56 protein-coding genes and 2 pseudogenes (2 of these 58 cut by a window edge) are annotated in these 57671 nt (G+C 39.9%); 23 read left to right on the top strand and 35 right to left on the bottom strand.

The features are described 5' to 3' along the window. Nucleotides 1-1513: the 3' portion of a heavy metal translocating P-type ATPase gene (locus tag A3GS_RS0107185; RefSeq protein ID WP_169333420.1), read on the top strand. 284 nt of this gene lie to the left of the window's left edge; only the last 1513 of its 1797 coding nucleotides appear in the window; its start codon lies beyond the left edge, outside the window; its stop codon occupies nucleotides 1511-1513. Between the two features lie 37 nt (nucleotides 1514-1550). Here the strand turns inward: A3GS_RS0107185 and A3GS_RS0107180 are convergent, their stop codons facing one another. Continuing rightward, the gene (locus A3GS_RS0107180; RefSeq protein ID WP_018364747.1) at nucleotides 1551-2120 is read right to left on the bottom strand and encodes a CYTH domain-containing protein; all 570 of its coding nucleotides are present in this window, start codon (nucleotides 2118-2120) and stop codon (nucleotides 1551-1553) included. Between the two features lie 101 nt (nucleotides 2121-2221). Between A3GS_RS0107180 and yjbM the strand changes: the two genes are divergently transcribed. From yjbM to A3GS_RS0107155, 5 genes are read left to right on the top strand one after another with little or no spacing between them, the layout of a single operon-like run. Then, nucleotides 2222-2887 (top strand): GTP diphosphokinase, encoded by a 666-nt coding sequence (yjbM, locus tag A3GS_RS0107175; RefSeq protein ID WP_018364746.1) that lies wholly within the window; start codon nucleotides 2222-2224, stop codon nucleotides 2885-2887. Then, entirely contained in the window at nucleotides 2862-3698 is an 837-nt protein-coding gene (locus A3GS_RS0107170) for an NAD kinase (RefSeq protein ID WP_018364745.1), read from the top strand. The genes yjbM and A3GS_RS0107170 overlap by 26 nt, the downstream gene beginning before the upstream one ends. Beyond that, on the top strand, nucleotides 3695-4591 hold the full coding sequence (locus tag A3GS_RS0107165) for an RluA family pseudouridine synthase (protein WP_018364744.1): 897 nt from the start codon (nucleotides 3695-3697) through the stop codon (nucleotides 4589-4591). Before A3GS_RS0107170 ends, A3GS_RS0107165 begins: the two co-directional genes overlap by 4 nt. Nucleotides 4592-4600: 9 nt before the next feature. Continuing rightward, nucleotides 4601-5587, top strand: a complete 987-nt coding sequence (pta, locus tag A3GS_RS0107160; RefSeq protein ID WP_018364743.1) for a phosphate acetyltransferase — start codon at nucleotides 4601-4603, stop codon at nucleotides 5585-5587. Nucleotides 5588-5647: 60 nt separating this feature from the next. Beyond that, the gene (locus A3GS_RS0107155; RefSeq protein ID WP_018364742.1) at nucleotides 5648-6403 is read left to right on the top strand and encodes an SDR family oxidoreductase; all 756 of its coding nucleotides are present in this window, start codon (nucleotides 5648-5650) and stop codon (nucleotides 6401-6403) included. A gap of 21 nt (nucleotides 6404-6424) precedes the next feature. Here A3GS_RS0107155 and A3GS_RS0107150 read toward each other — a convergent pair whose 3' ends face one another. Then, entirely contained in the window at nucleotides 6425-6823 is a 399-nt protein-coding gene (locus A3GS_RS0107150) for a hypothetical protein (protein ID WP_018364741.1), read from the bottom strand. Nucleotides 6824-6898: 75 nt separating this feature from the next. Here A3GS_RS0107150 and A3GS_RS0107145 point away from each other — a divergent pair, with 75 nt between their 5' ends. After that, entirely contained in the window at nucleotides 6899-7516 is a 618-nt protein-coding gene (locus tag A3GS_RS0107145; RefSeq protein ID WP_018364740.1) for a DUF5052 family protein, read from the top strand. Between the two features lie 92 nt (nucleotides 7517-7608). Here A3GS_RS0107145 and A3GS_RS0107140 read toward each other — a convergent pair whose 3' ends face one another. From A3GS_RS0107140 to A3GS_RS0107130, 3 genes are all read right to left on the bottom strand, one after another. Further along, complete coding sequence (locus tag A3GS_RS0107140; RefSeq protein WP_018364739.1) at nucleotides 7609-8268, bottom strand: ABC transporter ATP-binding protein; 660 nt, start codon at nucleotides 8266-8268, stop codon at nucleotides 7609-7611. Nucleotides 8269-8278: 10 nt separating this feature from the next. After that, a complete protein-coding gene (locus A3GS_RS0107135) occupies nucleotides 8279-9814 on the bottom strand; it encodes an ABC transporter permease (protein ID WP_018364738.1) in 1536 nt (511 codons plus the stop codon). Nucleotides 9815-9981: 167 nt separating this feature from the next. Beyond that, a complete protein-coding gene (locus A3GS_RS0107130) occupies nucleotides 9982-10167 on the bottom strand; it encodes a 4-oxalocrotonate tautomerase (RefSeq protein ID WP_018364737.1) in 186 nt (61 codons plus the stop codon). Between the two features lie 134 nt (nucleotides 10168-10301). Between A3GS_RS0107130 and A3GS_RS0107125 the strand changes: the two genes are divergently transcribed. From A3GS_RS0107125 to A3GS_RS0107085, 9 genes are all read left to right on the top strand, one after another. Continuing rightward, nucleotides 10302-10871, top strand: coding sequence for a thymidine kinase (locus A3GS_RS0107125; RefSeq protein WP_018364736.1), 570 nt, complete (start codon nucleotides 10302-10304; stop codon nucleotides 10869-10871). A gap of 39 nt (nucleotides 10872-10910) precedes the next feature. Then, on the top strand, nucleotides 10911-11990 hold the full coding sequence (gene prfA / locus A3GS_RS0107120; protein WP_018364735.1) for a peptide chain release factor 1: 1080 nt from the start codon (nucleotides 10911-10913) through the stop codon (nucleotides 11988-11990). Continuing rightward, entirely contained in the window at nucleotides 11990-12820 is an 831-nt protein-coding gene (gene prmC, locus A3GS_RS0107115; RefSeq protein WP_018364734.1) for a peptide chain release factor N(5)-glutamine methyltransferase, read from the top strand. The genes prfA and prmC overlap by 1 nt, the downstream gene beginning before the upstream one ends. Beyond that, on the top strand, nucleotides 12813-13415 hold the full coding sequence (locus A3GS_RS0107110; RefSeq protein ID WP_018364733.1) for an L-threonylcarbamoyladenylate synthase: 603 nt from the start codon (nucleotides 12813-12815) through the stop codon (nucleotides 13413-13415). Before prmC ends, A3GS_RS0107110 begins: the two co-directional genes overlap by 8 nt. 123 nt (nucleotides 13416-13538) lie before the next feature. Further along, the gene (gene glyA, locus A3GS_RS0107105) at nucleotides 13539-14798 is read left to right on the top strand and encodes a serine hydroxymethyltransferase (RefSeq protein WP_018364732.1); all 1260 of its coding nucleotides are present in this window, start codon (nucleotides 13539-13541) and stop codon (nucleotides 14796-14798) included. 1 nt (nucleotide 14799) lies between these two features. Then, nucleotides 14800-15777 carry a nucleoid-associated protein gene (locus A3GS_RS0107100; protein ID WP_018364731.1) on the top strand — a complete coding sequence of 326 codons (978 nt, stop codon included), beginning with the start codon at nucleotides 14800-14802 and terminating at the stop codon, nucleotides 15775-15777. A 1-nt stretch (nucleotide 15778) separates the two neighbouring features. Then, nucleotides 15779-16381, top strand: coding sequence for a lysozyme family protein (locus A3GS_RS0107095; protein ID WP_018364730.1), 603 nt, complete (start codon nucleotides 15779-15781; stop codon nucleotides 16379-16381). Between the two features lie 11 nt (nucleotides 16382-16392). Next, nucleotides 16393-18129, top strand: a complete 1737-nt coding sequence (locus A3GS_RS0107090; protein WP_018364729.1) for an ABC transporter ATP-binding protein — start codon at nucleotides 16393-16395, stop codon at nucleotides 18127-18129. Then, nucleotides 18116-19861: an ABC transporter ATP-binding protein gene (locus A3GS_RS0107085; protein ID WP_018364728.1), complete on the top strand. Its 1746-nt coding sequence runs from the start codon at nucleotides 18116-18118 to the stop codon at nucleotides 19859-19861. Before A3GS_RS0107090 ends, A3GS_RS0107085 begins: the two co-directional genes overlap by 14 nt. Before the next feature lie 64 nt (nucleotides 19862-19925). Here A3GS_RS0107085 and guaA read toward each other — a convergent pair whose 3' ends face one another. Continuing rightward, complete coding sequence (guaA, locus tag A3GS_RS0107080) at nucleotides 19926-21488, bottom strand: glutamine-hydrolyzing GMP synthase (protein WP_018364727.1); 1563 nt, start codon at nucleotides 21486-21488, stop codon at nucleotides 19926-19928. Between the two features lie 194 nt (nucleotides 21489-21682). On the opposite strand from guaA, the gene A3GS_RS0107075 reads away from it, so the two are divergent. The 4 genes from A3GS_RS0107075 (at nucleotide 21683) to xerS (ending at nucleotide 26369) form a co-directional block, all read left to right on the top strand. Continuing rightward, complete coding sequence (locus A3GS_RS0107075) at nucleotides 21683-22381, top strand: GntR family transcriptional regulator (protein ID WP_018364726.1); 699 nt, start codon at nucleotides 21683-21685, stop codon at nucleotides 22379-22381. A gap of 432 nt (nucleotides 22382-22813) precedes the next feature. Further along, nucleotides 22814-23146 (top strand): putative DNA-binding protein, encoded by a 333-nt coding sequence (locus A3GS_RS0107070; protein ID WP_018364725.1) that lies wholly within the window; start codon nucleotides 22814-22816, stop codon nucleotides 23144-23146. A 326-nt stretch (nucleotides 23147-23472) separates the two neighbouring features. After that, entirely contained in the window at nucleotides 23473-25044 is a 1572-nt protein-coding gene (gene ffh, locus A3GS_RS0107065) for a signal recognition particle protein (RefSeq protein WP_018364724.1), read from the top strand. A gap of 254 nt (nucleotides 25045-25298) precedes the next feature. Further along, on the top strand, nucleotides 25299-26369 hold the full coding sequence (gene xerS, locus A3GS_RS0107060) for a tyrosine recombinase XerS (protein ID WP_018364723.1): 1071 nt from the start codon (nucleotides 25299-25301) through the stop codon (nucleotides 26367-26369). Between the two features lie 64 nt (nucleotides 26370-26433). Here the strand turns inward: xerS and lepB are convergent, their stop codons facing one another. The 6 genes from lepB to A3GS_RS0107030 form a co-directional block, all read right to left on the bottom strand. Beyond that, nucleotides 26434-26991, bottom strand: coding sequence for a signal peptidase I (lepB, locus tag A3GS_RS0107055; RefSeq protein WP_018364722.1), 558 nt, complete (start codon nucleotides 26989-26991; stop codon nucleotides 26434-26436). 65 nt (nucleotides 26992-27056) lie between these two features. Next, a complete protein-coding gene (locus A3GS_RS0107050; protein ID WP_026216318.1) occupies nucleotides 27057-27995 on the bottom strand; it encodes a sensor histidine kinase in 939 nt (312 codons plus the stop codon). Then, the gene (locus A3GS_RS0107045) at nucleotides 27995-28660 is read right to left on the bottom strand and encodes a DNA-binding response regulator (RefSeq protein WP_026216317.1); all 666 of its coding nucleotides are present in this window, start codon (nucleotides 28658-28660) and stop codon (nucleotides 27995-27997) included. The genes A3GS_RS0107050 and A3GS_RS0107045 overlap by 1 nt, the downstream gene beginning before the upstream one ends. Nucleotides 28661-28890: 230 nt before the next feature. Beyond that, on the bottom strand, nucleotides 28891-30909 hold the full coding sequence (locus A3GS_RS0107040) for an ABC transporter permease (protein ID WP_018364719.1): 2019 nt from the start codon (nucleotides 30907-30909) through the stop codon (nucleotides 28891-28893). A 1-nt stretch (nucleotide 30910) separates the two neighbouring features. After that, nucleotides 30911-31663 (bottom strand): ABC transporter ATP-binding protein, encoded by a 753-nt coding sequence (locus A3GS_RS0107035; RefSeq protein ID WP_018364718.1) that lies wholly within the window; start codon nucleotides 31661-31663, stop codon nucleotides 30911-30913. A gap of 25 nt (nucleotides 31664-31688) precedes the next feature. Further along, nucleotides 31689-32972 carry an erythromycin esterase family protein gene (locus A3GS_RS0107030; protein WP_018364717.1) on the bottom strand — a complete coding sequence of 428 codons (1284 nt, stop codon included), beginning with the start codon at nucleotides 32970-32972 and terminating at the stop codon, nucleotides 31689-31691. Nucleotides 32973-33416: 444 nt separating this feature from the next. On the opposite strand from A3GS_RS0107030, the gene A3GS_RS0107025 reads away from it, so the two are divergent. Then, on the top strand, nucleotides 33417-33923 hold the full coding sequence (locus A3GS_RS0107025; RefSeq protein WP_018364716.1) for a PASTA domain-containing protein: 507 nt from the start codon (nucleotides 33417-33419) through the stop codon (nucleotides 33921-33923). Nucleotides 33924-34005: 82 nt separating this feature from the next. Here the strand turns inward: A3GS_RS0107025 and trmFO are convergent, their stop codons facing one another. The 14 genes and pseudogenes from trmFO to A3GS_RS13315 all read right to left on the bottom strand — a co-directional run bounded on the left by trmFO (nucleotide 34006) and on the right by A3GS_RS13315 (nucleotide 45774). Continuing rightward, nucleotides 34006-35340: a methylenetetrahydrofolate--tRNA-(uracil(54)-C(5))-methyltransferase (FADH(2)-oxidizing) TrmFO gene (gene trmFO, locus A3GS_RS0107020; RefSeq protein WP_018364715.1), complete on the bottom strand. Its 1335-nt coding sequence runs from the start codon at nucleotides 35338-35340 to the stop codon at nucleotides 34006-34008. Nucleotides 35341-35574: 234 nt separating this feature from the next. Then, complete coding sequence (locus A3GS_RS0107015; RefSeq protein ID WP_018364714.1) at nucleotides 35575-36288, bottom strand: DUF3307 domain-containing protein; 714 nt, start codon at nucleotides 36286-36288, stop codon at nucleotides 35575-35577. Further along, nucleotides 36285-36959, bottom strand: a complete 675-nt coding sequence (locus A3GS_RS0107010; protein ID WP_018364713.1) for a SatD family protein — start codon at nucleotides 36957-36959, stop codon at nucleotides 36285-36287. Before A3GS_RS0107010 ends, A3GS_RS0107015 begins: the two co-directional genes overlap by 4 nt. 143 nt (nucleotides 36960-37102) lie before the next feature. Beyond that, a complete protein-coding gene (gene topA / locus A3GS_RS0107005; RefSeq protein WP_018364712.1) occupies nucleotides 37103-39241 on the bottom strand; it encodes a type I DNA topoisomerase in 2139 nt (712 codons plus the stop codon). Between the two features lie 104 nt (nucleotides 39242-39345). Next, nucleotides 39346-40188 carry a DNA-processing protein DprA gene (dprA, locus tag A3GS_RS0107000; RefSeq protein ID WP_018364711.1) on the bottom strand — a complete coding sequence of 281 codons (843 nt, stop codon included), beginning with the start codon at nucleotides 40186-40188 and terminating at the stop codon, nucleotides 39346-39348. A 64-nt stretch (nucleotides 40189-40252) separates the two neighbouring features. Then, nucleotides 40253-40801 (bottom strand): sugar O-acetyltransferase, encoded by a 549-nt coding sequence (locus A3GS_RS0106995; protein ID WP_018364710.1) that lies wholly within the window; start codon nucleotides 40799-40801, stop codon nucleotides 40253-40255. 16 nt (nucleotides 40802-40817) lie between these two features. After that, on the bottom strand, nucleotides 40818-41831 hold the full coding sequence (locus A3GS_RS0106990; RefSeq protein ID WP_018364709.1) for a YdcF family protein: 1014 nt from the start codon (nucleotides 41829-41831) through the stop codon (nucleotides 40818-40820). Nucleotides 41832-41833: 2 nt separating this feature from the next. Then, nucleotides 41834-42607 (bottom strand): ribonuclease HII, encoded by a 774-nt coding sequence (locus A3GS_RS0106985; protein ID WP_018364708.1) that lies wholly within the window; start codon nucleotides 42605-42607, stop codon nucleotides 41834-41836. After that, complete coding sequence (gene ylqF / locus A3GS_RS0106980) at nucleotides 42594-43445, bottom strand: ribosome biogenesis GTPase YlqF (protein ID WP_018364707.1); 852 nt, start codon at nucleotides 43443-43445, stop codon at nucleotides 42594-42596. Before ylqF ends, A3GS_RS0106985 begins: the two co-directional genes overlap by 14 nt. A 93-nt stretch (nucleotides 43446-43538) precedes the next feature. Continuing rightward, nucleotides 43539-44077, bottom strand: a pseudogene (locus tag A3GS_RS12360) (site-specific integrase); the annotation flags it as partial. A gap of 117 nt (nucleotides 44078-44194) precedes the next feature. After that, on the bottom strand, nucleotides 44195-44407 hold the full coding sequence (locus A3GS_RS13325; protein WP_083901877.1) for a flavodoxin: 213 nt from the start codon (nucleotides 44405-44407) through the stop codon (nucleotides 44195-44197). 30 nt (nucleotides 44408-44437) lie between these two features. Further along, nucleotides 44438-45418, bottom strand: a complete 981-nt coding sequence (locus tag A3GS_RS0106970; protein WP_018364705.1) for an alpha/beta hydrolase — start codon at nucleotides 45416-45418, stop codon at nucleotides 44438-44440. Between the two features lie 37 nt (nucleotides 45419-45455). Beyond that, nucleotides 45456-45653, bottom strand: a complete 198-nt coding sequence (locus A3GS_RS13320; protein WP_169333419.1) for a cyclophilin-like fold protein — start codon at nucleotides 45651-45653, stop codon at nucleotides 45456-45458. Beyond that, nucleotides 45616-45774, bottom strand: a complete 159-nt coding sequence (locus tag A3GS_RS13315) for a cyclophilin-like fold protein (protein ID WP_018364704.1) — start codon at nucleotides 45772-45774, stop codon at nucleotides 45616-45618. The genes A3GS_RS13320 and A3GS_RS13315 overlap by 38 nt, the downstream gene beginning before the upstream one ends. 108 nt (nucleotides 45775-45882) lie before the next feature. Here A3GS_RS13315 and A3GS_RS0106960 point away from each other — a divergent pair, with 108 nt between their 5' ends. Both A3GS_RS0106960 and A3GS_RS0106950 read left to right on the top strand, forming a co-directional pair. Beyond that, nucleotides 45883-46743, top strand: coding sequence for a LysR family transcriptional regulator (locus tag A3GS_RS0106960; protein WP_018364703.1), 861 nt, complete (start codon nucleotides 45883-45885; stop codon nucleotides 46741-46743). A gap of 485 nt (nucleotides 46744-47228) precedes the next feature. After that, nucleotides 47229-48712: pseudogene (locus tag A3GS_RS0106950) on the top strand (DUF1846 domain-containing protein). A gap of 50 nt (nucleotides 48713-48762) precedes the next feature. Here A3GS_RS0106950 and A3GS_RS0106945 read toward each other — a convergent pair. The 9 genes from A3GS_RS0106945 to A3GS_RS0106905 all read right to left on the bottom strand — a co-directional run. Continuing rightward, nucleotides 48763-50298, bottom strand: coding sequence for an ABC-F family ATP-binding cassette domain-containing protein (locus A3GS_RS0106945; protein WP_018364700.1), 1536 nt, complete (start codon nucleotides 50296-50298; stop codon nucleotides 48763-48765). Between the two features lie 115 nt (nucleotides 50299-50413). Beyond that, nucleotides 50414-50911 carry a phosphatase PAP2 family protein gene (locus tag A3GS_RS0106940; RefSeq protein ID WP_040807581.1) on the bottom strand — a complete coding sequence of 166 codons (498 nt, stop codon included), beginning with the start codon at nucleotides 50909-50911 and terminating at the stop codon, nucleotides 50414-50416. Between the two features lie 68 nt (nucleotides 50912-50979). Then, nucleotides 50980-51318: an ATP cone domain-containing protein gene (locus A3GS_RS0106935; RefSeq protein ID WP_018364698.1), complete on the bottom strand. Its 339-nt coding sequence runs from the start codon at nucleotides 51316-51318 to the stop codon at nucleotides 50980-50982. Between the two features lie 144 nt (nucleotides 51319-51462). After that, nucleotides 51463-52398 (bottom strand): 4-hydroxy-tetrahydrodipicolinate synthase, encoded by a 936-nt coding sequence (gene dapA, locus A3GS_RS0106930; RefSeq protein ID WP_018364697.1) that lies wholly within the window; start codon nucleotides 52396-52398, stop codon nucleotides 51463-51465. A gap of 101 nt (nucleotides 52399-52499) precedes the next feature. Further along, nucleotides 52500-53576, bottom strand: a complete 1077-nt coding sequence (locus tag A3GS_RS0106925) for an aspartate-semialdehyde dehydrogenase (protein WP_018364696.1) — start codon at nucleotides 53574-53576, stop codon at nucleotides 52500-52502. A gap of 325 nt (nucleotides 53577-53901) precedes the next feature. Beyond that, nucleotides 53902-55488 (bottom strand): cardiolipin synthase, encoded by a 1587-nt coding sequence (gene cls, locus A3GS_RS0106920; RefSeq protein WP_026216313.1) that lies wholly within the window; start codon nucleotides 55486-55488, stop codon nucleotides 53902-53904. Nucleotides 55489-55591: 103 nt separating this feature from the next. Then, nucleotides 55592-56920, bottom strand: a complete 1329-nt coding sequence (locus A3GS_RS0106915; protein WP_018364694.1) for an FAD-containing oxidoreductase — start codon at nucleotides 56918-56920, stop codon at nucleotides 55592-55594. Nucleotides 56921-56998: 78 nt separating this feature from the next. Continuing rightward, nucleotides 56999-57283, bottom strand: a complete 285-nt coding sequence (locus A3GS_RS0106910; protein ID WP_018364693.1) for a DUF1905 domain-containing protein — start codon at nucleotides 57281-57283, stop codon at nucleotides 56999-57001. Nucleotides 57284-57335: 52 nt separating this feature from the next. Further along, nucleotides 57336-57671 carry the 3' portion of a formate--tetrahydrofolate ligase gene (locus A3GS_RS0106905; RefSeq protein ID WP_018364692.1) on the bottom strand. 1335 nt of this gene lie beyond the right edge of the window, so the window shows 336 of its 1671 coding nt (coding positions 1336-1671); its start codon lies off the right edge, out of view — the gene reads right to left on this strand; its stop codon occupies nucleotides 57336-57338.

The following is a 57671-nucleotide window of genomic DNA, read 5'->3' as shown; positions in this document are numbered from 1 at the left end:
ATATGCTAGCCGCCGTGCTAGTAGAGAGCTAAAGTCCTTACTGGATAATTCTCCACGGCAAGCACACTGTTTACGAAATGATCGCGTTGTAGACCTTCCTGTTGACGAAGTTCAGGTTGATGATATTGTTTTGGTCAAACCTAATGAAATCGTGCCTGTGGATGGTGTGATTATTAAAGGAAATTCAACTTTTAATGAAGCTTCTTTGACAGGTGAGTCGGTTCCAGTTGATAAATCAGTTGATGATGCGATTTTATCAGGTTCTATCAATGGTGATCAGGCTATACAATTTAGAGTAACTAAGTTAGCCAAAGACAGCCAATACCAATTGTTGGTTAACTTAGTTAAGCAGTCGGAAGCGGAACCTGCCCATTTTGTCCGATTGGCTGATCGCTATGCGGTGCCATTCACAATAGTCGCTTACGTTATAGGTGGTCTAGCTTGGTTTGTTAGCAAAGACCCAATGCGTTTTGCTCAAGTCTTAGTGGTTGCTTCGCCTTGTCCCTTAATTTTAGCAGCGCCAATTGCTCTTGTGGCAGGGATGAGTCGTTCAAGCAAAGAGGGAATTGTTATCAAATCAGGTACAACATTTGAATTGCTAGAAAAAGCTAGAACAGTTGCATTTGATAAAACTGGTACAATTACCAGTGGTGTTATGCAGGTGGACCAAGTTAGACCGGCTAATATCAGTGAAAATGAACTGTTAAAGATTGCTGCTAGCGTTGAGCAAGAATCGTCTCATATTTTGGCTCGATCTCTGGTGGACTACGTTAATAAAAAGAAAATTCAGTTGGAGACCATCACTGATTCCAAAGAAATTACAGCTAAAGGTATTCAAGCAAAAATCGGTTCAGATATCGTTACAGTTGGGAAATTGGCACTAATGCCACCGTCAGCTCAAACCATTGTAACTAATCAAACGACCATTTATGTTTCTAAAAATGAAGAGTTTCTAGGTTATATTACTTTTAAGGATAGCATTCGGCCTGAAGCTAAGGAAACCATGACCAAGTTGAAACATTCAGGTATTCATAATTTGGTCATGCTGACAGGTGATAAAGCCAACGTTGCTCAGATTGTAGCAGATGAAGTAGGGATCACGGAAGTACATGCTGACTGTCTTCCACAAGATAAAATATCTCATCTGAAAGGAATCCCTAGCGATGGACACCCAGTTGTCATGGTAGGTGATGGTGTCAATGATGCTCCAGCTCTTGTCATTGCAGATGTAGGCATTGCCATGGCTGCCCATGGTGCCACGACTGCAAGTGATAGTGCAGACGCTGTTATTTTAAAAGATGATTTAAATAAAGTAGCAGTTGTAGTGGACGTTGCTAAAGATACGATGAAGGTGGCTAAGCAATCAGTTTTGCTAGGTTTATTTATCTGTATTTTGCTCATGTTAATTGCTAGTACAGGAGTTATTCCAACTTTGATGGGAGCTATTTTGCAAGAGTTGATTGATACCGTTTCTATTCTTTGGGCACTGCGTGCTCTTAAGGATGTTGCTTAGAGTAAAAAAGCGTATGGAATCCATGCGCTTTTTGATGTTAGAATTGTTTTAAAGTGGCACTAAAACGTGCAACCTTGCTTTTGGCGTATTTAAAACTAATTTTGTTTGCTGCTAAAAATTGCTCGAAATCTTTCTTTCCTTTTTCAGGGTCTGTCACTTCAAGCTCTAACTCAAAATCTTTGGTATTAGCGTACTGATTGCTATCGAGAGCCATGAGCCCAATGGCTGTCTGAGTTTCACGCCTAGTTGTCGTTAAGAAGCCAAAACAACGAACACTTGATGGATTAACGCCATTGTCTTGAATGAGGCGTGTAATAGTATTGTCGGGTAATTGTCCTGATTTAATAATGTCCTTAGCTTGTTCAAGTTCTATGTCAAGGTTGTGCTCGAGGTTTCCAACTTCTTTAGGAATTTTCAAGGTCATCTCAGCTCTGTCTGCAAAAGTTCGGATACGCAGAGACATGCGGTGGCTTTTCAAATCAAAATTCTCAGAATCAAAATAATAATTAGTCTGTATAACAGGGCTGACGTGCGAAAACTGGAAAGACAAACGCTTATATTCATCTTTGGTCAATAAAGTTTTGTATTCGATTTCGAGGTGTTCCATTAGAATCTTTTCCTTTGGCTTTCTATTATGGTATAATAAATCATTATATTAATTTTATAAAAAAGTAAGGTATTTGACAAGAAAGGAGTGATGGTGTAACCATGGAATGGGAAGAATTTTTAGATCCTTATGTCCAGGCAGTAGGAGAATTAAAAATTAAGCTGCGTGGTATTCGAAAACAATTTCGTAAGCAAAATCGCCACTCCCCTATTGAGTTTGTGACAGGCCGAGTAAAGTCTGTTCAGAGTATCAAAGAAAAAATGTCTTTGCGGGGAATTCGCGAAGAAAACATTGCACAAGATCTACAGGATATTGCAGGCCTCCGTATTATGGTTCAGTTTGTGGACGACATTGATGATGTGCTGGCACTTTTGAGGAGTCGTCACGATATGACAATCATTCAAGAGCGTGATTATATTAATAATATGAAAGCCAGTGGTTATCGTTCCTATCATGTGATTATTGAGTATCCTGTTGATACCATAAATGGTCAAAAGACGGTTCTAGCAGAAATTCAGATTAGAACACTGGCCATGAACTTTTGGGCAACTATTGAACATTCACTTAATTATAAATATCAGGGTGAATTTCCTGATGAAATTAAAAAAAGGCTGGAAACAACAGCTAAAATTGCGCTTGAGCTGGATGAGGAAATGCGAAAAATTCGTGAAGATATCCGCGAAGCACAGCTTTTATTTGATCCAGCTAGCCGTAAATTAAATGATGGTGTAGGAAATAGTGATGACACAGACGAATATTACAGATAGACCAACACGTGTGGCAATCATCGCCAACGGTAAATACCAAAGCAAACGCGTAGCTTCCAAGCTTTTCGCAGCCTTTAAAGATGACCGAAATTTTTACCTGTCCAAAAAAGACCCTGATGTGGTTATTTCTATTGGTGGTGACGGCATGCTTTTATCTGCCTTTCACATGTATGAGAAAAATCTTGATACTGTCCGTTTTGTCGGAGTTCATACAGGCCACCTAGGTTTTTATACTGATTATCGTGATTTCGAAGTTGATAAACTGATTGAAAATCTTCGTGCGGACAAAGGGGATAAGGTTTCCTATCCTATTTTGAAAATCAAGATCACCTTGGAAAATGGTCAGGAAGTCACGGCGCGTGCGCTCAATGAGTCCACAATCAAACGCATCGAAAAAACTATGGTGACGGATGTTATCATCAATCATGTCAAGTTTGAGCGTTTTCGTGGTGATGGGATTTCTATCTCTACACCAACCGGCAGTACAGGCTATAATAAATCACTGGGTGGTGCTGTTCTACATCCAACCATGGAAGCTCTACAATTGACCGAAATTTCAAGTATCAATAATCGTGTCTACCGCACACTGGGCTCCTCAATTATTATTCCCAAGAAGGATAAGATTGAGATTGTGCCTAAACGTCAGGGGATCTATACTTTTTCCATTGACAATAAAACCATCCATTACAAGAATGTCGCTAAGGTGGAATATTGCTTGGATTCTAAAAAAATTAGCTTCGTGGCCACCCCTTTTCATACTAGTTTTTGGGAGCGTGTCAAAGACGCCTTTATCGGAGGACAGGATTCGTGAAATTTTCTTTTACAGCAGACAGACGAGCTAAAGTTAAAACTTTCCTGAAAAGTCATGATGTGTCTAAAGCCTTACTTGCAAAGGTTAAATTTAAAGGTGGAAATATTTGGGTAAATGGTGTTGAACAAAACGCCATTTATTTATTGGATGTCGGTGATGTGGTGACCATTGAAATTCCTGACGAATCATCTCATGAAACATTGATTCCCATCAAGCATGACCTCAACATCGTCTATGAGGATGATCACTTTCTGATCATTAATAAACCGCACGGTTATGCCAGCATTCCCAGCATTTTGCATTCTAATACCATGGCTAACTTTGTTAAACATTATTATGTGGAGCAAGATTATCCAAATAAGCAAGTGCACATTGTAACACGACTGGACAAGGACACGAGTGGTCTTATGCTTTTCGCTAAGCATGGTTATGCCCATGCTAGATTGGACAAGCAGTTACAGCAGAAGACTATCCAGAAACGTTACTATGCTTTGGTTTCAGGTAAGGATAAACTGCCAGACGAGGGAGAAATCATTGCCCCCATCGCCAGACCAAATGATAGCATTATTACGCGCTGTGTGCACCCATCTGGAAAGTATGCGCACACCAGCTATAAGGTTGTGGCGCGTTATGGTGATGTTAATTTGATTGATATACAGCTGCATACGGGACGAACGCATCAAATTCGCGTTCATTTTTCCCATATTGGTTTTCCTCTGCTGGGAGATGACCTTTATGGCGGGCGAATGGACTGCGGTATCCAGAGACAGGCTCTACATTGCCATTCTATCCGCTTTTTAGATCCCTTCACTCGTGAAATAAATCACCAGGAAATAAGCTTGACAGATGACTTTGATAGCGTTATCATTAACTTACAGAAAAATTTAGATTGAGGTTTATCTATGCGTAGTTTATTTGGAACATTGCGAGAAAAGGTGGCAAGTAACTATATTAAGATTGTCTTTCCTGAGGGAGATGATGATCGTGTTCTTCGCGCAGCTGCCCGTTTGAAATTTGAGGGTCTCGTTGATCCGATTATTTTGGGGGATAAACAGGATGTTCACGATTCTCTTGCAAGACTTGGATTTGCAGATCAAGATTATAAAGTAATCAATCCTGAAACTTATTCTGACTTGGGTGCCATGAAGGAAAAATTTGTTGAATTGCGCAAGGGTAAAGCAAGTTTAGAAGATGCTGACCGGTTACTCCGTGATGTCAACTATTTTGGTGTGATGTTGGTCAAAATGGGGCTGGCAGACGGTATGGTTTCAGGGGCCAATCATTCAACAGCTGATACTGTTCGTCCAGCTCTACAAATTATCAAGACAAAACCTGGCACTTCACGTACATCAGGTGTATTCTTGATGAATCGTGAAAATACCAATGAACGTTATATTTTTGCAGATTGTGCGATTAACATTGATCCAAATTCACAAGAATTGGCTGAAATTGCAGTTAATACAGCAGAGACAGCAGCAATTTTTGACATTGATCCGAAAATTGCTATGTTAAGCTTCTCAACCATGGGTTCAGCTAAGGCACCACAAGTCGAAAAAGTTCAAGATGCTGTCAGACTTGCTAAGGAGATGGCACCCAATCTTAAATTAGATGGTGAATTACAATTTGATGCCGCTTTCGTCCCAGAAACAGCAGCTATCAAGGCACCAAACAGTGAAGTGGCAGGTCATGCTAATGTTTTCATTTTCCCAGACCTTCAATCAGGTAATATTGGTTACAAGATTGCTCAGCGATTGGGGATGTTTGAAGCCATAGGCCCTATCCTTCAGGGACTTAATAAACCTGTTAATGACTTGTCACGTGGTTCAAGTGCAGAAGATATTTACAAATTAGCCATCATAACCGCTGCGCAAGCCGTTGATGCCAAATAAGACAAATTAAGAATCAAACGCCATCAGAAATGTATGGCGTTTGATTCTTAGGAGGAAAAGATGACAAAAATTGCATTAGTTACAGGAGCTTCAGCAGGTTTTGGTCAGGCCATCGTCAGACAATTAGTCACCGACGGTTACAAGGTGATTGCCTGTGCCCGTCGTTTTGAAAAATTGCAGAGCTTGGCTAGCTCACTTGGTAGTGACAAGGTTTATCCTCTACAGATGGATGTGTCTGTCTCTGACAAGATAGATGCTGCGCTAGAAAATCTACCACAGGATTGGCAAAAGATTGACCTACTAGTCAATAATGCTGGTCTGGCGCTGGGACTTGATAAGGCCTATGAAGCTGACTTTTCAGACTGGCTAACCATGATAAACACTAATATTATCGGGTTGACCTATTTGACACGCCAGCTATTGCCACAAATGGTCAAAAGAAATAGTGGTATGATTATCACTCTCGGTTCAACTGCTGGTACCATCCCCTATCCAGGTGCCAACGTTTACGGTGCCAGCAAGGCCTTTGTTAAACAATTTTCGCTCAATCTGAGAGCTGATTTGGCTGGTACCAAAATTCGTGTGACTAACATCGAGCCGGGTCTTTGTGAAGGTACTGAATTTTCAAACGTTCGTTTCAAAGGTGATGATGAGCGTGCTGAGAAGCTTTATGAAGGAGCCCATGCTATTACATCAGAAGACATTGCCAATACCGTTTCGTGGGTTGCCAGCCAACCTGAGCATGTCAATATCAACCGCATCGAAATCATGCCAGTGTCACAGACATTTGGGCCTCAACCTGTTTATCGCGACTAAAAAAGACCTTTTGGTCTTTTTTTATATCTCATCAAAAAGGTCATTTTTAATCGAAGCACCCGAAGTGACATCCGACCAACCAACGATGGCTTGACCTGTTTCGTTGAGATAGCTAGACAGTAGAGGCTTGATGTTTTGAATATAGTGATACACTCCCTGAAATTCTCCCTTATCATCATAGAGAGCTTGATAGGATTGGATGATCATATCCTGAAAAGACTCTGTCGGCAGTTGGAAATGAAGCGACTTGCTTTCTTGAAGCTGCAAATCCTGCCAAATCCAGTCCGGCAGTTTCTTGGGCTCTGGTTCTGGGAAGAAGGAGCCGTCTGATTGTTTATTAGAATAAACTAGTTTCAAGTCTTTGTCATAAAAACTAGCTCGGTAAGGCAGGAAGTCTAAAAAATGTTCTTCTTTCATCATAAATCAATCATAGACATTTTCTTTGAAAATAGCAAGTTGAGCGTTTTATGATATACTGGAGGAAAGGAGGTCATTATGAAAAAGAAAAAAATTTTAGCCCTTTGTTTCATCGTTGTCAGCAGTGCCCTTATCTTGACAGGCTGTCAAAGCGTCAGCAATTTTTTCAAGACCAGTCAGGAACACTTTCTCGGCCTTTCTGGAACTCTCCGAACATTTGATGAAAATTCTCAGGTCATTGATAAGGTTAAGGGAAAGTCTATCTCTATCAAAAGCGATGATCGTTTTGATATTACGGATTCCAAGGGCAATGTCAGCAAGGAATCTTCTGTTTTGGACATCAGCGTGGGCAGCAGTCAAGTTATTCATGTGGGGTCGACCCTTATCTTTGCGGAAAATGGACTGACCGATTATATGGAAAAATACGCTTCAAAAGTTGATTTGGATAGTAACAAACGCTCCCTGCCTTTCATCAACCGTTTTTACAATCAAGTCAAAAATGATGTGACAGGTGACAGCAAGTTAATTCTCATTCGTTCGCAAACAGGTACGCCGCTAGCAACTTACTTTGGTCGCAAAGTGTCTACATCTGCATCTGATGGCATTCCCAATACGACTTATCTCCTGGTTGATGGCAAACGTCTAATTATCTACCGTGCCGACTTCACCATTTATGATACGGACTTGTTAGACTAAAATAACAATGTGTTTCCTAACTGATTTCATAACTGTTGACACAAAAACGCTCCTGCCTCAAGTGAAGCAGGAGTATTTTTTATGGGAAAACACTATTTGAGTTGGCTGAACTGTTTCTTTTTCAGTTCAAAGATGATGTCAGCTTGTTCAGCTACGGCTGTTTCGTGGGTGACAATGATGACAGTTTTATTTTGCTTGTGGGCGATATCCTTGAAAATACGGACAATATCTTGGGTGGTCTCTTCGTCCAGATTACCCGTCGGCTCATCAGCGATGATAATATTGTGCTCAGTAGCCAATGCTCTGACAATAGCCACTCGTTGCTGTTGTCCACCTGAAAGCTGCAAGACGGGTTTATCAATTAAGCTTTTATCAATTCCAACTAAGTCAAATAAGTTTTCAATTTCTGTCTGGTCGGCTGTTTTGCCAGTGATTTCAAGAGCCGTACTGACATTTTGCCTTGCTGTCATATAGGTTAGGAGATTATAGGCTTGAAAAATGGTGGACACCGCATTTTTGCGGTAGGCTGTTAAACCAGACAGATTAATATCTTGGTCTTCTAAGAAAATTTGTCCAGACTTGGGGACATCGAGCCCTGCCAGCAGGGAAAGAAATGTCGTCTTTCCACTCCCAGATTGACCCAAGATAGCATAGACCTTGCCTTTGTCAAATGCCAAATTGACATCCTTGAAAAGGTAATCGTCTGGGTTGTTTGTGTACCAATAGCCGATATTTTGTGTTTTTAAGGTCATAGAAATCCTCCTAGTTTGATGATAAAATGTCTTTTGGCTTCATACGGATAATGCCAATGCTGGCAAGAATGGTTGAAACAAAAGAGATAAGCAGAGCGATACCGCCTAATTTAGCAAGGTCAGAGATGCCTAACTTAATATTAAGTTTGTCCACTGCCTTAGATGACTGAGCCATGCTCATCATGCTTCCTATGTTGCCACCATCTGGCTTGCCTTGAGGACCTTTATTATCAGCATTTCTACTAGATGATGAATTGTCCGATTGATTTGACTGATTAGATTGATTGCGTGTGCCTTGATCAGGACCACCTTGTTGGCTAACTTGCTGGCTATTTGATGAAGACAGCAGCTGATTTCCTAGTAAGTTACCCACATAATTCCCGGCGACAGTAGCGACACAGAGGGAAACCAAGGTTACCATAAAAAGTTCCATGAAAAATTGCCCAATAATTTTTAGACGTTGTTCGCCCAAACTCATGAGAACACCAATTTCATAGCGACGCTCACGGATGCTGAGGATGATAATCAAGGTCAGGATAACACTACCAGCGACCGCTACTAGAATGACAATATTTTTAGCAATCGCAGAGATATTGTTGAGCGGTTGCAGCATTTGTTGGTAAATTTCGTCACTTGATACGACTGAATATTTTTCCGTATCAATATCCTTTTTAACCGCTTTGACGAAAGAAGCCATCTTAGCTGGGTTAGAAAGGGTAAAGACTGCCGAATCCAGCGTGTCGCTTTCCCCCTTCATTGTATTAGCAGTACTGATAGTAGTGTAGATATTATTTTGAGGGTTAGAGGCATTATTTTGCAGCTGAGCGGAAGTTGCTGTGCTAGATGATTTGTAAATGCCGACAACTTTTAGTGTGTAACTGGTCTCTGTCCCATTGACCGTAGCCTTGACAGTAAAACTATCCCCAACTGAAAGGTTGTTAGCCTTGGCTAAGTCTGATGAGATGACAGCACTGTTATCCTCTGTGCTAGATGCAATGCCTGATCCCTTACTGATTTTACTTGTACCTGATGAGAAGTCGCTAACTTTATCCGTTTCGTTGACACCAGTAATAGTGAAATCACCTGTCACCATTTGTGGACCGCCGCCTCTTTGATTTGAACTATTATTTGACGAGCTAGAACTACTGCTGGTTGAAATGGCACTAATATTATCACCTGCAGTAACCGTCGTCGTAGCAGTGAAGAGATAAGAAGCTATGCCACTTTTCTTAGCTATCTTCTGTGCTAGAGAAAGCGGAATTGTTGTTGAGACTTTCTTAGTTGAACCAGTGCTTGAACTTGATGTGTCACTGCTTGAATTTTGATCAGGTGGTGTCATCTGAGACATCATGTATTTACGATTGATTTGGAGACTGACCGAAGAGCCTGTCTGACTCTTGGCTGATTTGACTGCCAAGTCGGCTGCATTTTTGATGATCAATCCTGCCAAGACGAAAATCAAAATAGCACTAGTGACCAAAGTCAACAAGACCGTTCGCCCTTTTTTCGCCTTGGTCGCTAACCAGGCTCTTTTAATAAAATTCATTGGAATGTCCTCCACTATTTTTGATAGGACTAGCATAATAATCTTAGCTTAAGGCAGACTGAAATAAAACTAAAAGAAGACTTAAAACTTAGAATTCCACGAAGGCACAAAAAATCTCTATCAAAAATATCTGATAGAGATTCCGCAACTGAGTTAAAAGCATTGTTTTAGTTTTTCTTTTTCATTTCACCATGTGGATAGTAAGTTCCTTCAGGCATATCGTTAATGAAGACATGAATAGCTTCTTTTGGAGCTTTAGCAATACGGGAAACAACTTCGGTTACTTCACGCGCAAGCTCAATCTTTTGCTCCTCGGTACGACCTTCAAATAAATCGATTTTAACAAATGGCATAGTAACACTCCTTTAGATTTGATAGTTTCATTTTATCATAAAATTAATAAAAGGCCCATTATTTATGAAGTGTCAAAGTGCTTCTTTTGTGGTAAAATGTTAAGGATACTAGAAAAAGGTAGGAGTAATCTGTTTTGGCTCAATTATACTATAAATATGGGACCATGAATTCAGGGAAGACCATTGAAATTTTGAAAGTGGCTCATAATTATGAAGAGCAGGGCAAGCCTGTTGTCATCATGACATCGGCGCTTGATACGCGTGATGGCTTTGGAGTCGTTTCTAGTCGGATTGGGATGCGGCGTGAAGCTGTGGCGATTACGGATGATATGGATGTCTTTGCTTATATTGACAAGATGCCTGAAAAACCTTACTGTGTTTTAATTGATGAGAGTCAATTTTTGACCAAAAATCATGTTTATGATCTTGCACGCATAGTTGATGAATTAGGCGTGCCTATCATGGCTTTTGGACTTAAAAACGATTTTCAAAATGAATTGTTCGAAGGTTCTAAATACCTCTTACTTTTAGCAGACAAAATTGATGAAATCAAAACCATTTGTCAGTTTTGTTCTAGAAAGGCAACCATGGTATTGCGTACGGAAAATGGCAAGCCTATTTACGAAGGCAACCAAATTCAAATCGGTGGTAACGAAACTTACATTCCCGTTTGCCGTAAGCATTATTTCCACCCAGACATCTAATCTAAGCAGCTCTGCTATTTTACAAAGGAGAAAAGAAAAATGAATATCTATGATCAGTTGCAGGCGGTTGAAGACCGTTATGAAGAATTAGGCGAGTTATTGTCGGATCCAGATGTGGTATCTGATACTAAGCGCTTTATGGAATTATCGCGCGAGGAGGCCAATACTCGTGAAACAGTGGCGACTTATCGTGAATACAAGCAAATCATCCAAAACATCGCTGACGCAGAAGAAATGATTAAAGACGCTGGTGGCGATCCTGAATTGGAAGAAATGGCTAAGGAAGAGCTCAAGGAGTCTAAGGCAGCCAAGGAAGATTACGAAGAAAAGCTGAAAATTCTGCTTTTACCAAAGGATCCCAATGATGATAAAAACATCATCTTGGAAATACGAGGTGCCGCGGGTGGTGATGAAGCAGCGCTTTTTGCAGGCGACTTGTTAACCATGTACCAAAAATACGCAGAAAGTCAGGGGTGGAAGTTCGAGGTTATGGAGTCGTCCATCAATGGCGTCGGCGGTATCAAGGAAGTGGTCGCTATGGTTTCTGGTCAGTCTGTTTACTCTAAATTGAAATACGAATCTGGTGCTCATCGTGTGCAACGTGTCCCTGTTACAGAAAGTCAGGGCCGTGTCCATACCTCGACGGCTACTGTTCTTGTCATGCCAGAAGTGGAAGAGGTGGAATACGAAATCGACCCTAAAGATCTTCGTGTGGATATCTATCATGCTTCTGGAGCTGGCGGACAAAATGTTAACAAGGTTGCGACAGCTGTTCGTATGGTCCATATTCCGACAGGAATCAAGGTTGAAATGCAGGAAGAACGTACGCAACAGAAAAATCGTGACAAGGCTATGAAGATTATTCGTGCGCGTGTGGCTGACCACTTTGCGCAAATTGCACAGGATGAACAAGACGCTGAGCGTAAATCAACTATAGGAACTGGTGATCGTTCTGAGCGTATCCGTACCTACAATTTCCCACAAAATCGTGTGACTGACCACCGCATCGGCCTGACTTTACAAAAATTGGACACGATTTTATCTGGTAAACTGGACGAAGTCATCGATGCTCTCGTTCTTTACGATCAAACCCAAAAATTAGAAGAGTTGAATAAATAATGAATTACGCACAACTTTTTACTCACTATGAGGAAGAGTTAGAAGCAGTAGGTGAAGACAGGGAAAATCTGCTCTTTGTTTTTCGTGAGCTAAAGGAGTGGAATAATCTTGATTTTCTCCTACAGCAAAGTCAAGAAGTAACTCAAGCAGATCAGGAACTGCTGGCTGCAATCGTTGATAAACTAAAAAAACATCAGTCGCCTCAATATATCACAGGTAAGGCTTACTTTCGTGACTTGGTTTTGACAGTGGATGAGCGCGTGCTCATTCCACGGCCTGAAACGGAGGAGTTGGTGGACTTGATTTTGGCGGAAAATAGCAGAGCTGGCTTATCTATTTTGGATATTGGAACGGGTAGCGGAGCCATTGCTATTTCACTCAAGCAATCCCAACCAGGCTGGCGCGTGAGCGCGTTAGATATTTCTAGCGACGCTCTTGTTGTCGCTGAGCAAAATGCACAAGTCAATCACGTTGACATTGACTTTTTGCAATCAGACGTGTTTAGCGATGTCACTGATAAGTTTGATATCATCGTTTCTAACCCACCCTATATTTCCAGAAGTAATAAAGATGAGGTGGGCCTAAATGTTTTGTCTTCTGAACCTCATCTAGCGCTTTTTGCGGACGATGACGGCTATGCCATTTACCGCAAAATCATAGAAGAAGCGCCAGCTTATTTGACTGAGCAAGGAAAACTCTACTTTGAAATTGGCTACAAGCAAGGTCAAATGGTGGCTCAAATGATAACAGCTAACTTTCCGCAAAAGCGTGTCAGAGTTTTACAGGATACCTTTGGAAAAGATAGAATGGTTGTGATGGATAATGGATGATTTAAGAGAAATTTTGGCAAACGGGGGCGCAGTTGTGCTGCCAACTGAGACTGTTTATGGTTTATTTGCTAAGGCTCTGGATAAAGAAGCTGTTCAGCATGTTTACGATTTAAAAAATCGTCCACTGGACAAGGCGATGAATCTCAATGTAGCTGATTTTGAGACCATCATGGCTTATTCCCAAAATCAGCCTTACGATTTGAAAAAGCTTTATGATACTTTTTTGCCTGGACCACTGACTATTATTTTGCAGGCCAATCATCAGGTCCCAAGCTGGATTAATTCTGGTCTGCCTACCGTTGGTTTTAGAGTGCCAAATCATCCCAAGACTTTGGAGATAATCAAAGAACTGGGACCACTGATTGGTCCGTCAGCTAATCTGTCCGGTCAAGATAGTGGTAAGGTTTTTAAAGATATTGTCAAGCAATTTGGCGGACAAGTGACAGGTTTGGAGGATAATGCTGCTCTTACGGGACTTGATTCTACTATCGTAGATTTATCTGGTGACCAAGCAAAAATCTTGCGCCAGGGAGCCATAACTCAAGAACAGATCTTACAAGTTCTTCCTCAACTAAATTTTGAAAATAGACAGTAGGCTAAGGCCTGCTTTTTCTTTATTTTAGAAAATTCATTTTATTTTCCATAGCCTGATGAGGATTTTCATCTCTTTTATGTGGTATAATAGGCATATCGTTTTTATAGTAAAGGAGACCCCTCAATGATTTTTGATAAAGATAATTTTGAAGCTTTTGACCCCGAACTTTGGGCGGCTATTCATGCTGAAGAAGTTCGCCAACAAAATAATATTGAACTGATTGCTTCTGAAAATGTTGTTTCTAAAGCAGTTATGGCTGCACAGGGAAGCGTTTTGACCAATAAATACGCGGAAGGCTACCCTGGCAAACGTTATTATGGTGGAACAGAGTGCGTTGATGTGGCCGAAAATTTGGCTATTGAACGTGCCAAAGAATTGTTTGGTGCAGCTTTTGCTAATGTTCAACCGCATTCAGGTAGTCAGGCCAACGCCGCAGCCTACATGGCTTTGATTGAACCGGGAGATACTGTTCTTGGAATGGATTTAGCAGCTGGCGGTCACTTGACACATGGCTCACCAGTCAGCTTCTCTGGTAAGACTTATAATTTCATTCCTTATACTGTTAATCCTGAGACAGAAGAGATTGATTATGATAAACTTCGCGAGCTCGCCCATGAGGTTCATCCTAAATTGATTGTGGCTGGTGCTTCAGCTTATTCACGTACTATTGATTTCTCTAAATTCCGCGAAATTGCTGACGAAGTTGGTGCCTACTTCATGGTTGATATGGCACACATCGCAGGACTTGTGGCTTCTGGTCATCACCCAAGTCCTGTACCTTATGCACATGTCACCACAACAACGACCCATAAGACTCTTCGGGGACCTCGTGGCGGACTTGTTTTGACTAATGATGAAGCTATCGCTAAAAAAATTAACTCAGCTGTTTTCCCAGGTTTACAAGGAGGCCCATTGATGCATGTCATCGCGGCAAAAGCTGTCGCACTTAAAGAAGCTTTAGATCCAGCCTTCAAAGAATATGGTGAAAATACCATCAAAAATGCCCAAGCAATGGCAGACGTTTTCAATCAACACGAGAATTTCCATGTTATTTCAGGTGGAACAGACAATCACGTCTTCCTCGTTGATGTGACTAAGGTCGTGGAAAACGGAAAATTAGCACAAAATATTTTGGAAAGTGTCAATATCACACTCAACAAGAACTCCATTCCATTTGAAACCCTGTCACCATTTAAGACATCAGGGATTCGTATTGGATCCCCAGCCATCACTAGTCGTGGTATGGGCGTAGACCAAGCTCGTCAAATCGCAGAGCTAATGGTTAAAACTCTTGAAAACTACCAAGACGAGGCTATTTTAGAAGAAGTTCGACAAGAAGTCAAAGCCTTGACAGACGCTTTCCCACTTTACGAGAATTTGTAAGATGATGGATTTATACTTAAGACGCATCATTGTCCACCAATTTACGCCAAATGATACCGAGCTAATTTTTTCAGATAATTTCTTGGAAATCACGCCAAGATTGGATGAGTATTTCCGCAAGAAATTAGACAAGGTTTTCTCAGATGAAGCTAAACGCGGCTCTTTTGACAGCGACAATGTTTTTTTAAGCAATTTAAGAGATGATTTGATGGAATCATCTCTTAAGATTGCCCAGCTTTGGAAGGAAGAATTTGTCATTTCTGAAGACCAGAAAACGAACGACCTTGTTTTTATTCAATTTGACAAAGAAGGTGTGGAACATTTTGCTTTTCTACGCATTGCTTTGAGAGAGAACTTAACCCATATTGCAGGTGACAACCAAGTACCTATCAAGGTGACGCAAAATAACCTGCCAAGTGCAGCTCAGACGCCTGACGAAGCTTTGGTCATCAATCGCCGCAATCATAACTATTATTTGATTGAAAAGCGTATCAAGCACAATGGTAGCTTTGCTAATTATTTTTCTGAAAATCTTTTGCAAGTTCAACCTGAGCAATCAATCAAAAAATCTATCAAGCTAGTGGAACAGACGGCTCAAAAAATTGCAGAAAATTTCAATCGAGATGATTTTGCCTTTCAGTCTAAGATGAAATCGGCTATCTATAACAATTTGGAAGAGGAGCAAGAGCTCTCACCTGAAAAATTGGCTGACCAACTCTTTGATGATAATTTAACGGCCAGACTAACCTTCGTTGATGAATTGAAAGAAGTCATTCCAGAACCTATAACGGTTGCAGATGTGGATTATTCAAGACAAACTAAAAAATTGGAAAGTCAGAAATTGTCTTTATCAAACGGTATTGAGCTGATTGTGCCAAACAATGTTTATCAGGATGCAGAATCGGTGGAATTTATCCAAAATCAAGACGGAACCTACTCCATTTTGATTAAAAACATACAGGATATTCAGAATAAATAAAATGTTTAAATTAATACGACGACTTATTTTAGTCATTATTATTCTTTTTTGTGGCTATCATCTTTATGTCGTGCATGAAAATGTTAAAAATGTCATGCAGTATAAGGAACTTGTTTCCAAAACGCTGGCTGACAATAACACGGACACCAATGTTGAACTAGTTTTAGCCATGATTTATACTGAGACCAAGGGAGCCTCTCAGGACGTTATGCAGTCAAGTGAAAGTTCCAGTGGTGTAGCCAATTCTATTACAGATAGCCAAACCAGCATCAAACAAGGTGTGACTGTCTTGTCTAATAATTTGACTCAAGCTAATAAGTCACAAGTTGATGTCTGGACGGCTGTTCAAGCCTACAATTTTGGCACAGCTTATATCGACTACGTGGCTAAGCATGGGAATAAAAATACCATTGAATTAGCTAAGACATACTCACGTGATGTTGTCGCACCAAGTCTTGGTAACACGAGCGGGGAAACCTACTTTTATCATCATCCCCTAGCCTTAATCTCAGGCGGAAAATTATATAAAAATGGTGGCAACATTTACTATGCACGCGAAGTTCACTTTAACCTATACTTGATTGAAATTATGAGTCTTTTTTAGAAAGTGTCAAAATGAAAGAGTTAAGTCAATATTTTAAAGGGTATCTAAAAGAAACTATTTTAGGCCCCTTTTTTAAATTATTAGAAGCTTCTTTTGAACTTCTAATTCCTGTTATCATCGCGAGAATTGTTGATAGTATCATTCCTCATCATGATAAAAGTCAGCTTTTACTGATGATTTTACTCCTATTTGGTTTAGCCAGTGTGGGAGTTATAGTCTCTCTAACAGCCCAGTATTTCTCATCAAAATCGGCAGTTGGCTACACCAAGCAGCTAACCCAAGATCTTTTTGTCAAAATTATGTCTCTTAGCAAAAAAGACCGCGATGAGCTGACAACATCAAGTCTAGTCACTCGCCTAACCAGTGATACCTATCAAATTCAGACAGGAATCAACCAATTTCTTCGTCTCTTTTTGAGAGCCCCTATCATTGTTTTCGGAGCCATTATCATGTCCTTTACAATCAGTTCAAAGATGACTCTTTGGTTTTGGGGAATGGTCATGGTCCTTTTTATAATCGTTTTTGTCATGTCACGCTTGCTTAATCCTCTCTATGCTAAAATTCGTTTAGCAACAGACAAGATTGTCAATCTGACTAGACAACAAATGCAAGGGGTTCGTGTTATCCGAGCGTTCAATCAAGTTGATAATGAAGAAAAACAATTTGCTCAGCTCAATCAAGACTACACAGACTTACAATTAAAGGCAGGAAGTCTGTCTAGCCTAGTCACTCCGCTGACCTACCTAGTAGTCAATGTGACTCTCCTCATAGTCATCTGGAATGGAAGTATTCAAGTATCAGATAAACTGTTGTCACAAGGGATGCTGATTGCTTTGGTCAATTACCTGCTTCAGATCCTGACCGAACTTTTGAAGATGACCATGCTAGTAACTTCTCTTAATCAGAGCTTCATAAGTGCCAAACGTATCGTAGAAGTTTTTGACAAGCCATCCGAAAACCTGGATGGCGACCTTGAAATATTTGAGTCAAATGGCCATGCTTTGGTTCTCAATCACATATCTTTTACCTATCCAATGGCGGCTGAAGCAGCTTTGAAAGACTTAGATTTTACTCTTCAAAGTGGCCAGTTCTTAGGGATTATTGGTGGGACAGGTTCTGGCAAGTCAACTTTGGTAGAGCTGCTCAATCACCTCTATACGCCTCAAGAAGGCAGCTTAGCGATTTTCCAAAAGAATAAATCTCCCCAAACTATTAGGCAGTGGCGTCAGTGGGTTAGGGTCGTTCCGCAAAAAGCAGAGCTTTTTCAAGGCAGTATCCGTTCTAATTTGACTTTAGGACTAGAACGAGAGGTCAGTGATCAAGAGCTGTGGTGGGCACTTGATATTGCGCAGGCTAGCGATTTTGTGACTGAGAGAGAAGGACAACTTGATGAAGTTGTCGAAGCTTTCGGTCGTAATTTTTCTGGAGGACAAAGGCAACGCTTGACCATTGCCAGAGCGCTTTTACAGCCAGCACCGTTTTTAATTTTGGATGATTCTACCTCAGCTTTGGATTATTTGACAGAAGCTAAACTCCTGTCGGCCATAAAAGAAAATCTTCAAGGAACGACAGTTATCATGATTTCGCAACGGACTAATAGCTTGAAATCAGCAGATAAGATTCTCTTACTTAATAAAGGGCAACAGGCTGGTTTTGCTAACCACGATGAATTACTGGCAAACAATGAACTTTATCAATCCATTCATTACTCGCAGCATAGGAAGGAGAAGGGAAATGAGAGCATCTAATCAAGGTCAAACTAGCAAACGCCTAGTCAAGGATTTGATAGCTCAGAAACGTCTAATTGTCTGGGCAATGCTGGGCACTGTCATCCAAGTTGTTTTGACAGTCTATCTTCCAATCTTAATCGGGAATGCTGTAGATGTGGTTTTGAAGCCTAATTCTCTCAAATTACTTCTCCCTATTTTGATCAAAATGGTTGTAGTTATTTTGATCAATACCCTCATCCAATGGCTCAATCCTTTGATTTATAATAAACTGGTCTTTCGACTTATCTCTGAATTCCGTCAGAAGGTCATGGTCAAACTGAATCAGCTTCCCATTTCTTACTTGGATAGGAAAAGCGTTGGAGATTTGGTTAGCCGCGTCACGACAGATACTGAGCAACTTAGCAATGGCCTACTCATGGTCTTCAACCAATTCTTTATTGGTATTTTGACAATTATCATTACCATCATCACTATGGCTGACATTGATTTTCTCATGCTTTTCTTGGTACTGATTTTAACCCCCTTATCATTATTTGTGGCGCGTTTTATTGCAAATAAAAGCTACACGCTTTATCAAAATCAAACTCAGTCGCGAGGACGACAAACTCAGTTTATTGAGGAAATGATTACGCAAGAAAGTCTCTTGCAGACTTTCAATGCCCAAGAGCAAAGCATCTCTGACTTTACCAAAATCAATATAACCTATGCCGACTATTCGCAAGGAGCCATATTTTATTCCTCTGCCGTCAATCCATCTACCCGCTTTATCAACAGCCTCATTTATGGGCTTTTGGCGGGAGTGGGAGCACTGAGAATTATGTCCGGTGCCTTTACCGTTGGACAGTTGACCACCTTCCTCAATTACGTCAATCAGTACACCAAGCCTTTCAATGATATCTCGTCAGTTTTGTCGGAAATGCAGAGTGCCCTTGCCTGTGCAGATCGACTTTATATGATTTTGGATGAGGGTTACCAAGTTTTGCCTGTCAAAGCAAAGTTGGATGCTCAAAAATTAAAAGGACAGGTTTCTTTCAATCACGTATCCTTTGGCTATCTCAAAGACAAGCCTTTGATTAAAGATCTGACATTGGATATTCCAGCGGCTTCCAAGGTTGCTATCGTTGGGCCGACAGGGGCTGGAAAATCAACCCTCATCAATCTTCTCATGCGTTTTTACGAAGTTGATGGCGGCCAGATCTTGTTAGACGGTGTGCCTATTAGCGATTATGCTGTTGAAGACCTTCGTAAACAAATTGGTATGGTCTTGCAGGAAACCTGGCTTAAAACAGGGACCATTCATGACAATATCGCTTATGGTTATCCAGATGCCAGCCGTGAAGAAGTAGTCGCAGCAGCCAAGGCAGCTAATGCAGACTTTTTTATCCGTCAGTTACCACAAGGTTATGATACTTATCTGGCCGACGCAGGTTCTTCCTTGTCGCAAGGACAGCATCAGCTATTGACCATCGCCAGAATCTTTATCAAAATTCCTAAAATGCTGATTTTAGATGAAGCAACCTCCTCCATTGATACACGGACTGAAATACTGATTCAAGAAGCTTTTGAAAAGCTTATGAAAGGACGAACCAGCTTTATCATCGCTCACCGCTTATCAACCATTAGAAGTGCAGACCTAATTTTAGTCATGGTTGATGGTAATATCGTTGAGTACGGTAATCACACTCAACTCATGGCGCAAAAAGGTGTCTACTATCAAATGCAGACAGCTCAGGATGTAAGTAGTCTGTAGAATTTAATCTCACACAAAAAAATTAAAAGCTCCGAAATCTTTATTTCAGAGCTTTTAATATTGATTATTCCCACTCAACAGTTGCTGGTGGTTTGCTAGTGATATCATAGACTATGCGATTAACGTGGTCAACTTCGTTAACGATACGAGTTGAGATTTTCTTGAGGACATCCCAAGGTAGCTGAGCAAAGTCGGCTGTCATACCATCAATAGAAGTGATGGCGCGGATAGCAATCGTGTAATCGTAAGTACGACCGTCCCCCATAACCCCAACTGAGCGAACACCGGTGTTGACAGTAAAGTATTGCCATACATCGCGTTCAAGACCTGCTTTGGCAATTTCCTCGCGGAGAATGGCATCTGATTCGCGAACAGTTTCGAGTTTTTCAGCGGTAATGGCACCCATAACGCGGATAGCAAGTCCTGGCCCCGGGAATGGCTGACGCCAAACAACTTCATCAGGCATTCCAAGCGCTGTACCCAACGCACGAACTTCATCTTTAAAAAGAGTGTTGAGTGGCTCAATCAACTCAAACTGCATATCCTCTGGCAGGCCACCGACATTGTGGTGAGATTTGATGGTTTGAGCAGTTTCAGTTCCTGATTCGATAACATCTGTATAGAGCGTTCCCTGAGCAAGGAAATCCACACCTTTGAGTTTGCTAGCTTCGTCATCAAAGACATAAACAAATTCGTTACCGATGATTTTGCGTTTTTTCTCAGGATCATCAATGTCTGCTAAAAGGTCTAAGAAACGCTTAGAAGCATCTACACGAATGATATTGAGACCAAATTTACCGCCAAGCATATTCATGACTTGGTCGCCTTCATTTTTACGGAGAAGACCGTGGTCAACGAAGATACAAGTCAGCTGATCACCGATAGCTTTTTGCAAAAGGACACCAACGACTGAAGAGTCTACACCGCCAGACAGACCAAGGAGAACTTTACGCTTACCAACTTTTTGGCGGATTTCATGAATTTGCATATCAATGAAGTTATCCATTGACCAGTCACCTTTAGCACCACAAATACCGAAAGCAAAGTTACGCAAAATCTCGTTTCCATAAATGGAATGACGGACTTCTGGGTGGAACTGAATACCATAGATTTTTCTATCAGTATTTTCAATAGCGGCATAAGGGCAATCTGAAGAATCCCCTACCAAGTGGAAACCAGCTGGAATTTCTGTGACAGCATCCCCATGACTCATGAGGACAACTTGCTCTTTGGGAGTATCGGCAAAAAGAGAAGATTCTGCACGCAAGTTAAGTGTTGATTGACCGTACTCACTGTTTCCTGTTTGATCGGCTGGGACAACCTTCCCACCAAGCTTGTCAGTCAGCAACTGCATACCATAACAGATTCCTAGTATTGGAATACCAAGTTCAAAAATCTCTTCGTCGATGCCAAAAGCGTTGTCAGCATAAACCGAGTTTGGTCCGCCAGATAGCACAATACCGATAGGGTTGATGGCACGCACCTCGTCAGCAGTAATCTTGTGACTTCTCAATTCAGAAAAGACACCAAATTCACGAATACGGCGTGCAATCAGCTGGTTGTACTGGCTACCATAGTCAAGAACAATGATTTTTTGAACATCGTTCAAAGTAGAATTATCAGTCATTGTTATCCTTTCTATTTTTGTCAGGCTTTTGCCTGACAGTACTGAGTCTATTTTAGCATAAAACAGCAGATTTATCAGTAGAAATATCAAAGCTTTTGAAAATGTTGAGAAAGAGAACCAAAACTAGCGACATCGCTTTGCTATTTTTCTCAAAAATATGATAAAATAAGGCAAAGAATACGAAGGAGAGATCAATGACACCCGCTTATATCAGTATCCATAATGCTATCAAGAAAGAAATTGACCAAGAAAGGTGGAAAATTGGGCAACGTCTACCTAGTGAGCGTGATTTGGCGGATACATTTGGTGTCAGTCGAATGACGCTTCGTCAAGCAGTAACCCTTTTGGTTGATGAGGGCATTTTGGAGCGCCGTGCGGGTAGTGGGACTTATGTGGCCAGTCACCGTGTGCAAGAAAAAATGCGTGGGACAACTAGTTTTACTGACATTGTTCGCTCACAAGGTAAGACGCCATCCAGCAGACTTATCTCTTATCAGCGTAAACTAGCCAGCGAAGCTGAAATGCAAAAGCTCGGCCTTAAGAAGTTCGACTACGTGATTCGTATGGAGCGCGTGCGCTATGCAGACAATGTTCCCCTAGTTTTTGAAGTAGCAGCTATTCCTGAAAAATTAATTAAGGGATTCCAACGCACAGACATTACTGAACATTTTTTCAAGACTTTGACTGAAAACGGTTTTGAAATTGGGAAAAGTCAGCAGACTATATACGCCAAGACGGCAAGCGAACGTGTTGCTAATTTTTTATCGGTTAGTCGCGGACATGCCCTTTTGGCTTTGACTCAGGTGTCCTATTTTACAGACGGTAGGCCTTTTGAATACGTTCACAGCCAGTACGTCGGCGACCGTTTTGAATTTTATTTAGAAAATAGCTAATATATTTACATAATTTTATCTATGTTAAAATTTTTAGCTGTCTCATCCAAAGGAAGTCATGAAGAATGCAACCTATTTTTCACAAACAATTTCGGTGTGAAGACTACCATCCCTGCATGGATATAGGTCGCAGATCTGTGGCTTTCAAAAAGTGACTTAATTCGGAAATTGGTCTGATCTGCTGGCATATCCCAGACAGATGATTGTTTTTGACCAGCCTCCTGACTGCTTAAATAAAGATAGAGGCCCGTGTGTTATTTTGTGTACCGATGCTGATTTATTAGCTCCATATCCTGCTCAAGACCGCCTGTCAGTCGCCTCTCTAAAAATGAATCATTTATAAGGGTTTTTAGTTAACATAAATTTAATTATGTGAAATATTGCTCGATTTTTGACTATTAAAAGCCCAAAAAATATGATAGAATAGAGCTTATGGAAATTGAAAAAACCAATCGTATGAATGTTCTATTTGAGTTCTATGCAGCTTTACTGACAGATAAGCAGATGAACTACATTGAGCTTTATTATGCAGATGATTACAGTCTGGCAGAGATTGCTGAGGAATTTGGCGTCAGCCGCCAAGCAGTTTATGATAATATTAAACGAACTGAAAAGATTTTAGAAGCTTACGAAAGGAAGCTGCACATGTATTCGGATTATATTGTCCGCAGTCAGATTTTTGATGAGATTTTATCAAAATATCCTGATGACTCATTTTTGACAGAGCAGATTACCATTCTTAGCAGTATTGATAACCGAGAATAAACTGAAGAGAACAAACAAATGATTTGATTGATGCAAAATAACAATATTGGTATTGGTAGTTGAGTTATTTGGTATTTACCGTTGAAAAAGGGGGCATTTCCCCAATGATTTATATGTTTGCTGAGGAAGCTCGTAAATCATGGTTTTGTTCTTAGTGTTTTAGTTGAGTAAAACAGTTTTCTCATTTGCGCAAGACAATGACGCAGCTGTTGTTCTGCTAGAAGCTAGCGTCAGCAATAAAGTAGCGTGCGCAGTCATGGGTGGGGAGGCATCTCGAGGACGGTGTTTATCGTTAATTTTATAAAGAATTTTAATGGAGATAAAATATGGCATTTGAAAGTTTAACTGAACGCTTACAGGGCGTTTTCAAAAATATTCGCGGAAAGAAGAAGTTGTCTGAAAAAGACGTTCAAGAGGTCACGAAAGAGATTCGTCTGGCTCTTCTTGAAGCTGACGTTTCATTACCAGTTGTTAAAACTTTTATCAAGCGTGTGCGTGAACGTGCTATCGGTCACGAAATTATTGATACGCTTGACCCTACACAACAAATTATTAAAATTGTCAATGAAGAATTGACAGCTATTTTGGGGTCTGAGACTGCTGAACTTGAAAAATCCCCTAAAATCCCAACAATCATTATGATGGTCGGTCTCCAAGGTGCTGGTAAAACAACATTTGCAGGGAAATTAGCTAACAAGCTGATTAAAGATGAAAATGCACGCCCCTTGATGATTGCTGCCGATATTTACCGACCAGCGGCTATTGACCAATTAAAAACACTTGGTAGTCAAATCAATGTCCCAGTTTTTGACATGGGAACCGACCACTCAGCTGTTGAAATCGTGACAAATGGTTTGACACAAGCCAAAGAAAATCACAACGATTACGTTATCATTGACACGGCTGGTCGTTTGCAAATTGACGAAAAACTCATGGAAGAACTCCGTGATGTTAAAGCTTTAGCAAATCCAAATGAAATTCTTTTGGTTGTTGATAGCATGATTGGTCAAGAAGCTGCCAACGTCGCTGATGAATTCAACAAACAATTGGATATCACAGGGGTTGTTTTAACTAAGATTGACGGTGATACACGTGGTGGTGCTGCACTTTCAATCCGTGAAATCACTGGTAAACCAATCAAATTCACTGGTACTGGTGAAAAAATTACGGATATTGAAACCTTCCACCCAGACCGTATGTCTAGCCGTATCCTTGGCATGGGTGATTTGCTGACATTGATTGAAAAAGCCAGCCAAGAATATGACGAGAAAAAATCATTGGAACTCGCAGAAAAAATGCGTGAAAACACCTTTGATTTCAACGATTTCATCGACCAGCTTGATCAAGTTCAGAATATGGGCCCAATGGAAGATTTGCTCAAAATGATCCCTGGTATGGCAAATAACCCAGCGCTTAAAAACTTTAAAGTTGATGAAAAAGCTGTCGCTCGTAAACGCGCTATTGTGTCATCAATGACACTAGAAGAACGTGAAAATCCTGATTTGCTCAACCCAAGCCGCCGTCGCCGTATTGCTGCAGGTTCGGGAAACTCATTTGTCGAAGTCAATAAATTTATCAAAGATTTCAATCAAGCCAAGCAAATGATGCAAGGTGTCATGTCTGGTGATGGTGATATGGATAAGATGATGCGACAAATGGGTGTTAATCCAAATAACTTGCCAAAAAATATGCCAGATATGAACGGTATGGATATGTCAGCTCTTGAAGGAATGGTGGGACAAGGTGGCATGCCAGATTTATCATCTTTAAGTGGTAATATGGATATGAGCCAAATGTTTGGTGGCGGATTAAAAGGCAAAGTCGGACAATTTGCTATGAAGCAAGCCATGAAACGCCAAGCTAATAAAATAAAAAAAGCTAAGAAAAAACGTAAATAAACAAAAATCTATCGCGAGGACTAACTGAATCTTTTAGTACTGCGATAGATTTTTTGTTAAAATTTCAAAAATAATAAAAATAATCTAGCAAAACAAACGTTGGTCAATGCACAGCAGTTTTACATAATGTTAATTATGTAAAATAAAAAAGAATGTCTTTCTTTTATCATCTTTCCGAAAAACTGTAATTTTCTTGAAAAAAGCATAGGGATATGATATACTCCTATTATAAAAATCTATGGAGATATTTGACGATGAAACGTGAATTATTACTTGAAAAAATTGATCAGCTCAAAGAAATTATGCCTTGGTACATCTTGGATTACTATCAATCCAAACTCGCTGTGCCTTATAGCTTTACAACCCTCTATGAATACCTCAAGGAATACCGTCGCTTTTTGGAATGGCTGATTGATTCTGGGATTTCACATGCTGAAAAAATTGATGACATTGATTTAGAAACTCTTGAAAATTTATCAAAAAAAGATATGGAAGCATTCGTTTTATATTTGCGAGAACGTCCTTTGTTGAATGCTAATACCACACAAAATGGCGTCTCTCAGACAACCATCAATCGAACTTTATCAGCCTTATCTAGTCTTTTTAAATATCTGACCGAGGAGGTTGAAAATGCTGATGGAGAACCATATTTTTACCGAAACGTTATGAAAAAGATTTCTACAAAAAAGAAAAAGGAAACTCTGGCTGCGCGGGCTGAAAATATTAAGCAAAAACTCTTCTTAGGCGATGAAACTATGGAATTCTTAGAGTACATAGATTGTGAATATGAACACAAACTTTCGAAACGTGCCCTATCTTCCTTTATAAAAAACAAGGAACGAGATTTAGCTATTATTGCACTACTGCTTGCATCTGGCGTCCGTTTATCTGAAGCGGTTAATCTTGACTTAAAGGATATTAATCTCAATATGATGGTTATTGAAGTGACTAGAAAGGGAGGAAAACGTGATTCGGTCAACGTTGCTGCTTTTGCCAAACCCTATTTAGAGCAATATTTACAGGTTCGTAAGGCTCGCTACAAGGCTGAAAAACAAGATGTCGCCCTATTTCTATCTGAATATCGCGGGATTCCAAATCGTATTGATTCTTCTAGTGTTGAAAAAATGGTTGGGAAATACTCTGAAGATTTTAAAATACGGGTTACACCTCACAAGTTAAGGCATACACTAGCCACACGGCTCTATGATGCAACTAAATCACAGGTTCTTGTCAGTCATCAGCTAGGTCATGCTTCTACCCAAGTAACTGACCTCTATACTCATATCGTCAACGACGAACAGAAAAATGCCTTGGATAAATTATAAAAGTTCACACATGTTATGTGAACTTTTTGTATCAAAAAAAGAGCTCTTGCTCTTTTTAATTCATTCATTCGGCATTAACAAAGCCGAAGTTTTTTAGAGGGAACAGTCTGAATGAAATGACGCCACGAATCTGACTTTCCTTTATCAAGCCAAAACGACGACTATCATTTGTATTTTGGCGATTGTCATTTAAGACCAGATAATAGCCTTTAGGGACTTTGGTATACTTATTTTTCGTTATTGAAGGAATTGAAAAATCCGAAGTAAAGGCAGTCTGACCATCAGCAGAGGACTGATATTTAAGTTTCTCGCTCTCAATATAGGGCTCATCCTTAACAGCTTTATCTATATATAAAATATCATCCATAACAGTTGCTTCTTGACCTTCAGTAGCAATGACACGGCTGATATAGTAAATATCCTTCACTTTGTAGACAATAAAATCTTTATACTGAGGGTCTTTGTTTCGATTGACAAGTACAACATCACCATTTTTCAAATAAGCATTTGAAGCATCTTCATGAACTTTAAATGTTGAAAACACAAAGATTCTCAGTAAAAAGAACACTAGTAATGCAATGACTATTAAAATTATATTTCTAATTAAATCACGTTTGACCATTATTTCTCCTTGGTCTTAATTATATCATTTTTTAGAAAAGAAAAAAAGTAACATCCTGAGTCAAGTTACTTTAAAATAGTAACCTGCGTTCCCTGACCAATCTGGCTTGTAATGACAATATCTAGATCCAGCTGGTCTAGGACTTGCTTTGTCATGTAAAGTCCAAATCCTGTAGCCTTCTGATGTTCGTGACCGTTATATCCTGTGAAGCCTTCCTCAAAAATTCGTGGTAAATCTTCCTCTAGTATTCCAATACCATGATCGATGATACTGATTCTGCCTTGTGAAATATTAATTTGTATCACTGAACTCTCTTTGGAATACTTAATAGCATTATCCAGAACTTGTGAAATAGCAAAATTAAGCCATTTTTTATCTGTTTTTAAATGCCAGTCTCCCTCAATGTTAATGGACAAGTGCTTAGCAAGAAAAGCGATGCGATATTTTTTAACCAAGTCTGTCACAAGGTCACGGACAGAGCATTCCTCAAAACGGAAGTCATCTTTGTTTTTGTTAAACTTGAGATAGGTGAGGAGAGTATCAACGTAATTCTCCAAACGTAGGAGCTGCTGACGCACTTCTCGACTATCCATTTTATCAGTCTGTGCCATGAGAGATAGGGCTGACAGAGGAACTTTCATCTGATGGGACCACATTTTGATGAGTTCCTGCTGCTGTCGCAACTGCTCTTTAGTGGCTGACCGGTCTTGGTTGTCAGCATCTTTGACCCGACTGATGAGATCTTGATAAGCTAGCTCAGACGGTGAATGTAAGTCAGTCAACTCATCAAGATAGAGAAACTCTTCTAAAGTCTGCATCTTTTTTCTAAATTTTAGCCAGATAGTGAGACTAATGATGAGTAAGAAGGTCAGATTAAACAAAATGCTCATACCAAAATAAGCCATGGGTAAGCGATAGAGGTAAAAGGTCAACCAATAGGTAGCCGACATGAGAAAGTAGGTCAGATACCAAATGCGGTATTCCCGTAAAAATGTCCAAATCATCATTTGAGTAGGTAGCCAACTCCTCTCACGGTATGAATGCGGTCAAATCCCAGAGGAATAACCTTCTTACGTAGGCGTGTCATATTGACGCTGAGGGTATTTTGGTCAATGAAACTCTCATTCTCCCAAAGTTTTTCCAGCAAATCTTCCTTAGAGACCACCTGATTAAGATGGGCAAAGAGGATGGTCAGGATCTTATTTTCCGTTGGTGATAAGGTGACCCGATCTGCTCCATTTGACAAAAAACCATCACGGCTGAGGCTGAATTGATCCAATCTATACTCGTCCGTGACAAATTGCTGGGCGCGTCGCAGAAAGGCTGCGATTTTGGCATCCAGAATAGTCAGCGAAAAAGGCTTAGAGATAAAATCGTCACCGCCCATATTGAGAGCCATAACCATATCCATCTCATCATCGCTGGATGAGATAAACACAATGGGCACCGTTGAGTATTGGCGGATTTGGGTCGTCCAGTAAAAGCCATTAAAGTAGGGGAGCGTAATATCCATGAGGATGAGGTCGGGTTTGAGCGCTTCTACTTCTCGACTGATATTGCGAAAATTGCTGACGCTGGCCACCTGATAGGTCTTAGAAAGATGTTTCTTCAACACATCAACAATGGTCCCATCGTCTTCAACAAGATAAATCATTTTCTTTTTTATCATACCTTCATTTTACCAAAAAAGTGGCGATTTTTCGCCACTTAGTCTATCTTTCACGCACTAAATTACCAGTCATAGACTAGCAACACAGAGAGTAAATCTCATCTATCCTTCTTTTTTTAGTTTAGGTCGATACGTCGTGTATCTAGGCGCTGTCACACACTTTTAGGAAGTCAACTCCCTAGAGGTTTTATTTCTAAAAGTGTCATTCTAACCATTTCCTAAGGAATTGCTTATCTTTCAATGATCTTATAGTAAGTCCTGCTGGTTAGCCTATAAATGCCGAAGTAAATGAGCAAGATGACAAGGATAGTCCCCGCACTGACAGTATAGATAAGGCTGTCACTTTGAACACCGAAACCGGTAAGTAGAGATTTTAAAATCGGCAAGGCAAAGATGAAGTGGATGATAGCCATGACCAAGGGTAAGAAGAAAACGAGGATAACCTGTGAATTGATGGTCTTCTTGACTTGTTTGAGGCTCATTCCAACCTCCTGCAAAATCCTGTAAGACTCTTTATCTTGTACACCTTCAGATAGTTGTTTGTAGTAAATAATCAAGGCTGCGCCAAGTAGGAAGGCGATACCGAGTAAGAAGCCAACAAAGAGAAAGCCACCCATCATTTTGAGTATTTCCTCATGGCTGTTTTTTTGATTATAATAGAGGATAGCTCCGCCATTTTCATCGGCAGCTAACGTTCCGCTATTCTTATTGGCTATTTTGAGGAATTTTGTTTCATTAGCCTTGCTTAGATTGCCGATGACCAGTCTTGTTTGGGAAACGGTCATTTTCGTCTTTTCTGGGCCTTTAACCTGGTAACTAGACAATAAATCAGAGGCGACTTTACGATTAGCAACAATCATCAATGCACCTGGTAAGCCAGTAGTTCCTAGGCCGCGCACATTTTTGATCTGCTTGATTTGGTGAACGTTTTGATAGGTCTTTCCCATCCAAGATAGGGTCTTGAACTGGTGAGATTGAGAATTGTCGAAATCATAGACAGCCACTTGGTGTTCTGACAAGGGTTCTAGTTGATTGCCTAATTTTATAAACTCATCTTGAGTCATAACTTGCAGAGCCTCCATTTTAGAGACCGTCTGCACAAGATTCCTTTTGCTGTTGGCAGATACTTTATCTACGATTAAGTTCTGATTCTTACCCTTGGGGTAATTGACAGCGTAAGTGGAGTAGGAATATTGCATGAGTGACTTGGCGTCTTTTCCGAGAGGTTTTTCGATATAGTTTTTAATCAAGGCATCTGCTTCTTCTTGATTGGTGGTATTGATGAGTTCAAAAACAGAAGATTTAGGAAATTGGTCTTTAATCAGATTATTAGTGTTGGTGTATAGAGCCACTGTCGAGAAGACCGTCACAAAAGCCATGATAGCAAGTAGGGTAATATTGGCCAACCCAACGGCGTTTTGCTTCATACGGAAGATCATCTGTGAAGTATTGACGAAGTGCTCAGATTGATAAAAGTATTTTTTATTTTTACGACGAGCCTTCAAATACCAAGTGGTAAAACTAATATAGAAAAGGTAGGTTCCCAAAATAACCGCCAAGATAGCCTGGAAGAACTTCCCAATGGCAATGAGGGCACTACTATTACCGGCAGAAAGAGACAAGTGGTAGCCATAAGCAAGAGCTAGCAGAGCGATAAGCGCTAGGATAAGGTTTCCCTTAGGTTCACGTTCACCTTGACTTTGGTTTTTAAAGAGATTCAAAGCGGAAGTTCGCCCAATCTTGCGGATATTAACAAGTTCAAGCCCCACAAAAATAGCAGCGAAAAGACTAGTATTGATAATAAATGGCTGAGCTGTCAGAGAGAAGTGTAGATCCTTGTAGTCAATGATATTGACGAAAATCAGATAGAAGAAATTCGAGAAAATCGCACTAAAGATAAGACCCAAAAGAACAGTAATTAGGTAAATCACAAAGAGTTCTATACTAGCTACGCGGATAATCTGACTCTTGTTCATCCCAATAATATTATAGAGACCAAATTCTTGATGACGTTGCTTGAGGAGAAAATGATAGCTATAAAGACAGAGGATAGCTGATAGGATAGCTAAGACAATGTAGGCTAGCCCCAGAGCCATTTGCCCTGTTCCCATGGAAGCAGCCATGGGACTCATTTCCAGTAACAGCGTGATATTACTAAAGACAAAGGTCGTCACACCTACCAGGAAAAAGGGAGCAAAGTGTTTGAAAGAATGCTTTAAATTGTTGAAAGCTAGTTTGAAATAGAACATCCTACTCACCTCCTAACAGGGCGGTCATGGCGAGTGAAATATCCTTGCTGAACTCTTGATTAGTCTTATTGCCACGATATATCTGATGGAATATACGGCCATCTTTGATGAAGAGCACTCGCTTAGCATGACTGGCTGCATTGGCAGAGTGGGTTACCATGAGAATGGTTTGCCCGTCTGCATTGATGGTTTCAAAGAGGTTGAGAAGGTCTTCAGAATTACGATAGTCCAGCGCAGCTGTCGGTTCATCTGCCAGAAGAAGCTGAGGATTAGTAATCAGACTACGTGCGATAGCAACGCGCTGCTTTTGTCCACCAGAAAGTTCAAAAGGTCGTTTATCCAGCAAATCCTGAATGTGCAATTTGGGTGCAAGTTGACTTAGGCGAGCTTCCATTTCTTTATAATTCTTACGGTCTAAAACCAGAGGAAGGAAGATGTTATCCCTGACATTGAGTGTGTCTAGGAGATTGAAATCCTGAAAAACAAAACCTAAATTTTTAAGTCGGAATGCTGCAAGTTGACTTTCCTTGATCTTGGTAATGTCTTGACCATTCAGCAAAACAGAACCGTTGGTTGGCTTCTCCAGTGTAGCAAGAATATTAAGCAAAGTGGTTTTACCGGAACCTGACTCTCCCATGATAGCGATGAATTCTCCTTGATCTACTTTAAAGTCCACATCTTGCAAGGCATGAGTTTCCTCTTTTGAAAAGCGCGTGCGGTAAACTTTTTCTAAATGATTGATTTTTAGTAACATAATAATCTCCTTTTTCTATTATAGCTTATTTGCTAGCGTATGGTTGGATTGGGGTTGCCTTATAGATAAATATCATAGCATCATATAAGTCTTTGGGTGTTTGTTTAACACGGTTGCTCATAGGTAGAAATGTCATCAAGAAACTGTAACCTTCTCCTAAACTCCCCATAGACATTGGTTTGGAAATTATTTTTCCTACCTGACTGTCTTTATCAACACTTGTAAAGTCTAGGTAATACCGAGAGTTACCAAATCTTCTAGCTTGTGCTGCTAGTGGGTCAGCTGAGTTAAAATAATGATTGCTACGACCAACATCGGCTCCAATATTATTAATGTTAACTCTTGTGTGAAAATAGTCTGTTCCAATGACAAAATATTGTTTTTGGAATTTTTCACGTAAACGACTGCCCATACTAGTATAATATGCTTCTTTTAGGCTTACATGCCCATTGTGTCCGGAAATCATCAGACGACTTTGCCCTTTCCTTTCTTCAAAATTTTGAATCCATGCGACATTATCAGCCATGTACTGATCACGAGTATTATTCATCGTGACATAATCGGACGAAGTCTTTTGATAATAATCAAAACTATTAAGAATACAAGAGATGTTGTGAGAAATGAGTTGTCCTTCTGAGGAAGGAGTACTGTTATCAATAGCTGTTTGAAGTTTTTTAAGAGTGCTAATAGCAGCTTCTTTTTCTTTGTCAGACATTTTACCAATATTTATAATGGGCTTGAGTGTTTCCAGTTCCTCATCAGTTAAGAAGTTTAGCCGCTGACCATAATTGCTTACCAATTCTACACCAATTTCAGGATTCTGCATGTCAAAACCATAAAAGGACAATTGATCAGACTCAGGCTTACCAGCATTATAATCTTTCATCCATTTTATCAAGGCTTTCATCTGATCTGTACGATAAATGGTAAAGGATAAGTTTTTGACAATCTTGTTGAGATTTCCCTGACTTTCATGAATATAGTTATTGATGGTGAGACCTTCTGCAAAATCAATCTCTAATGCAAAACTTCGTACCTTTTCTTTCTTGACCAGAGTTTTCAAAACTGATAGTTTGAGTTCTTGAAACTCTCTATTACCGTGTGTCGCTTCACCAAGTCCAATAATCTTGGCTTCGTCAGGAATATCAAAGTCTGATACACTTTGGGCGTATGGATTGATAGCATCGATTCTTTGCGTTGCTAAAATCTGTGGGCCATATACCCAAACCGCATCTGCAACAGCAATAATTGTGATTAAGCTGACTATCAGAATGATCACCCATTTACAAATCTTTTTCAACATCTTCATGACAATCTCCTAAATCTGGTGATAATGCTTTAGAGGCCTTATGCCAGCCTAATACCAAAGACGTAGGCTACTAACCCCGATAAGGATAATAAAAAGAATGCTTATCAGGATGTAAAAATTAACAACTACTTCTACTACTTGTGCATGCATGAGATTTCCCCCCTCACTAAATGAAAGGATTGAGTCAAACCATAAGCCACTAGGCTAAGACTAGCCACTATTAGCCAAAGAAAAAACATTATACTGTTTTTTAAGAGAGCTAACATCTGCTCACCGCCTTTCTTTATCTTACACCTTTATTTTATCGAAAAATGAGACTGGTAAACTTACAATGCCAGTCATTAACCTTACAATTTTGTAAGGTTTCTTTTTGGGAAATGGGCAGCTTTTTGCTATAATGAAGAAAAACTCCCTGTATGAGATGACAATAAAGGAGACACAATTATGAGTCAAAAAACAAAATGGGCTAAGGCTTTAGGCACGGTTGGTAAAGTCATGGCAGTCCTGCCAGACACTACTGAAATCATCGGCAGAGCTATCGACAATACTAGACCCATCATTGAAAAGGAACTAGACCGTCGCAACGATCTGAAGAAGCATTACATTGACCTAGATAATGTCATTCATCTTGATATTACTGATGCCAAACAGCATTTAGAAAAACAGGGCTTTATTGTTAGAGCCATTACTGAAAATCCTCATCCAAAGTATGCTAATACCCCTGTCAATCAAGTGGTTAATATGTATCCACGCAGCAAAAAAGCTCGTAGTGGTGCTTTGATTAAACTCTACTACGTAGACGATACCGTCCTCAATGCTTCTAGCATTTTGATTAACGAGCAAGAGCATAGGAAGGAAGAACTTGGACAGAAAGTTGTCGAGTCCTTGACTGGTGTCAAAGACCTCTTTGACAAAAAGAAAAAGTCACGCAAAGACGTGACTCCAAAATAATCAAGAGAGAAAGCTGTCTTAAATCCACGGACCAAGGTGTGATTTAAGACAGCTTTTTTAGTCTAATATATTGACCAGCTGCTTAACAATCCAAATAAGCATCTAAATCTGCTAAGGCGCGCTCTGCAATTTTTTCATAGCGGGCTTTTTTATCGCGAATACGCGGCCCGTCAAGCTCTTTGATAATGCCGAAGTTGACATTCATAGGTTGGAAGTGTTTACTTTCTGTATGGGTGATGTAGTGTGGCAATGCACCAATCGCTGTTGTTTGTGGGAAGATAACTTCCTCTTCGCCTTTGAAGCGACGCACGGCATTAATCCCTGCCACAAGTCCACTAGCAGCTGATTCAACATAGCCTTCGACACCAGTCATTTGACCAGCAAAGAAAAGATTTGGATTCCGACGCGTCGCAAAAGTTGGATTTAGCAAATTTGGTGAATCCATGTAAGAATTGCGGTGCATGACACCGTAACGGACGAATTCTGCATTTTCTAGACCTGGAATCATGGAGAAGACTCGCTTTTGTTCACCCCATTTAAGATGTGTCTGGAAGCCGACAATGTTGTAGAGCGAACCAGCTGCATTATCTTGACGTAATTGCACGACTGCATAAGGTGTCTTGTACTCGCCGTCACGCGGTCCTTTGTAGTCATCCGGATATTCCAGACCAACTGGTTTCATCGGTCCATAGAGCATAGTTTTCACACCGCGCTTAGCCATGACTTCAATTGGCATACAGCCTTCAAAGTACTTTTCTTTCTCAAAGGAATTAAGCGGAGCTTCTTCAGCATGAATCAAAGCTTCCTGGAAAGCCAGAAACTCTTCCTTGGTCATTGGACAGTTAAGGTAGGCTGCTTCTCCCTTATCATAGCGCGATTTGAGATAAACTTTGTCCATGTTTATAGTGCTTTTTTCTACAATCGGTGCTGCTGCGTCGTAGAAATAAAATCCATCACCGCCATTGAACTCGTGAATTTTTGCAGCTAGAGCATCTGAAGTCAAAGGGCCAGTTGCGATAACTGTGATGGCATCATCTGGAATCTCAACAATTTCATCACGAATCACTTCAATCAACGGATGATTTTCGATTTCAGCTGTTACTGCCTGAGCATAACCTTCACGATCAACTGCCATAGCACCGCCTGCTGGTACACGGTGTGCCTCTCCCGCACGCATGATTAGAGAATCCAAGCGACGCATTTCTTCTTTGAGTAGACCGACAGCATTTGTTAAACTGTCACCACGAAACGAATTAGAACAAACCAACTCAGCAAAATGACTAGTTTTATGTTGTGGTGTTGATTTGACACCACGCATTTCGTATAACTTGACTGGAACGCCGCGTTTAGCAATTTGGTAAGCTGCTTCGGAACCAGCTAAACCTGCACCGATAACATTGATATAAGATTGAGACATGACACTAATACCTCTTTGGGAAAAAAATTCCCACAAATCTTTCTAAAATTTTAATTTCAATTATTTAGTATTAAAATACCAAATTAAATATTAATAACTTTGATTTTGAACAATTCTTCACTGAATTCTTTGAAAAAGATATAATATATTTACTATTCAAAAGTCAAGCTTCGTAGAGAAGGCTACTTAGAAAATTAGTATTACGATACTATTCTATTAAATTCATCACTCTATCTAAAATAAGCAAATCCACGCCACCAATAAAACGCTTAAGATACTGAAAAGTGAGCCAATTAGATAATATTCTGCAAATGCCGGATCTTTAGATATCTTATCATAGCGCGCAATAGACTTGGCTGTGAAAACCAAGCCGATTGAAGCGAATTGATTGAAATACAGACAAACCGCAATGATAATTCGCTCTAACAAACCAATAGTTGCCCCTGCACCAGGAATTGTGTCCATTTTTCCAATATCTTTGGGTTGGTATTTTGTAAAATACAATTTAAACGCAATATTGGTTGGTTTAGTAATTAAAACCACGAACAAAATAAGATTTAAACTAGTTGGTGATAACCATTCGGGTAAAACGTAATTTCGAGCTGATAAGCCTAGAAGAATAATGATAACCAGATGCAGCATCTGGTCCAGCGAGAAACTGGCACTTTGAGTAAGTTTCAGAAGCCTTGTTAATCGTGGTTTGAAATAATCTATACATGCGTGACTTATCCAGATAAGCAGAGCAAGCCACCAAATTTTAGGCTGAAGCACTGTCATGATGAGTAGCGGAATAGCAACACCAACTAGATGAAAAGATAGATAAATAAGGTTAGAACTCTTTCTATCAGCAACTCGTTGACTTTGTAGCTGGAAGTCAGAGAGGAAATGACAAATTAGCAAACTAGTCAATATAGGATTATCGCTCAAAATATGTGAAAGTCCAGTCATTGCTCTTCCTCCTTCATTCGACTGCTTTCTCTGAGAACCGTCAAAGCGGTCTTACGAGTTCGCAAGTACACCTTGAGACTACTACTCTTCAAACGTTTTGATAGGGCACTAGAACTTATTTTAAGCCTCTCACTTAGATGCTGCTGGTCAAAACGTTCGTCGTAAATTCCTAACTCTAAAAGCTCGTCAAGTATAATTCTTTGGCTAGCTCGCCAATTGACTTTGATAGCTTCCCCTGCCGATATAAGACTATTAACGACCTCTGTAGTTAATGGATCTTTGCACTTTACTGCTATCTGGGTATTGCCATAATCATTTTTCTGATGAATATGGTTAATCGCTTCTCTAGCATACCAATATGCAGGGCCATCAGCACCTAAACTTTGTTCTGGGTTGATACTTGTCTTTATTTCTCCCATTCCAAGACCAAAACGGATACTACACGGTAGCAAGGCTGTTTCAATTTGATCAATAATGTGAAATATAGGAGCTTCCATTCTTAAAAGTCCCTGAAATTCATCTCCTAAAGTGACAGAAAACTTCGAAGCCAATACTGTTTCATAATCTTGATTTAGGCGTTCTAGACAAGATTTTAAAATATTTTGCACTTCTGAACGATTAGGTAACGACTTGGAATTTATTAAATCTCCAATTAAAGCAAAATACATCATAAAAGTCACCTCAAAGTCTATTATAACAGATAAAATAAAAAAGTCCATTATAACGGCAATTTTTTGTTTTTTCCATTATAACGGACTTCATAGACTTTATACGGGAAATCATTCTAAATATCTTAGGAAATCCCTTTTTGCGACTATTTAACCACTTCTTCCTTGTAGTCACACTTTTCGCTACTACAAACGACTTGTTTTCCGCCACCACGAATTTTCTTCTCAACGAGGAAATCACCAGATTTAGGACAAGAACGACCAACTGGCAGATCCCACGACGTAAACTCACACTCTGGATAACGGTCGCAACCATAAAAAATACGGTTACGTTTAGTTTTACGTTCAATGACCTGGCCTTTGCCGCAGATTGGGCAGGTGACACCAATCTCTTTAGTAATTGCTTTAGTATTGTGACATTCTGGGAAATTTGAGCAAGCATAGAATTTGCCATAGCGACCAAGCTTGATCACCATAGGGTGTCCACAAACATCACAGTCAAAGCCAGCTGGTTCGTCTTTGATTTGGATTTTCTCCATTTCGGTCTCAGCCTTAGTTAATTCTTTTTCGAACGGTTTATAAAAGTCATCAATAACTTTCTGCCACTGCTCCTTGCCAAGCTCAACTTCGTCCAGCTTTCCTTCCATCTCCGCTGTGAATTTAACATCAACAATGTCAGGGAAAAATTGAACGATGAGACCATTGACAATTTCTCCTAACTCAGTTGGTTCAAAGCGTTTGGCTGCTAGCCTGACATAGTAGCGTTTTTGGATGGTTTCCAAAGTTGGAGCATAGGTTGAAGGACGTCCGACACCGTTTTCCTCTAGAGTCTTAATCAGCGTTGCTTCTGAATAGCGAGCAGGTGGCTGGGTGAAATGCTGTTCAGGTTGTGTATTGATCTTTTTAACAATCTCACCTTCTGCCATGTCTGGTAACATTTTATTTTTATCAGAATCGTTATAAACAGCCAAATAACCGTCAAATTTAATCTGACTACCGTTGGCTGTGAAAATGACACCGTTTTGAGTCAAGGTAACTTTCATAGTATCAAAGACAGCTGAGGTCATCTGACTAGCCACAAAGCGATTCCAGATGAGCGTGTAAAGTTTCAACTGATCTTTATCCAAATATTTGGCAATAGATTCAGGTGTTTGGTTAACATTGGATGGACGAATCGCTTCGTGAGCATCTTGAGCTCCGCTAGCATTTTTGACCATATTGCCATGTTTGGAATATTGACTACCAAATCGCTCAGTAATAAAATCAGCTGCCTGACCTTGTGCTATAGGACTGATACGAGTTGAGTCGGTACGCATATAAGTAATCAATCCCTGCTGACCAGAGCCAAGATTGATTCCTTCATATAATTGCTGCGCAACCATCATTGTTTTTCGGGTACGGAAGTTAATTTTATTTGCAGCATCTTGTTGCAAGGATGAGGTTGTATAAGGAAGCGGTGCATTGCGACGACGCTCTTTCTTCTCAACCTTCTCAACGAGGAAATCGTCACTAGTAATGCGAGCCAAAACTGCCTTGACATCACTGTTATTATTAAGTTTGAACTTTTTACCATCCACGCCATAAAAGGAAGCCTGGAATTTACGTGTGCCCTTTTTGAAAGCACCATCAATTGTCCAATATTCTTCGGGTTTAAAAGCCTTAATTTCATTTTCGCGGTCAATAATCAGTTTGAGAGCGACGGATTGAACACGACCTGCTGACAAGCCCTTTTTCACTTTTTTCCAAAGAATTGGTGAGATAGAGTATCCCACAATACGGTCAAGAACACGACGTGCCTGCTGTGCATCAACCAAGTCCATATCAATCTGACGCGGCTCCAAAAAGGCATTTTTGACAGCATCTTTAGTAATTTCATTGAAAACAACGCGATTTTTGGCTTTTTCGTCAAGTCCTAGGATATGTGATAAATGCCATGAAATGGCTTCTCCTTCGCGATCAGGGTCACTAGCCAGATAAACACTTTTAGCATTTTTAGCTTCTTTTTTAAGAGAATTAATCAAGGGACCTTTGCCACGAATATTGATATACTGCGGTTCATAATTGTTTTCAAAGTCGATAGACATGCTAGATTTCTTTAAATCACGGATATGTCCTACCGAAGCTACAACCTTATAGTTGCGACCCAGATATTTTTCAATTGTTTTAGCCTTAGCAGGTGATTCCACAATAACCAAATTTTTTTTAGTAGCCGCTTTTTTTCTAGTGTTTTTCTTACCAGTCTTTTTAGCGCTTGTTTTTCTCTTTGTAACAGTTGCTGTTGCCATAAATTCACTTCCTAATTACATGTTTTCAATGTCAAACTTATAGCATAATAACTTACTTTTCTTAAACTGTCAATAAAAAACTTTTTGCTATAGGAAAAGAAGGATTAGAATTGATATTCAGAAAGAATGTCTAAGCCTGTCATAACGCACTTAGCGCCCTCTTGGATAAGATGGTGGCAGCCATCAGATTTTCCATCTAAAATATTTCCTGGAACAGCAAAGACGTCTCGCCCTTCTTCTAAGGCACGTTCACAAGTGATAAGACTACCAGAACGCATCTTAGCTTCGACAACGATGACTCCCTGCGCTAATCCAGCAATGATACGGTTACGTTCTGGAAAATGAAATTTCAAAGGCTGTTCGCCGGCTACGTATTCTGTTAAGACAAGATGATTTTTAGCCATGTAATCTTGCAGCTTGGTATTTTCTTTAGGATAATACCTATCAAGCCCAGTTCCTATGATGGCAATGCTCGTCCCACCATTTTTCAAAGACGCCACATGAGCACAAGTATCAATACCACGCGCCAAGCCAGACACAATCACAAACTGGTTCCCCAGCTCCTTAATCAGCTTCTGAACAGACTTTGCACCCACATCCGAGCAATTGCGTGAGCCTACGATTGCTAGCCTAGGCTTTGCCAGCAGATCCAGATTGCCTTGGTAAAATAGCAGAACTGGTGGATTATAAATTTCTTTAAGTTCTAGGGGATATTCTTGGTCTAGTATTGAAATACTAGGATATCTATTAAACTCTTCTCGCAGAGTTTTACTGTCTAGGTGCTTGTAAGACTCCATGAAAAGAATTGGGTTTTTGCACTTTGACACAACAGCCATGTCGCGTAGTGATAAGGATTTACCAACACGTGCCTGATAATCCAAAATGTTGATAATATTAAGATTAGTCAATCCAGCTTTTTTCAATTTATACAGTTCAAAATTATTCATGCTTGTTCCTCCACTTTGATTATTCGAAAAAGCTCTGCAAAAATAGCAGAGCTTGAATGAGATTTTAAAGTGTTTTAATAATTTTAGCTGGATTCCCTGCTATGACAACATTGTCTCCAAAAGATTTAGTCACTACTGCTCCTGCTCCGACAACAACATTATCGCCTAGTGTTACTCCAGGTAAAATAGTTGCACCGCCACCAAGCCAAACATTATTACCAATAGTGATTGGAGCGCCATATTCCAGACCAGAGATACGCTCTATAGCGTCAAGTGGGTGAAGTGGGGTCAATAGTTGACAATTCGGTCCTAGCATTGCATTGTCACCAATACGAATCTCACAAACATCAAGCATGGTACAGTTAAAATTGGCATAAAAATTCTCACCAACATGGATATTAACCCCATAATCACAAGCAAATCGAGGTTCAATCATCACATTATCGCCTGTCGATCCAAACCAGGTTTTTACAAGTTCTTTTCGCTTGCTACGGTCAAGCTCATCATTGAACTGTGCCATTTTTTCACGCGCAGCTAGGCGCAAGGTCTTCAATTCAGTATCAGCTGCATCATAAAGCTGGCCTGCCAGCATTTTTTCACGTTCTGTTGTCATTTTTACCTCCGTATTGTCATTGAATAAGGTGTGTCAGGATTGTCCCGATGATAAACACAAAAGTTAGTACACCAAGTATAGTTATATGCCATTTTTTAGTATAGACAAGATAACCAACGAACTCACGAATGAAAGCATTTAAACTAAAATAAAATTTTGTTTTAGCACCGTAACCAATACATTTAATTCTCATTTGTCGTGCTATAAGTAAGGCGCGAAAAACATGATAGTAATTGGTAACAAGAGCGAATTGACTTCCGTTTGTCATGAGATTGCGGGAAAATTTTATATTTTCTTTTGTATTAGTCGATTTGTTCTCAAGAATAATATCGTCTGCTGCTACTCCTTTTACGAGAGCATAGTTAGTCATTGCTTGTGCCTCAGAGATGACTTCATCTGGCCCCTGACCTCCTGACATAATCAGTTTACTTCCTGGATTTTTATGATAAATAGCAATGCCTCTATCAATACGTGACGCTAGAAGTGGTGTAACCTGTTCACCAATTAAGCCAGCCCCCAGAACAACAACATAATCTAGTTTGGGTGGTAAAATGTTGATTAAATTAACAAAACTAGAACTAGTATAAAGTATACTAAGTCCCACAAGATAAGCCACTAAAATCCCTAGATAGAAAAAGAAATAGTTGAGAACGGGGATGGAGGATAAATACTTCGTGATAAAAGGAAAAATAAAGCTATAAAAGGTGATAGCAAGAGCCAAACCAAGGGACAAAAAGTTTTGAAAACGAACCCCTTCACTTTTTAGAAGTTTAAAACCATTATAATAAAGAGCGCATAAAAAGAAAAAGGGGCCAAGCATAAGACAAAGTAAAAAGGTTGCGAAAATAGCGATTCCTAGCAAGCGCAAAATGTCATTCGTTTCTAATATACGAGCAGAAAGAATCCATATCCCTAACCAAATAAACAGATTAACAACCAAAAGCGCTATAAAAATAGAGCGTCGTTCTTTAAAATAAGCAAGAACAAAAAATCCCAGTGACAGCAAGAAAAGTAGAAAAAACAGCCACATGATTAGTCATTCCCTCCTAGGATAGATTTTATTGGCTCAAAGGTTCTGCGATGAATTGGTGTTACACCAAGATTATGAAGTCCTGAGAGGTGGTCTTTTGTCCCATAACCTGCATTTTGAGCAAAAGCATAGCCCGGGTATTGCTTATCATAAGCTGTCATCATACGGTCACGTGTAACCTTGGCAACGATAGAAGCTGCCGCGATAGATAGAGAATTGGCATCTCCCTTGATGATAGATTGCTGAGGAATAGCTAAGTCTAACTTCATAGCATCAATCAACAAATAATCTGGTTCTTTCTTTATCTTTCCGACTGCTTCTATCATAGCTAATTTGGTCGCTTCATAGATATTAACACGATCGATGACATCATTTGATTGTACTCCAATACCTACTGCCATTGCCTCTTTCATAACTTGTTCATAAATGGCTTCATGTTTAGACTTAGGGATTTTTTTGGAATCATTAAGTCCCTTGATTTTACAATATTTCGGCAAAATAACGCAGGCTGCTACCACTGGTCCTGCTAATGGGCCTCTACCAACTTCATCAATGCCAGCAATCTGATTGAAGCCTTGTGCATACAAATCTTTTTCGTAGCGCAGCATATTTTCCAAACGCAAATCTTCATCCAAATCAGCCTGAATGGCTTTTTTACGCTGCCTAATGGCCGTTTGAACCCCTGCACGGCTATCTGCTTCAAAGCCAGCCCAAGCTGGGTCGGAAAGCTCTGTGAGACTTGCTAGTTGCTGTTTGACTTCCTTAATCGTTGCCATCAGTTTCTCCGACAATATCAAGCGTGTAACGCCCTAGTTTACCATCACGTACATCCTTAACAAAAAGATTATAAAAACGATCGTAGTCGTCACGAAAACCAAGTTTCTGAGTCATAGCCATGATGATTTCAGGTGCTTCTTCGTCAAGATTAATCCCTTTATAACGTTCGAGCAAACGATCGGCATAATGCTGCTTGAAATAGTTTAAACCGAAAATGGTTACCTCATCCATAGGTAAGAGTTGGTCTTTAATAGCACCAGTAAGCGCAAGTTTTAGTCCGACAACTTCATCTTCAAACTTAGGCCAAAGTATCCCTGGAGTATCTAAAATTTCTAAATCTTTGTTGGATTTTAGCCATTGTTGCCCCTTGGTAACACCCGGCTTATTGCCAACAACAGCAATTTTCTTTCCTGCTAGACGGTTCATCAGGGTGGATTTGCCAGCATTGGGGATACCGATAATCATAGTTCGTAAAGTTTCCTTTTGAATACCACGTTCGCGGAGCTTTTCAATCTTGTCAGCCATCAATTCCTTAGCGGCATCGGTCACTTTTTTAACGGTAGATTGTTCTTTTGAGTTAATCGCCAAGGTCTTAATACCTTGGCTCTCAAAGAAGCTGCGCCATTGTGCCGTATGAACACTATCAGCAAGATCAGCCTTATTTAAAATCATAAGCTTAGGCTTATCACCAACAATCTTAGTTAACATAGGGTTTTGACTAGATAAGGGCAGGCGAGCATCGACCAGAATAGTCACAAAGTCAACATGCTTAATATTTTCCTGAACCTGTCGGCGCGCCTTGGACATATGGCCCGGGAACCATTGAATTGTTGCCATGAGTGTATCTTCCTTTCGTATCAAGGGTTTGACGGTGGTAAACTTGTCTAAACTCTATCAGGTCACCAAAAAGTCACCAAATATAGACTGATTTTACCAAACCATTTCATACCCAATAATTTTTTGCTTTCCTTCACGAAGACATATAATCTCAAAATTTGAATGATATTTCTTAATATCTTTTAATAATTTTGGTAGGATATTTACATTAATATGTCCTGGAAGATAGCTTTCTTTAATTCCAATTATATCTCGGAACTCTTTTAAATTCAAATTCGTTGGCTAACACCTCACGAAAAGAGTGCGACGTAATGGGGGGAACTATATTCTGTCCGAAAAATACTTTCTGTATGTGAAAAGGATTTAGCAGAGTTTTCTAAAGTGTACTTATCAAATTTATCACTTCTTTTAATTGCTCGTAAAATTGCTTCGCAAGCTACTTTAGGTAATGCAACTTCTCTGTCGGCATTTATAGTCTTAGTTGTGTCAAAATAAAAGTCCGCAACCCTCAAATCATGATACTGAAGTGATTTATCTATTGTTACAACTCTGGTATCTGGATTGAAATCTTCTGTTGTAAAAGCAGCTTCTCCAATTCTCAATCCTGAACAAAGCAAAACAATAGCTAAATCACAATTGGTATCCAAAAGAAAATCAAGATTATGTTAAATAGAAAATTCGGCAATGTCTATTATACCACGATTCTACCCATTTTTCCGCCCTTTGATTCCATATTAAAAGCTAAAAACTCATCTAAAATTCTTATATTTGGTAAGGTATTCTCTAAGCCATAACTCAGATGAGTTGTGGCTTAGGAAAATTAGTGTTTTATCAGCCAATTCTTCTGCATCTAAGAAAGTCCATACAATCATTGGACACTCACTCCGCCAAACAGGTAATCCAAGAAAAATTGTCTCATATCCAGAATTCTCAGATGAGTTATTGGCAATTGCAGGACGTATATTTACTTCCTGCTCTCCATCCTTTTTGCTTCAATCATTGAAATGGTTCATGATAAACGAAGTCATTTCATCAAATGGAATTTTGTCCAGATTATCATAAAGGTCCACGTGGACTGCACCAGGTATAATCAACAATTCTTTATTGCTACCTTTTAACACTTTAAAAGCATCTTCACTAAAATAACGCGAATGAGCCTTTTCACCATGAATGATCATCACGGCATTGCGAATCTCATTGGCATAATGGAGAAAACGTGTGTTTAAAAAACTTGTATTAGCCTGAACTGCCCAACCTGCATTGGAATTTAAACTGCGAATATGATAGCCGCGAGGTTCTTTGTAATAAGCATAGTAATCTTTGACAAATTGTGGAGCATCTTCTGGTAAAGTGTCTGGCACTCCTCCTGCCATTTTATAGGTGCCAGTTTGATAGTCTGCCGTTCTCTGATTTGCTAAGGCAAGACGCGTGTGATAGCGAGCTTCTTCCGAATCTGCTTCATCAAAATAACCATTTCCAGTCACTCGAGACATGTCATACATAGTCGAAGCAATCGTGACCTTAATTCGTGGATCGATGGCTGCAGCATTCAGTGCAATACCTCCCCAGCCACAAATACCAATAATACCAATTTTTTCAGAATCTACTAAGTCATGCGTTGACAAATAATCAACTGCCGCTTGATAATCTTCTGTATTGATGTCTGGAGAATTCATATAACGAGGCTGTCCACCTGATTCCCCTGTATAAGAGGGATCAAAAGCTAGGGTTAAAAATCCTCTTTTTGCCAACTCCTGTGCATACAAACCAGATGCTTGTTCTTTGACAGCACCAAATGGACCAGAAATCGCCAAAGCTGGCAGTTTTCCAGTGTGTTTTTTAGGATAATAAAGATCAGCAGCTAGACTAATGCCAAAATGATTGTGGAACTGAACTTTTTGATGATGAACGTCCTCACTTTTTTCAAATACCTTATCCCACTGCTCTGTCAACTCTAATGTTTCAATATTCATTTTCTTTCTCCTTTTTTCAAATATTACTTTGACACTTTTATTGTCTAATACTTCTTTTAAGATTTGATGATTCTATTATTTTACCAATTTTAGTACAGAAATACGGTGATGTTAAATCATCATAAAATATGACAAGACCACTATCACCATACAACATTACATCACCAGAACGGATGTAAAACGGCTTGCATTCTTCCCTAGGTAAGGGGTTGTTCAAAAAGAAAAAACTTTTCATTCCCGTTGACATGATCCATTCTGATTTCTAAAGGAAAGCGATTATAAAGCTCCATGCTAGCCAGATTCCCTTCCAGCTGTAGGGTAAATTCTTTCTGATTGATAATCAAGACCTTCTCCATATCATAATACAGTCTATGCCTTTACATCACCTATCATAGCATGATACAATAACCATATCAAATACCTATATTGCATAATAAATATTACTAGAAAGCATAGAAAAAACTATGGACATTCGTGTGTTAAACTATTTTGTCACAATCGTTCAACAAAAAAGTATTACAAATGCTGCGCGCTCCCTTCACGTCACTCAGCCAACTCTCTCCCGTCAAATAAGAGAGTTGGAGGAAGAATTAGGAGCACCACTCCTTATCAGGGGAAGCCGAGAAGTTCAAATGACTGAACAGGGTCAGTTCCTCTATAACAGAGCCTTAGAAATTTTAGCCTTGGTGAAAAAAACAGAACAATCCATCCGCTTTGATGAAGAAATTTCCGGTACGATTTCGATTGGGGCTGCAGAGAGTCAGTCACTGGCTACGGTAGCATATGTGGCCAGCAATCTAACGCAAAACCATTCGCAGTTACAATTTTCCATTTTTAGTGGAAATGCTGATGAAGTCCAGGAAAAATTAGACAGTGGACTCTTAGATTTCGGCATTATTTTTGGTGAGGTAAATCATAAAAAATACGATTCATTGCCACTTGGAAAGGGGGAACAATGGGGTGTGCTAGTCCCAAATTCTCATCAGCTCACTGCCAAACATCAAGTCACATTTGAAGACATTGCTCCATATCCAATCATCGTATCTAGTCAGGCCAACAAAGATATAAAGTGGCGGTCAATTTTCAAAGATTTCCATATTGCAGGTAGCTATAATCTATTATTCAATGCCGCTCTCTTGGTTGAAGCAGGGATGGGAATTGCTATTGGCTTAGACGGGATTGTAAATAGAGCAGGTCTCTCCTTCATCCCTTTTGACACACCAATGGAAGAAAATTTAAATCTTATCTGGAGGCGTTACTCCCACCAACCCAAAATTGCTAAAGTATTTTTAGATGCTCTGAAGGATAACATTTTGGATGCTTGATATCATTTTTCATGTTTTCAGATTTGTCATTCTTGACAAGAACTTACCATTTATACCAATCAAGTCTTTTATCACTTTGCTCCTTCATACTACTAAAAAACTAGTGTTTAAAACTTTTGCCTTGTTGTTAAATGAAGTTAGACTTTTTTGCCTAACTCAGAAAAACTTGATAGACGGTTTTTATTAACTTTATAGCGTTTATAGTGTCACTCCTTTGGAAAGTTGAAAACATTATTATGTAACTTTCATACCTTCTTAGTAGTATGCCTATTTGTGTTTACACAACTTATTTTACACTATCAAATATACCGCCTTATCAAGGTTGATTGCTTAAACAAATATAATTACTCTAGGATCACAGATGATAAAAATATATTTTTCCTCAAAGTTACACCGATAACTGATAGTTTTATTGATAATTTATAACTTCCATCTTTTTCATTGCTCAAAAAAATTTGTTATAATTTTTAGCAGAGGTAATATTAATGAAAAAACAAGCTTTTAATTCTGAAAATACTTAAACTTGCAACGTGACCATATTTTGGAGCGCATTAATCAATTTGATGGTAAACTTTATATGGAGTTTGGTGGAAAAATGCTGGAAGATTTTCATGCAGCCCGTGTTTTACCTGGTTATGAGCCAGACAATAAAATCAAATTACTAAAAGAGCTCAAAGACCAAGTTGAGATTGTCATTGCAATCAACGCCAGCAATATTGAACATTCCAAAGCGCGTGGTGATTTGGGCATTTCGTATGACCAAGAAGTCCTACGGCTTATTGATAAATTTAACGAGTTGGATATCTACGTTGGTTCTGTTGTTATTACACAATATTCTGGGCAGCCTGCTGCTGATATTTTCCGCACTCAGTTGAAGAAAAATGGTATTACTTCTTACATCCATTACCCAATTAAGGGTTATCCGACTGACATGGACCACATCATTTCACCAGAAGGTATGGGGAAGAATGACTACATTAAAACCAGCCGTAACTTGGTTGTGGTAACTGCACCTGGTCCCGGTTCAGGTAAATTGGCTACTTGCATGTCAAACATGTACCATGACCAAATAAGCGGCATCAAATCGGGCTATGCTAAGTTTGAAACATTTCCAGTTTGGAATTTGCCATTGCATCATCCAGTCAATCTAGCTTATGAAGCGGCAACTGCTGACCTTGACGACGTCAATATGATTGATCCCTTCCATTTGGAGACCTATGGTGTGACAACTGTCAATTACAACCGTGACATTGAAATTTTCCCTGTTCTCAAGCGTATGTTGGAGCGAATCCTTGGCAAGTCTCCCTATGCTTCTCCAACGGATATGGGTGTCAACATGGTCGGCTTTGCTATTGTCGATGACGAGGCAACTATTGAAGCTTCTAAGCAAGAAATTGTCCGCCGCTACTACCAGACTCTTGTTGATTACAAGGCAGAGTGCGTGACTGAGTCGGCTGTCAAGAAAATTGAGTTGCTCATGAACGATCTCGGCATTAGACCTACCGACCGTAAAGTGACGGTATTGGCGCGTGAAAAGGCAAAGATGACTGGCGAGCCTGCCCTAGCCTTGGAGTTGCCAAATGGAGACATGGTTACTGGTAAGACATCTGATCTCTTTGGACCTACTGCTGCTGTACTAATTAACGCCATTAAAAAATTAGCCAATATTAGCAAAGAAACTAATCTTATTGAGCCTGAGTATGTTAAACCTATTCAGAGCCTTAAGACAAATCATTTGGGTAGCCGCAATCCGCGTCTCCATTCCAATGAAATCTTCATTGCGCTAGCTATTACCGCCATGAATAACGCAGATGCCAATCTGGCTATGCAGGAACTAGGTAATCTCAAAGGTAGCGAAGCTCATTCAACTGTAACACTGACCGACGAAGACAAGAATGTCCTACGAAAGTTAGGTATTAACACTACCTTTGACCCATTCTACCAATACGACCGCCTCTATCGCAAGTAGCGTAAATAGCAAAAAGTCTCAGTATGTTGTACTGAGACTTTTTCTTTTATCTAAAATTGATTAAAATCCCAGACCTCTGTCCAGCCTTCATAGAAATCAGGTTCATGACAGACCATGAGCACAGAGCCTTTGAAAGTCTGGAGAGCACGCTTGAGTTCATCTTTAGCGTCAACATCTAAGTGGTTGGTTGGTTCGTCTAGAACCAGAACATTATTTTCCCGATTCATTAGTAGACAGAAACGAACCTTGGCTTGTTCCCCACCTGAAAGGACTTGAATTTGACTTTCAATATGTTTTGAGGTCAAACCGCATTTAGCAAGAGCTGCACGAACCTCAGCCTGATTGAGAGCAGGAAAAGCATTCCAGACAGCTTCAAGAGGTGTTTGGCGATTGCCTCCAGCTACTTCTTGTTCAAAATAGCCCAATTCTATAAAGTCACCTCGTTCAACTTGACCAGAGATGGGCTTGATTTCACCCAAAAGGCTACGTAGCAAAGTTGTTTTCCCAATCCCATTAGCACCAATAATGGCGACTTTTTGATTGCGTTCAAAGGTGAGATTGAGGGGTTTGGTCAACGGGCGGTCATAACCAATCTGTAAGTCCTTAGCTTGGAAAATAAAGCGACTTGGAGTTCGACCTTCCTTGAATGAAAATTCTGGTTTTGGCTTTTCAGCTTGCAACTCAATGATATCCATCTTGTCCAATTTCTTCTGACGAGACATAGCCATATTTCGCGTAGCCACGCGCGCTTTATTTCGGTTGACAAAATCCTGCAAGTCAGCAATCTCTTTCTGCTGGCGCTCGTAGGCTGCTTCCAGCTGTGCTTTCTTCATGTCATAAACCGCTTGGAAATTATCATAATCCCCAGTATAGCGCACCAAATCAAGATTTTCCACGTGATAGACGATATTGATAACGTCATTTAGGAAAGGAATGTCGTGGGAGATGAGAACAAAGGCATTCTCATAATTTTGCAGATAACGCTTAAGCCAATCAATGTGCTCCGCATCTAAATAGTTGGTTGGCTCATCCAGCAACAAAATGTCAGGTTTTTCAAGAAGGAGCTTAGCCAGTAAAATCTTAGTCCTTTGTCCACCTGAAAGCTCAGAGACATCTGAATCCATACCAAAATCCATAACACCCAAGGCACGCGCCACCTCATCAATCTTGGCGTCCAGCGTATAGAAATCTCGTGACTCAAGACGATCTTGCAACTCACCTACTTCTTCCATAAGAGCATCAACGTCAGCACCTTCTTCTGCCATGGACATGTAGATATCGTTGATACGGTTTTCGGTTTTAAAAAGTTCGTCAAAGGCTGTTCGCAGAACATCGCGGACAGTCATTCCTTTTTCTAGGACTGTGTGTTGATCCAGATAACCAGCGGTGACATACTTGGACCACTCTACCTTCCCTTCGTCGGGTTGCAGGTGTCCTGTCACAATAGACATAAAGGTTGATTTCCCTTCGCCATTAGCACCGACAAGACCAATATGTTCACCTTTAAGAAGGCGGAAGGACACATTTTCAAAAATAGCACGGTCACCAAAACCGTGACTAAGATTTTTCACTTCTAAAATACTCATATTTTACTACTTTCACTATTCTTGGCAACGCCAGCCTCTCCATTATATCATGAGGCGGCTTTGTCTGACAATGAAAATCGCGGCAAGAAAAAACTGTTCAGAAAGATGAACAGCATTAAAAAAGAAATAAAAGACTGCCAGTGAGCAGACCAATGACCAGACCCCACATCACATCGCGAGGAGAATGTACACCTCCAATCACTCTGAGACAAGCAAGGAGAATTGAACAAAATAACCCAAATATTCCCAGAGTAAGATTGACCTTCAAGGCGCACATGGCAATGATACTTGCTGAAAACACATGACGACTAGGAAATGAATTTCCCTTGCTTTCTTTGATAATCAGCGGCTGAATGTCCCAAATTTCGTAAGGTCTAGGATAATTGAGCTTGCTACGCACCCAAGATAGTGAAAGAAAGCTGATACCAGGAATGAAAATGAAAGGCAAAATCAACTCTCTATTAGTTGTAATTAAGTCAAGCAATAAAAAAGAATAAAGCAAATAAATAAATCCTGTTATGACCTGGTTCCAGTTCGTAATCAGCTTTTTTCCTTTATCATTTCTGAAAGGTGAGGATATTTTTCTATAAAATTCTTTATAATCCTTGACCATAAGTTTCCCTTCAATAATCTTAATATTGAAAAGACTAGGAAGCCATCCCAACCTTCTCTTCACTACATCTATTTCAATCTTTCAAAATGTAGGTGAACGGCTAACTGGTCACCATAACCATTACGTTCCAAGTCGCGTTGGAGACGGTATGAAATGTAATGCTCTGCTATTTTGACAAAACCAGCGTCCATAAGACGATTCTCAACCTGAGACTGAATCATACTGATAGTAGGACGTTCAACTTGCGCATCTTCCAAATCCAAAACAACTTTTTTAGTCACCTGTGCCAAATCCTCACGAAGCTGGTCATCGAGGACATAGACAGTCTGTGCTGCTTTCAAGATGGCTTGATAAATTTTATCTGGATTGAAATCGGTCACTTGACCGTTACGTTTAATGATTTGCATAGGCTTCCCTTTCACGGTTTTTCATCTTTTACATTTATTATGCAAGTGTTTTCATATTTTGTCAAGTTATTAGCTTTAAATAGTCCGTCTATATCTAAAAAGCCAAGCTTCTCAACTTGGCTTTCGATGATTAAAAAACGGATTTTAATAGTCAGGTCTCACCACGCCTGTAACAGTTTCTTTGGTAGCTTGGTAGTCACCGTCTACGACAACCTTGATAATGCGTTTGGCATCTTCTTCTGGCGCCGCAACCAGTGGTAAACGAAGAGGGCCAGTTTCAAATCCCAGATAATTAAGTACAGCCTTAACTGGTGCAGGACTTGGATAAGAGAAAAGTGCATTAACTTTAGGAATGAATTGACGTTGAATAGCTGCTGCTTTTTTAATGTCACTGTTTTCAATCGCTGACAACATTTCGTACATTTCATCGCCGTTCGTGTGGGAAGCCACAGAGATAACACCATCTGCCCCCAGATTCATAGCGTGGAAGGCATCACCATCTTCGCCAGTGTAAACCAGGAAGTTATCAGGCTTATGTTCAATTAGGTAGGCCATATTCGCTAGACTAGTGCATTCTTTAACCCCGATGATGTTTGGATGTTCTGCTAAACGTAACATGGTTTCAGGCGTCATTTCCACAACGACACGACCTGGAATATTATAAATGATAATTGGCAGGTCACTGGCATCCGCAATGGCTTTAAAGTGTTGGTACATACCTTCTTGGGAAGGTTTGTTGTAGTAAGGGACAATTGCAAGTCCTGCTGCAAAACCACCAAAGTCTGCCACTTCACGCGCAAATTCGATGGAATCGCGAGTATCATTGGTTCCGACTCCCGCAATCAAGGGCACGCGTCCCTTGACGATGTCTTGAACTGCTTTAAAAAGTTGCAATTCTTCGTCGTGGGTAAGCGTTGGACTTTCTGCCGTTGTCCCTGCTAACAGCAATGCTTCTGTATGGTGTGCCAAAAGGTGTTCCACCAATTTTGGGAGAGCATCAAAGTTAATTGCCCCATCTTCCTTAAAAGGTGTTACCATGGCTGTAATAATTTTAATATCTTTTAATTCTTCAATTGACATAAAATCCTCCTCAATTCAGTGGGTTTGATACTGATATTATACCATAAAAAATGAGGTAAGACAGACGAGTCTCGGCCCCATTTTTGGCACTTAGCTAACTATTATTTCAATTCAAACTTAAGTTCTACAGTTGGATGAACAAGGCCACGTTCATGCAATGTTTCAGCGATTTGGACAGAGTTCCAAGCTGCACCTTTGAGAAGATTGTCAGAAACAACCCACATATGAATACCATTTTCAATATCAAGGTCTTTGCGAATACGCCCAACATAAGTCTCGCGGCTGCCGACAGCATTAGCTGCCTGTGGGTAAACTTGATGAGCTACATCATCTTCAAGAACAGCACCTGGGAAGGATGCGATAGCAGCTTTTACTTCTTCAATTGGGGCAACTGCCTTGGTTTCAATATAAACAGACTCTGAATGAGAAAAAAGGACTGGGATACGCACACAAGTTGCTGATACGGCTATAGAATCATCTTCCATGATTTTCTTCGTTTCATTGGTCATTTTCATTTCTTCGTAAGTGTAGTCATTGTCAGTGAAAACATCAATTTGTGCCAATGCATTGAAGGCAATTGGGTAATGCTTTTTATCGCCGCCAGATGGCAAGATGTCTGCGTGAACGTTCTTAGGTTCTACACCATCATTAACAACTTCTTTGATTTCACGGATGGTTTCATTGATAGCTGATTGGCCAGCACCTGAAACAGCTTGGTAAGTTGACACAATGACACGGCTCAAGCCCCATTTTTGACGAATAGGTTCAAGGGCAACCATCATTTGAATTGTTGAACAGTTAGGACAAGCAATGATACCATTATGAGCATCTAGAGCATGCGCATTGACCTCAGGAACAACCAAAGGAACATCAGGATTTTGACGGAAATGAGACGTATTATCAACCACTACCGCACCCGCTTTGACAGCGTAAGGCGCAAATTTAGCAGAAACAGAGCCACCTGCTGAGAAAAGAGCAATATCTACGCCATCGAAAGAATCTTCAGTGGTCAATTCAACTGTAATATCTTGTCCTTTGTATTGGAGAACCTTGCCAGCAGAGCGGCTAGAAGATAAAAGACGAAGTTTATCAATTGGAAGTGTAGATTGTTCAAGTTGTTGAATCATGCGAGTTCCAACGGCACCTGTAGCACCAACAACAGCGACTGTATAACCCATTTCAATACCTCTTTCAAGAAAATAGCTGAACTATTCTCGAAATTTTCTAAAAATTTATATAATAAATAAATTATACTATTTTTTTATCTTCTTGAAAAGTCTATTTTCAAGAAGATAAAAAATCCCCTGCCAAAAATAGCAAGGGATTAGAGGCATGTTTCCATGAGAACAGCAGGTTCACACAACTGTTCAAGATCCGCTCCTGCGTTACAATTAAATGTAGACCTCCTCAGCGCAAAATGGTCAAAGACCAAATCGACTCATCGCATACTCTTAGTATAACAGATTATCAGACTTCTTGCAAAAGTCTGATAATCTGTTATTTTTAAAGAAGAGGAGCTAAAGCCTTAAAGACCGTTCCTGTCAACTTCTGCAAGGCAGGACGCTCCTTCTGCATCTCAGGAGTTACCAAACGACAAACTTTTAAAGTATTTTGGTAGTCTTTATAAATATCTGCTATCGCATCTACTTTGTAAAGGTAAGTGGCACACTCAAAATGGTGGTAGAGGCTGCGGTAATCAAGATTAATCGTCCCAACAACAGCTTTTATATCATCACTAATAAAAATTTTGGCGTGGACAAAACCAGGCTCATACTCATAAATTTTAACACCAGACTGCATCAAGGAATTATAGTAAGTTTTAGCCAAGGCATAAGGGATTTTTTTGTCAGGAATACCAGGCATGATGATGCGAACATCCACACCACGCTCGGCAGCAAAACGAAGAGCATGTTCCATTTCACTATCCAAAATCAAATAAGGGGTCATGATATAAACATATTCCTTGGCATGGTTTAAAATGTCAATATAAACATTCTCCCCCACTTTATCCGTATCCAGAGGTGAATCTCCGTAAGGAATCACATAGCCATTTGCTAAGAAGGTTTTTTCATGTTTTCCTAGGTAAGGTTCAACAATCAATTCTTTTTCAGTGATTGACCACATCTGCAAGAATAAAACAAGAAAACTATCTACTGCCTTCCCTTCAAGCATAACAGCGGTATCCTTCCAATGGCCAAAACGTTCTAATTGATTGATATATTCATCCGCTAAATTCACGCCACCAGTGAAAGCAACTTCTCCGTCTACAACAACAATCTTGCGATGATCGCGATAGTTGTAATAAGTTGAAATAAAAGGTGAAATAGGCGAGAAAGCTTTGGCTTTGATACCAATCTTTTCAAGCCGCTTAGTATAATCAAACGATAAAGTTGAAAACTCAATCATACCATCGTAAAGTACGCGAACTTCAACTCCTTCTTGAACTTTCTTTTCCAAAATACTAAGAATTTCACCCCACATACGTCCTTCGGCAATAATGAAAAATTCTAGAAAAATATATTTCTCCGCTCTGAGCAGTTGTTTTTTTAACTCAGCAAAAAATGTTTCTCCGCTGGGAAAATAGATTACCTTTGTATCTTGATAAGCTGGAAAATCTCCTCGACTGCGGTCAAAATATTGTACTAGATGGTAGGTTGAAGAGGTATTACCCTTCAGAACCTCTAAAATATCCTTATTATCAGGGAGATAAACAGCACTCTGATCAATCAAAGTATTCAAACGTAGCTTGAGTCCTTGATAGCCCCAATCTAGCTTAGTGTATATCAAAAATAGCGAACCTAAAAGAGGAAAAATCATGACCAGAATCAACCAAGTCACACGCGATATGGCATCCATTTCACCGTTTACCAAATAAAGCACAACAGCAATAGTCAAAATGCGTTCTAAAGCCTGCAAAATCAAGCGGTACTGGTCCAACCAAACAAATGACGTTAGTAAAAAGAGTAATTGTAGGATGAGAAGTACAGCAATTACCGTTGTCCTACTAAAAATCCCTCGGAAAAACCCTCGTTTACTTTTATTCAATAAATGTAATACCTTAGTCTTATTGTTGATAATAATAACCTCCATGCTTCAATTATTTACCAGTTATTATTATATCATATTCATAAGCAGCTTAAAAATAGCTGATATTAATCAAAGCTCCATAATTATGGAGCTTTGATTAATAATTTTATAAATTTTTTAAATTAAACAAATCGTTGAAATTCTCAGCCATGGTAGGGTGAGTGAAAATTTGTTGTTGGAAATAAGTGTAGGGAATCTTATTATCCATTGCCATGGTGATAAGGTTGATGAGTTCGTGTGATTCTACTCCAAAGAGTGTGGCACCGAGGATGAGGTTAGTATCTGCATCAACAACAACTTTGAAGACACCACGAAGGTCCCCATTGACATGACCGCGCGGCATCCCAGCAACTGGCAGACTGTTGGCTTTGTAGTTCAGGCCTTGTGCTTTAGCTTGCACTTCATCAAGCCCAACACGTGACAATGGTGGATTGATGAAGGTTGTATTTGGCACATGATGTCGGTTGGCAGCAGAATAAGACTTGTCACCATTGAGGAAATTCCAAACGATGCGGAAGTCGTCTAATGACACATAAGTGAATTGAAGACCGCCATTAACATCACCAACAGCAAAGACATTTTCAACGCTGGTTTGACAGAAGTCATCAACTTTGACAGCGCCACGTTCAGTCAATTTGATATTTGTATTTTCCAGACCGAGATTTTCAGTGTTAGGTTTGCGTCCTGTCGCGTACATCACTGCGTCAAACTCGTAGTCACCATTTTGTGTTGTGATGACAACCGCTTCTCCCTTGTTAGAAACTTGAGAAATGTTTGAGTCTAATTCGAAAACAATGCCCTGTTCTTCAAGGTAACCTTTAGCCATAGCAGAGATTTCTTCCTCTTCACGACCGAAAATACGTGACATCGGATCAAAGACAGTCACTTCAGTACCAAGTTTGGCATAAAGGCTAGCAAATTCCAAACCGATATTTCCACCACCAATCAGACCGAGGCGCTTTGGCTGTTCTTTAAGCTGTTGAATGTCTGTGCTGTCGTAAACGTGCTTGCTTTCTTTGAGACCGGGAATTGGTAAAACATTTGAGACAGCACCAGTATTGATGATGATAACATCAGCAGTCAAATATTTACTTTCACCATCTGCTGTGATTTCAACCACTTTGTTAGAAATAAATTTTGCTGTCGCATTATAAACATCAGCGGTTGGAGCATTGTCAAGCATTTCAAAGTTTTTAGCGCGTAGACGGTCTGTCACGGCTTTACGCTCTGCCATTGCTTGCGAAAAATCATGACCAGTTTCAGCAGCGTGAATCAAAACTTTTGTCGGAATACAGCCAATATTGATACAAGTTCCGCCGTACATACTAGCGTCCTTTTCAATCATCGCAACTTTCTTACCTTGTGCAGCAGATTTTGCTGCAAATGTCTTTCCAGCTTTACCAAACCCAATGACAATCACATCGTATTGTTCCATAAGGGAACTCCTTTTCATATTGTTACGCTCACATTGTACCAACCGGTCAGTTATTTGTCAAAAATTTAATCTGAAAAGTCATTCTCTCTCTTGCAAAGTCATTTCAACCTGGTCCCCAATGCTTTTACCGATAGCTTGTTGAATGTCTTTTCGAATACCAACAATGTAGCAAATATCACCATTGTCATCTTTTACTCCCATATTGACAACAGATCCATCGTAGGGATATCCATCAAAAGTCACATGAACTTTTGCCCTGCCCTTGCCAAATTCTTGACGGACATTGTATGGAAAAATAGTGTAGGCACCCCCGCGATCAGCAGGGTAAATTTTTGAAGTGTAAGTATAAGTTTTTGTGTTCATGCTTCTATGATAACACAAAAAGCCAACCGAAGTTGACTTTACGTTTATTTAATTAGAACAAACCAAGTGCTGTGCCATCTTCTGCGACGTCCATGTTAAGGGCTGCAGGTGCTTTTGGAAGTCCTGGCATGGTCATGACATCTCCTGTAAGGGCAACGATGAAGCCTGCACCTGTTTTTGGAACGAATTCTCGGATAGTGATGTCAAAATCTTCTGGCGCACCTAACAAGAATTGATTGTCTGAGAAACTGTACTGAGTTTTGGCCATACAGACTGGCAATTTATCCCAACCAAACTGTGCAAATTGTTTGAGCTGATTTTTAGCTTTCTTTTCAAAGACAACTGACTTACCGCCGTAAATGTCTGTGACAATCTTCGTGATTTTTTC

The organism is Streptococcus caballi DSM 19004, assembly GCF_000379985.1.
In the GTDB taxonomy this organism is placed as follows: Bacteria; Bacillota; Bacilli; order Lactobacillales; family Streptococcaceae; genus Streptococcus; species Streptococcus caballi.
The sequence above is the reverse complement of the archived record's forward strand: the minus strand, read 5'-3'. Positions and strand labels throughout refer to the sequence as shown.

Excerpts from the sequence above, each read along its gene's own strand:
- A3GS_RS0107180 (WP_018364747.1), bottom strand. The coding sequence starts at position 2,120 with ATGGAACACCTCGAAATCGAATACAAAACTTTATTGACCAAAGATGAA.
- yjbM (WP_018364746.1), top strand. The coding sequence starts at position 2,222 with ATGGAATGGGAAGAATTTTTAGATCCTTATGTCCAGGCAGTAGGAGAA.
- A3GS_RS0107170 (WP_018364745.1), top strand. The coding sequence starts at position 2,862 with ATGACACAGACGAATATTACAGATAGACCAACACGTGTGGCAATCATC.
- pta (WP_018364743.1), top strand. The coding sequence starts at position 4,601 with ATGCGTAGTTTATTTGGAACATTGCGAGAAAAGGTGGCAAGTAACTAT.
- A3GS_RS0107155 (WP_018364742.1), top strand. The coding sequence starts at position 5,648 with ATGACAAAAATTGCATTAGTTACAGGAGCTTCAGCAGGTTTTGGTCAG.
- A3GS_RS0107150 (WP_018364741.1), bottom strand. The coding sequence starts at position 6,823 with ATGATGAAAGAAGAACATTTTTTAGACTTCCTGCCTTACCGAGCTAGT.
- A3GS_RS0107145 (WP_018364740.1), top strand. The coding sequence starts at position 6,899 with ATGAAAAAGAAAAAAATTTTAGCCCTTTGTTTCATCGTTGTCAGCAGT.
- A3GS_RS0107140 (WP_018364739.1), bottom strand. The coding sequence starts at position 8,268 with ATGACCTTAAAAACACAAAATATCGGCTATTGGTACACAAACAACCCA.
- A3GS_RS0107135 (WP_018364738.1), bottom strand. The coding sequence starts at position 9,814 with ATGAATTTTATTAAAAGAGCCTGGTTAGCGACCAAGGCGAAAAAAGGG.
- A3GS_RS0107130 (WP_018364737.1), bottom strand. The coding sequence starts at position 10,167 with ATGCCATTTGTTAAAATCGATTTATTTGAAGGTCGTACCGAGGAGCAA.
- prfA (WP_018364735.1), top strand. The coding sequence starts at position 10,911 with ATGAATATCTATGATCAGTTGCAGGCGGTTGAAGACCGTTATGAAGAA.
- prmC (WP_018364734.1), top strand. The coding sequence starts at position 11,990 with ATGAATTACGCACAACTTTTTACTCACTATGAGGAAGAGTTAGAAGCA.
- A3GS_RS0107110 (WP_018364733.1), top strand. The coding sequence starts at position 12,813 with ATGGATGATTTAAGAGAAATTTTGGCAAACGGGGGCGCAGTTGTGCTG.
- glyA (WP_018364732.1), top strand. The coding sequence starts at position 13,539 with ATGATTTTTGATAAAGATAATTTTGAAGCTTTTGACCCCGAACTTTGG.
- A3GS_RS0107100 (WP_018364731.1), top strand. The coding sequence starts at position 14,800 with ATGATGGATTTATACTTAAGACGCATCATTGTCCACCAATTTACGCCA.
- A3GS_RS0107095 (WP_018364730.1), top strand. The coding sequence starts at position 15,779 with ATGTTTAAATTAATACGACGACTTATTTTAGTCATTATTATTCTTTTT.
- A3GS_RS0107090 (WP_018364729.1), top strand. The coding sequence starts at position 16,393 with ATGAAAGAGTTAAGTCAATATTTTAAAGGGTATCTAAAAGAAACTATT.
- A3GS_RS0107085 (WP_018364728.1), top strand. The coding sequence starts at position 18,116 with ATGAGAGCATCTAATCAAGGTCAAACTAGCAAACGCCTAGTCAAGGAT.
- guaA (WP_018364727.1), bottom strand. The coding sequence starts at position 21,488 with ATGACTGATAATTCTACTTTGAACGATGTTCAAAAAATCATTGTTCTT.
- A3GS_RS0107075 (WP_018364726.1), top strand. The coding sequence starts at position 21,683 with ATGACACCCGCTTATATCAGTATCCATAATGCTATCAAGAAAGAAATT.
- A3GS_RS0107070 (WP_018364725.1), top strand. The coding sequence starts at position 22,814 with ATGGAAATTGAAAAAACCAATCGTATGAATGTTCTATTTGAGTTCTAT.
- ffh (WP_018364724.1), top strand. The coding sequence starts at position 23,473 with ATGGCATTTGAAAGTTTAACTGAACGCTTACAGGGCGTTTTCAAAAAT.
- xerS (WP_018364723.1), top strand. The coding sequence starts at position 25,299 with ATGAAACGTGAATTATTACTTGAAAAAATTGATCAGCTCAAAGAAATT.
- lepB (WP_018364722.1), bottom strand. The coding sequence starts at position 26,991 with ATGGTCAAACGTGATTTAATTAGAAATATAATTTTAATAGTCATTGCA.
- A3GS_RS0107050 (WP_026216318.1), bottom strand. The coding sequence starts at position 27,995 with ATGATTTGGACATTTTTACGGGAATACCGCATTTGGTATCTGACCTAC.
- A3GS_RS0107045 (WP_026216317.1), bottom strand. The coding sequence starts at position 28,660 with ATGATAAAAAAGAAAATGATTTATCTTGTTGAAGACGATGGGACCATT.
- A3GS_RS0107040 (WP_018364719.1), bottom strand. The coding sequence starts at position 30,909 with ATGTTCTATTTCAAACTAGCTTTCAACAATTTAAAGCATTCTTTCAAA.
- A3GS_RS0107035 (WP_018364718.1), bottom strand. The coding sequence starts at position 31,663 with ATGTTACTAAAAATCAATCATTTAGAAAAAGTTTACCGCACGCGCTTT.
- A3GS_RS0107030 (WP_018364717.1), bottom strand. The coding sequence starts at position 32,972 with ATGAAGATGTTGAAAAAGATTTGTAAATGGGTGATCATTCTGATAGTC.
- A3GS_RS0107025 (WP_018364716.1), top strand. The coding sequence starts at position 33,417 with ATGAGTCAAAAAACAAAATGGGCTAAGGCTTTAGGCACGGTTGGTAAA.
- trmFO (WP_018364715.1), bottom strand. The coding sequence starts at position 35,340 with ATGTCTCAATCTTATATCAATGTTATCGGTGCAGGTTTAGCTGGTTCC.
- A3GS_RS0107015 (WP_018364714.1), bottom strand. The coding sequence starts at position 36,288 with ATGACTGGACTTTCACATATTTTGAGCGATAATCCTATATTGACTAGT.
- A3GS_RS0107010 (WP_018364713.1), bottom strand. The coding sequence starts at position 36,959 with ATGATGTATTTTGCTTTAATTGGAGATTTAATAAATTCCAAGTCGTTA.
- topA (WP_018364712.1), bottom strand. The coding sequence starts at position 39,241 with ATGGCAACAGCAACTGTTACAAAGAGAAAAACAAGCGCTAAAAAGACT.
- dprA (WP_018364711.1), bottom strand. The coding sequence starts at position 40,188 with ATGAATAATTTTGAACTGTATAAATTGAAAAAAGCTGGATTGACTAAT.
- A3GS_RS0106995 (WP_018364710.1), bottom strand. The coding sequence starts at position 40,801 with ATGACAACAGAACGTGAAAAAATGCTGGCAGGCCAGCTTTATGATGCA.
- A3GS_RS0106990 (WP_018364709.1), bottom strand. The coding sequence starts at position 41,831 with ATGTGGCTGTTTTTTCTACTTTTCTTGCTGTCACTGGGATTTTTTGTT.
- A3GS_RS0106985 (WP_018364708.1), bottom strand. The coding sequence starts at position 42,607 with ATGGCAACGATTAAGGAAGTCAAACAGCAACTAGCAAGTCTCACAGAG.
- ylqF (WP_018364707.1), bottom strand. The coding sequence starts at position 43,445 with ATGGCAACAATTCAATGGTTCCCGGGCCATATGTCCAAGGCGCGCCGA.
- A3GS_RS0106970 (WP_018364705.1), bottom strand. The coding sequence starts at position 45,418 with ATGAATATTGAAACATTAGAGTTGACAGAGCAGTGGGATAAGGTATTT.
- A3GS_RS13320 (WP_169333419.1), bottom strand. The coding sequence starts at position 45,653 with ATGAAAAGTTTTTTCTTTTTGAACAACCCCTTACCTAGGGAAGAATGC.
- A3GS_RS13315 (WP_018364704.1), bottom strand. The coding sequence starts at position 45,774 with ATGGAGAAGGTCTTGATTATCAATCAGAAAGAATTTACCCTACAGCTG.
- A3GS_RS0106960 (WP_018364703.1), top strand. The coding sequence starts at position 45,883 with ATGGACATTCGTGTGTTAAACTATTTTGTCACAATCGTTCAACAAAAA.
- A3GS_RS0106945 (WP_018364700.1), bottom strand. The coding sequence starts at position 50,298 with ATGAGTATTTTAGAAGTGAAAAATCTTAGTCACGGTTTTGGTGACCGT.
- A3GS_RS0106940 (WP_040807581.1), bottom strand. The coding sequence starts at position 50,911 with ATGGTCAAGGATTATAAAGAATTTTATAGAAAAATATCCTCACCTTTC.
- A3GS_RS0106935 (WP_018364698.1), bottom strand. The coding sequence starts at position 51,318 with ATGCAAATCATTAAACGTAACGGTCAAGTGACCGATTTCAATCCAGAT.
- dapA (WP_018364697.1), bottom strand. The coding sequence starts at position 52,398 with ATGTCAATTGAAGAATTAAAAGATATTAAAATTATTACAGCCATGGTA.
- A3GS_RS0106925 (WP_018364696.1), bottom strand. The coding sequence starts at position 53,576 with ATGGGTTATACAGTCGCTGTTGTTGGTGCTACAGGTGCCGTTGGAACT.
- cls (WP_026216313.1), bottom strand. The coding sequence starts at position 55,488 with ATGGAGGTTATTATTATCAACAATAAGACTAAGGTATTACATTTATTG.
- A3GS_RS0106915 (WP_018364694.1), bottom strand. The coding sequence starts at position 56,920 with ATGGAACAATACGATGTGATTGTCATTGGGTTTGGTAAAGCTGGAAAG.
- A3GS_RS0106910 (WP_018364693.1), bottom strand. The coding sequence starts at position 57,283 with ATGAACACAAAAACTTATACTTACACTTCAAAAATTTACCCTGCTGAT.